General features: G+C 38.9%; 48 protein-coding genes and 1 pseudogene (1 of these 49 running past the window's edge). 25 read left to right on the plus strand and 24 right to left on the minus strand.

Annotated features, from left to right (window positions below; translation table 11 throughout):
• Positions 1-373 precede the first annotated feature (373 nt).
• Together Q1K78_RS03665 and Q1K78_RS03670 are read right to left on the minus strand one after the other, a co-directional pair.
• A complete protein-coding gene (locus tag Q1K78_RS03665) occupies positions 374-4,168 on the minus strand; it encodes a translocation/assembly module TamB domain-containing protein (RefSeq protein ID WP_300174565.1) in 3,795 nt (1,264 codons plus the stop codon).
• Positions 4,165-5,886 carry an autotransporter assembly complex family protein gene (locus Q1K78_RS03670; RefSeq protein ID WP_300174567.1) on the minus strand — a complete coding sequence of 574 codons (1,722 nt, stop codon included), beginning with the start codon at positions 5,884-5,886 and terminating at the stop codon, positions 4,165-4,167. Before Q1K78_RS03670 ends, Q1K78_RS03665 begins: the two co-directional genes overlap by 4 nt.
• A gap of 137 nt (positions 5,887-6,023) precedes the next feature.
• Between Q1K78_RS03670 and msrA the strand changes: the two genes are divergently transcribed.
• On the plus strand, positions 6,024-6,584 hold the full coding sequence (msrA, locus tag Q1K78_RS03675; RefSeq protein ID WP_300174743.1) for a peptide-methionine (S)-S-oxide reductase MsrA: 561 nt from the start codon (positions 6,024-6,026) through the stop codon (positions 6,582-6,584).
• A 49-nt stretch (positions 6,585-6,633) separates the two neighbouring features.
• Here the strand turns inward: msrA and Q1K78_RS03680 are convergent, their stop codons facing one another.
• Positions 6,634-6,843, minus strand: coding sequence for a DUF1107 domain-containing protein (locus Q1K78_RS03680; protein ID WP_300174569.1), 210 nt, complete (start codon positions 6,841-6,843; stop codon positions 6,634-6,636).
• Positions 6,844-7,096: 253 nt separating this feature from the next.
• On the opposite strand from Q1K78_RS03680, the gene Q1K78_RS03685 reads away from it, so the two are divergent.
• The 7 genes from Q1K78_RS03685 to Q1K78_RS03715 all read left to right on the plus strand — a co-directional run bounded on the left by Q1K78_RS03685 (position 7,097) and on the right by Q1K78_RS03715 (position 12,345).
• Positions 7,097-7,648, plus strand: coding sequence for a YtfJ family protein (locus Q1K78_RS03685; protein WP_300174571.1), 552 nt, complete (start codon positions 7,097-7,099; stop codon positions 7,646-7,648).
• 67 nt (positions 7,649-7,715) lie between these two features.
• Positions 7,716-8,006 carry a DUF2607 family protein gene (locus Q1K78_RS03690; RefSeq protein WP_300174573.1) on the plus strand — a complete coding sequence of 97 codons (291 nt, stop codon included), beginning with the start codon at positions 7,716-7,718 and terminating at the stop codon, positions 8,004-8,006.
• Positions 8,007-8,055: 49 nt separating this feature from the next.
• Positions 8,056-8,673 carry a DUF2796 domain-containing protein gene (locus tag Q1K78_RS03695; RefSeq protein ID WP_300174575.1) on the plus strand — a complete coding sequence of 206 codons (618 nt, stop codon included), beginning with the start codon at positions 8,056-8,058 and terminating at the stop codon, positions 8,671-8,673.
• Positions 8,674-8,709: 36 nt separating this feature from the next.
• Positions 8,710-9,396 carry an ABC transporter ATP-binding protein gene (locus Q1K78_RS03700; protein WP_300174577.1) on the plus strand — a complete coding sequence of 229 codons (687 nt, stop codon included), beginning with the start codon at positions 8,710-8,712 and terminating at the stop codon, positions 9,394-9,396.
• The gene (locus tag Q1K78_RS03705) at positions 9,393-10,652 is read left to right on the plus strand and encodes an ABC transporter permease (protein WP_300174579.1); all 1,260 of its coding nucleotides are present in this window, start codon (positions 9,393-9,395) and stop codon (positions 10,650-10,652) included. The genes Q1K78_RS03700 and Q1K78_RS03705 overlap by 4 nt, the downstream gene beginning before the upstream one ends.
• Positions 10,653-10,660: 8 nt before the next feature.
• Positions 10,661-11,146 (plus strand): DUF3299 domain-containing protein, encoded by a 486-nt coding sequence (locus Q1K78_RS03710; protein ID WP_300174580.1) that lies wholly within the window; start codon positions 10,661-10,663, stop codon positions 11,144-11,146.
• Positions 11,147-11,451: 305 nt separating this feature from the next.
• Entirely contained in the window at positions 11,452-12,345 is an 894-nt protein-coding gene (locus tag Q1K78_RS03715; RefSeq protein WP_300174582.1) for a TIGR03899 family protein, read from the plus strand.
• Between the two features lie 94 nt (positions 12,346-12,439).
• Here the strand turns inward: Q1K78_RS03715 and cysC are convergent, their stop codons facing one another.
• Genes cysC through cysD form a run of 4 tightly spaced genes read right to left on the minus strand, consistent with a single transcriptional unit; the run spans position 12,440 to position 17,194 of the window.
• Positions 12,440-13,057, minus strand: coding sequence for an adenylyl-sulfate kinase (cysC, locus tag Q1K78_RS03720; protein WP_300174584.1), 618 nt, complete (start codon positions 13,055-13,057; stop codon positions 12,440-12,442).
• Positions 13,058-13,071: 14 nt separating this feature from the next.
• On the minus strand, positions 13,072-14,799 hold the full coding sequence (locus Q1K78_RS03725) for an SLC13 family permease (RefSeq protein WP_300174586.1): 1,728 nt from the start codon (positions 14,797-14,799) through the stop codon (positions 13,072-13,074).
• A gap of 21 nt (positions 14,800-14,820) precedes the next feature.
• Entirely contained in the window at positions 14,821-16,257 is a 1,437-nt protein-coding gene (gene cysN / locus Q1K78_RS03730; protein ID WP_300174588.1) for a sulfate adenylyltransferase subunit CysN, read from the minus strand.
• A 28-nt stretch (positions 16,258-16,285) separates the two neighbouring features.
• Complete coding sequence (cysD, locus tag Q1K78_RS03735) at positions 16,286-17,194, minus strand: sulfate adenylyltransferase subunit CysD (protein WP_060993878.1); 909 nt, start codon at positions 17,192-17,194, stop codon at positions 16,286-16,288.
• 443 nt (positions 17,195-17,637) lie between these two features.
• On the opposite strand from cysD, the gene Q1K78_RS03740 reads away from it, so the two are divergent.
• Positions 17,638-19,620 carry a bifunctional 2',3'-cyclic-nucleotide 2'-phosphodiesterase/3'-nucleotidase gene (locus Q1K78_RS03740; protein WP_300174593.1) on the plus strand — a complete coding sequence of 661 codons (1,983 nt, stop codon included), beginning with the start codon at positions 17,638-17,640 and terminating at the stop codon, positions 19,618-19,620.
• Positions 19,621-19,813: 193 nt separating this feature from the next.
• Positions 19,814-20,266 (plus strand): GNAT family N-acetyltransferase, encoded by a 453-nt coding sequence (locus Q1K78_RS03745; protein ID WP_300174744.1) that lies wholly within the window; start codon positions 19,814-19,816, stop codon positions 20,264-20,266.
• Between the two features lie 132 nt (positions 20,267-20,398).
• On the opposite strand, the gene Q1K78_RS03750 is transcribed toward Q1K78_RS03745, so the two are convergent.
• On the minus strand, positions 20,399-21,061 hold the full coding sequence (locus Q1K78_RS03750; RefSeq protein WP_300174595.1) for a LysM-like peptidoglycan-binding domain-containing protein: 663 nt from the start codon (positions 21,059-21,061) through the stop codon (positions 20,399-20,401).
• 139 nt (positions 21,062-21,200) lie between these two features.
• Between Q1K78_RS03750 and Q1K78_RS03755 the strand changes: the two genes are divergently transcribed.
• A complete protein-coding gene (locus Q1K78_RS03755) occupies positions 21,201-21,821 on the plus strand; it encodes an FKBP-type peptidyl-prolyl cis-trans isomerase (RefSeq protein ID WP_300174597.1) in 621 nt (206 codons plus the stop codon).
• 124 nt (positions 21,822-21,945) lie between these two features.
• Entirely contained in the window at positions 21,946-22,413 is a 468-nt protein-coding gene (locus tag Q1K78_RS03760; protein WP_300174599.1) for a DUF2780 domain-containing protein, read from the plus strand.
• Positions 22,414-22,489: 76 nt separating this feature from the next.
• Here Q1K78_RS03760 and Q1K78_RS03765 read toward each other — a convergent pair whose 3' ends face one another.
• The 6 genes from Q1K78_RS03765 to dusA form a co-directional block, all read right to left on the minus strand.
• Positions 22,490-23,251 (minus strand): phosphoadenylyl-sulfate reductase, encoded by a 762-nt coding sequence (locus tag Q1K78_RS03765; protein ID WP_300174601.1) that lies wholly within the window; start codon positions 23,249-23,251, stop codon positions 22,490-22,492.
• The gene (gene cysI / locus Q1K78_RS03770) at positions 23,244-24,974 is read right to left on the minus strand and encodes an assimilatory sulfite reductase (NADPH) hemoprotein subunit (protein WP_300174603.1); all 1,731 of its coding nucleotides are present in this window, start codon (positions 24,972-24,974) and stop codon (positions 23,244-23,246) included. Before cysI ends, Q1K78_RS03765 begins: the two co-directional genes overlap by 8 nt.
• Positions 24,974-26,797, minus strand: a complete 1,824-nt coding sequence (locus Q1K78_RS03775; RefSeq protein WP_300174605.1) for an assimilatory sulfite reductase (NADPH) flavoprotein subunit — start codon at positions 26,795-26,797, stop codon at positions 24,974-24,976. The genes cysI and Q1K78_RS03775 overlap by 1 nt, the downstream gene beginning before the upstream one ends.
• 133 nt (positions 26,798-26,930) lie before the next feature.
• Complete coding sequence (locus tag Q1K78_RS03780; protein ID WP_300174607.1) at positions 26,931-27,161, minus strand: hypothetical protein; 231 nt, start codon at positions 27,159-27,161, stop codon at positions 26,931-26,933.
• Positions 27,162-27,302: 141 nt separating this feature from the next.
• Positions 27,303-28,004, minus strand: coding sequence for a TIGR04219 family outer membrane beta-barrel protein (locus Q1K78_RS03785; protein WP_300174609.1), 702 nt, complete (start codon positions 28,002-28,004; stop codon positions 27,303-27,305).
• Positions 28,005-28,122: 118 nt separating this feature from the next.
• The gene (gene dusA / locus Q1K78_RS03790; protein WP_300174611.1) at positions 28,123-29,109 is read right to left on the minus strand and encodes a tRNA dihydrouridine(20/20a) synthase DusA; all 987 of its coding nucleotides are present in this window, start codon (positions 29,107-29,109) and stop codon (positions 28,123-28,125) included.
• 141 nt (positions 29,110-29,250) lie between these two features.
• On the opposite strand from dusA, the pseudogene Q1K78_RS03795 reads away from it, so the two are divergent.
• A pseudogene (locus Q1K78_RS03795) lies at positions 29,251-29,484 on the plus strand (site-specific integrase); the annotation flags it as partial.
• 522 nt (positions 29,485-30,006) lie between these two features.
• On the opposite strand, the gene Q1K78_RS03800 reads toward Q1K78_RS03795, so the two are convergent.
• From Q1K78_RS03800 to Q1K78_RS03810, 3 genes are all read right to left on the minus strand, one after another.
• Positions 30,007-31,167: a hypothetical protein gene (locus tag Q1K78_RS03800; RefSeq protein ID WP_300174613.1), complete on the minus strand. Its 1,161-nt coding sequence runs from the start codon at positions 31,165-31,167 to the stop codon at positions 30,007-30,009.
• Positions 31,157-32,122, minus strand: a complete 966-nt coding sequence (locus Q1K78_RS03805; protein WP_300174615.1) for a hypothetical protein — start codon at positions 32,120-32,122, stop codon at positions 31,157-31,159. Before Q1K78_RS03805 ends, Q1K78_RS03800 begins: the two co-directional genes overlap by 11 nt.
• A 98-nt stretch (positions 32,123-32,220) precedes the next feature.
• Positions 32,221-32,445 carry an ogr/Delta-like zinc finger family protein gene (locus Q1K78_RS03810; protein ID WP_300174617.1) on the minus strand — a complete coding sequence of 75 codons (225 nt, stop codon included), beginning with the start codon at positions 32,443-32,445 and terminating at the stop codon, positions 32,221-32,223.
• A 518-nt stretch (positions 32,446-32,963) separates the two neighbouring features.
• Between Q1K78_RS03810 and zur the strand changes: the two genes are divergently transcribed.
• Positions 32,964-33,413 carry a zinc uptake transcriptional repressor Zur gene (zur, locus tag Q1K78_RS03815; protein WP_300174619.1) on the plus strand — a complete coding sequence of 150 codons (450 nt, stop codon included), beginning with the start codon at positions 32,964-32,966 and terminating at the stop codon, positions 33,411-33,413.
• Positions 33,414-33,433: 20 nt separating this feature from the next.
• A complete protein-coding gene (locus Q1K78_RS03820) occupies positions 33,434-33,895 on the plus strand; it encodes a chemotaxis protein CheX (RefSeq protein ID WP_300174621.1) in 462 nt (153 codons plus the stop codon).
• Positions 33,896-34,113: 218 nt separating this feature from the next.
• Here the strand turns inward: Q1K78_RS03820 and pgi are convergent, their stop codons facing one another.
• The 4 genes from pgi to Q1K78_RS03840 form a co-directional block, all read right to left on the minus strand.
• Complete coding sequence (pgi, locus tag Q1K78_RS03825; RefSeq protein ID WP_300174623.1) at positions 34,114-35,766, minus strand: glucose-6-phosphate isomerase; 1,653 nt, start codon at positions 35,764-35,766, stop codon at positions 34,114-34,116.
• A gap of 234 nt (positions 35,767-36,000) precedes the next feature.
• Positions 36,001-37,236 (minus strand): BamA/TamA family outer membrane protein, encoded by a 1,236-nt coding sequence (locus Q1K78_RS03830; protein ID WP_300174625.1) that lies wholly within the window; start codon positions 37,234-37,236, stop codon positions 36,001-36,003.
• The gene (gene alr, locus Q1K78_RS03835; RefSeq protein WP_300174627.1) at positions 37,236-38,318 is read right to left on the minus strand and encodes an alanine racemase; all 1,083 of its coding nucleotides are present in this window, start codon (positions 38,316-38,318) and stop codon (positions 37,236-37,238) included. Before alr ends, Q1K78_RS03830 begins: the two co-directional genes overlap by 1 nt.
• Before the next feature lie 12 nt (positions 38,319-38,330).
• Entirely contained in the window at positions 38,331-39,728 is a 1,398-nt protein-coding gene (locus Q1K78_RS03840; RefSeq protein ID WP_300174629.1) for a replicative DNA helicase, read from the minus strand.
• Positions 39,729-39,909: 181 nt separating this feature from the next.
• On the opposite strand from Q1K78_RS03840, the gene Q1K78_RS03845 reads away from it, so the two are divergent.
• The gene (locus Q1K78_RS03845; RefSeq protein WP_300174631.1) at positions 39,910-40,668 is read left to right on the plus strand and encodes a YdiY family protein; all 759 of its coding nucleotides are present in this window, start codon (positions 39,910-39,912) and stop codon (positions 40,666-40,668) included.
• A 17-nt stretch (positions 40,669-40,685) separates the two neighbouring features.
• On the opposite strand, the gene Q1K78_RS03850 is transcribed toward Q1K78_RS03845, so the two are convergent.
• Together Q1K78_RS03850 and Q1K78_RS03855 are read right to left on the minus strand one after the other, a co-directional pair.
• A complete protein-coding gene (locus tag Q1K78_RS03850) occupies positions 40,686-43,790 on the minus strand; it encodes an efflux RND transporter permease subunit (RefSeq protein WP_300174633.1) in 3,105 nt (1,034 codons plus the stop codon).
• Positions 43,787-45,106: an HlyD family secretion protein gene (locus tag Q1K78_RS03855; RefSeq protein ID WP_300174635.1), complete on the minus strand. Its 1,320-nt coding sequence runs from the start codon at positions 45,104-45,106 to the stop codon at positions 43,787-43,789. Before Q1K78_RS03855 ends, Q1K78_RS03850 begins: the two co-directional genes overlap by 4 nt.
• A gap of 419 nt (positions 45,107-45,525) precedes the next feature.
• Between Q1K78_RS03855 and leuA the strand changes: the two genes are divergently transcribed.
• The 5 genes from leuA to Q1K78_RS03880 all read left to right on the plus strand — a co-directional run bounded on the left by leuA (position 45,526) and on the right by Q1K78_RS03880 (position 51,180).
• Positions 45,526-47,073, plus strand: a complete 1,548-nt coding sequence (gene leuA / locus Q1K78_RS03860) for a 2-isopropylmalate synthase (protein WP_300174636.1) — start codon at positions 45,526-45,528, stop codon at positions 47,071-47,073.
• Between the two features lie 81 nt (positions 47,074-47,154).
• On the plus strand, positions 47,155-48,246 hold the full coding sequence (gene leuB / locus Q1K78_RS03865; RefSeq protein WP_017021518.1) for a 3-isopropylmalate dehydrogenase: 1,092 nt from the start codon (positions 47,155-47,157) through the stop codon (positions 48,244-48,246).
• 15 nt (positions 48,247-48,261) lie between these two features.
• Positions 48,262-49,677, plus strand: coding sequence for a 3-isopropylmalate dehydratase large subunit (gene leuC / locus Q1K78_RS03870; RefSeq protein ID WP_300174640.1), 1,416 nt, complete (start codon positions 48,262-48,264; stop codon positions 49,675-49,677).
• A 12-nt stretch (positions 49,678-49,689) separates the two neighbouring features.
• The gene (leuD, locus tag Q1K78_RS03875) at positions 49,690-50,292 is read left to right on the plus strand and encodes a 3-isopropylmalate dehydratase small subunit (protein ID WP_300174642.1); all 603 of its coding nucleotides are present in this window, start codon (positions 49,690-49,692) and stop codon (positions 50,290-50,292) included.
• Positions 50,293-50,400: 108 nt separating this feature from the next.
• The gene (locus tag Q1K78_RS03880) at positions 50,401-51,180 is read left to right on the plus strand and encodes a DUF547 domain-containing protein (protein WP_300174644.1); all 780 of its coding nucleotides are present in this window, start codon (positions 50,401-50,403) and stop codon (positions 51,178-51,180) included.
• A 23-nt stretch (positions 51,181-51,203) separates the two neighbouring features.
• Here the strand turns inward: Q1K78_RS03880 and djlA are convergent, their stop codons facing one another.
• Positions 51,204-52,031 (minus strand): co-chaperone DjlA, encoded by an 828-nt coding sequence (gene djlA / locus Q1K78_RS03885; protein WP_300174646.1) that lies wholly within the window; start codon positions 52,029-52,031, stop codon positions 51,204-51,206.
• Positions 52,032-52,238: 207 nt separating this feature from the next.
• On the opposite strand from djlA, the gene lptD reads away from it, so the two are divergent.
• The 4 genes from lptD to rsmA all read left to right on the plus strand — a co-directional run.
• Positions 52,239-54,617 carry an LPS assembly protein LptD gene (gene lptD / locus Q1K78_RS03890; protein ID WP_300174648.1) on the plus strand — a complete coding sequence of 793 codons (2,379 nt, stop codon included), beginning with the start codon at positions 52,239-52,241 and terminating at the stop codon, positions 54,615-54,617.
• Between the two features lie 68 nt (positions 54,618-54,685).
• Entirely contained in the window at positions 54,686-55,999 is a 1,314-nt protein-coding gene (gene surA, locus Q1K78_RS03895; protein WP_300174650.1) for a peptidylprolyl isomerase SurA, read from the plus strand.
• Entirely contained in the window at positions 55,992-56,981 is a 990-nt protein-coding gene (gene pdxA / locus Q1K78_RS03900) for a 4-hydroxythreonine-4-phosphate dehydrogenase PdxA (protein ID WP_300174652.1), read from the plus strand. The genes surA and pdxA overlap by 8 nt, the downstream gene beginning before the upstream one ends.
• Positions 56,978-57,671: the 5' portion of a 16S rRNA (adenine(1518)-N(6)/adenine(1519)-N(6))-dimethyltransferase RsmA gene (gene rsmA / locus Q1K78_RS03905; protein ID WP_300174654.1), read on the plus strand. Its footprint extends 143 nt past the window's final position; the window shows 694 of its 837 coding nt (coding positions 1-694); its start codon is at positions 56,978-56,980; the stop codon falls past the right edge of the window. The genes pdxA and rsmA overlap by 4 nt, the downstream gene beginning before the upstream one ends.

The following is a 57,671-nucleotide window of genomic DNA, read 5'->3' on the forward strand; positions in this document are numbered from 1 at the left end:
GATTATCAACTCACAAGTGCCCACACAGATTAATAGGTTCAAATTGTTAAAGAGCTTTTCTTCTACTTTCGAAGCTTTTTTGCTTCTCTGTGAAGAGGACGGTCATTTTATCAATTTAAGTCTCAGTGTCAAGCACTTATTTGAAACTTAATTTCTAACCGCTTACCTCACCAACCCTTACCTGCTCTATGTTGAGAGCTCCGTGTCAGTGAGGTCGCATTATAGGGAGTTCGATCACATTAGCAAGCTTTAAATGTGTTTTTTTATATGTTTTCTCTCCATTTGAGTGCTATTTAAGCGATAGAAAACTTATACTTTATTACCCTTACCTGCGACACAGCTTGTGCACAAAGTTATCCACAATTGCTTGGTTTTAATCAAATGTAAACTGATAAATTAAATCCACAGCACCATCTACTCCAGAAACGGCTTCTATATATAGATCGCTAATAATTCGATATCTTAATGTAAACTCACCAAGGGAATTAAATATACCAACACCATACTTAACTTGTAAATCTGGTGCTATATAACCACTAATCGTCACTTGAGACTCTTCTCCTGAGCCCGCGGTATCTAATTGTAGATCTTGAACACCAAAAGCTTGGCCTATTTCCCCAACGACTTTGCCACTTTTTGCTAAGCTCAACCCTATTAAAGTCGTCGTCATTGCATTCCCACCAGTATCACTACCAATATCCTGCCCTCTTAATAGATAAGAGAGTGCATTCGCTTGCGGCATACTAGGGGAAGAGAAAATTTCTATTTTAGGTGTATCCGCAGGACCATTAACTCGGACTCCAGCGGTAACATCATCTCTGGTGTTATTAGGATTACGAATGGCTTCAATATCAACATACGGCTGATCTGCCGGTCCATTGAATAATATCTTGCCTTTAGTAATCTCAAGATCTTGCCCAAACGAACGATATGTCCCGTCTTTAATATTTACTTCACCAGTAATGAACGGACCTTTATTTTTCTGAGTAATATTCAATTTACCAATCAAACCACCTTCTAACCCAAACGCAGACAAAAGAACATCATCCCCAATACTTATATTGATATCAGTTTCAACCTTCATTGGTAATGGCGTGCTTTTCTCTACAGGCTGTAAATCATCATTTAGAATAACCTCATCTTTTGATACTCCAACCGCACTCTCTGGCAATTCTTTAACTACAACTCTTCCCCATGGAATGCCAATAGATCCTGTGATTTTAGCCAATGTAGGTATTACCCTAATTTTCATATCAGGCTTAACTTTTAATTTGACCATCGGAGGGACATTTACTTGAAGCTCTTTACCAAAAACATCCAAGCCTACTTTCCAATTCACAAGATCAGACCAATCACCAGAACCCGTAATATTAAGATCACCATCTGATGTTGTTATGACTGAAGTTAATTCTCCACTATGCCCAGTAAGGTTTATATTTATGCTTCCGTTATTAATATCAACAGGTGACACCTCACCTTTTACTTCAATGCTCTCAACATTAAGGTCCCCTAATAATTTAGGATGCTCAGCTTGACCTGAAATTCTAATATCAGAATTAATCATTGCGTTTAATTGACTGTATTCACCTAAAAGAGGTTTAAGCATTTTTAATGAAATCTGATCAATCTTTGAGTTACCACTTAATTCTTTGGTTCCAGTAGGGTGATCTATCTTAAGATCCCCTTCCAACTTTCCATTATCTGTTAACGCAATTAGCCAGTCTGTTGATAGCTCATCATTTTGCATTTCTGCATTAATAAGTATTTTATCCCAGCCTACTTTGAGTGTTTCTTCCATTTCTTGTTGCACACTACCTTCAGGTAAATAAAGAGAAGCTTTGATATAAGGTTTCTTACCTCTTGACCACTTTGCCAGAGCATCTAGATTCACCTCCCCGTTAATAACGGTTTCTTCTGGCAAGAACTTCTTAATTTTACTGAACTCAAAGTGCTTGATGCTTACGTCTGCACTTCCTGATTTTCCAGCCCTTAAATCTTTATTAAGACATAAGGATGTATTTCCCTGACTCCAGCAATTCGCCTGGATAAATAGCTCTTCTTTTTTAATATCATAAGCAAGAGAGGCTTTCTTATCTAACTTCCATGGACCAATATCAGTATTAACATCAGCTTCACTCAATTCACCTTCCCATCCTGTTTTTCGATTTAATGCGCCTTTAAATAATAGATGGGAGTCAATAACATTCGAATCTAAGTCAATTTGTAATTTATGATTGTTTTCTTTACCACTAAAGCGAATAACTAAATCTTTAAGCGTTTGATTTTGGTATTGACCACCTAATAACTTGATACTCACATCTGCATCAATCATAGGCGTAGGTACGATATAACCTCGGATAGAAGCTTTGTTAAGAGTCGCTTCTTTAGATAATTTCAACCCTAAAGCATCTATATCAAGATTAATTCGAGGCTCTGTTAGCTTTCCAGTTAATTCAACATTGCCAAAAAGTTTACCGTGAACATCCGGAACACTGTCTGATAGCTCAGGAAAATCAATACTGACATTAAGATCCCATTCCTTATCTAATGAACCAGAAATCGAAAGTCCATTATCACCATGATTTAATGTTAACTGTGAAATATCTAAATGCGGTTCACCCGTTCCCTTTATATCATCAGCCTTTAATGATCCATTAATCGTTAATGGATACTTTCTAAATATGCCATTAATGTCGATTAGAGGTGTATTGACTTCCCAGCCCCCCTCTTTAGTTAAGCTGCCCGCAGTTACAAACTCTCCGCTAATATTTCCTTCAGCTTCTGGCCATTGCAATCCTGGTTGAATATTTTGTAGATAGACTGTACTTTTCCAGTTAGCTAAAGAAGCCCAATTAGCTTCAGCATTACCAGAAACCGTGCCACCTAATGTATCAATTATAAAATCAGATAAATTAACTTCTTGTAAGTTTCCTTTCCCTTCAAGTCGAACATCTGTTTGAGGAATAGTTTTCCCCTCTATATATAGAGCAGCAGAAAATTGGTATTTATCGAGGTCTCCCTTTGCTTTTATATTAGGAACCGATAATTTCAATTCTTTTTCTCCAGATAACGGCCAATACAAATCCGTTTTAGATACATGAAGATCAAAAGGCAATGTTTTCTCTAATGGATGAATGTCTATATCTATCGTTGTTTTTAAACCACCAAAAACGGTTAAATCAGCATCTAAATCCGCAATGCTCCCTGTCGCAATAAGTTTAACTTTATGCCCTTTTAATTCAGTTTCTTTTAATTCAGCAGTTGCTTCTAGGTTTAATGGATAATCACCTTTTAAAGTGATGTCATTTTTTAAAGAGACATTTACCTGTGGCATGTCTAAATGAAATTCTGAAATGCTTACATTAGACTCACTAGCAACGCCCTTAAAATCTAATCGATTAATCTCAACGGGGGTCTCTTGCTCTAAAATGAAGTCACGTAGCTCAAACTGCTCAACATTAATGTTAAGAGGGATGTAAACATCAGGTAAGACAATGGTCGTATCCGTCGTCGGTGCAACTGTTTTTTCTGCCTTTGCTTCGCTGGTTTCACTCTTAGCTAACTCCACACGGATCTTTTTCCACGTCAAAGGCGTTATAGTTAAATCATTCTTATATAATTTAATACCCGTGGAAAATGTATCCCATTGAAGGTTATTACCCAAAATATTTGCATTAACCTTATTAATAGTAATATTGGATATATTTATAGGTAACGGAATAGAAAGCAGTTTATTCGGTGTCGTCTCTTTACTAACGGGTTGTTCACTTGATTGCGGCAGTTTAGGGAAGTCTAACGTCAATCCATTAATGGTAATGTCGTCTACACAAAGAGATGGCTCCATTAAGCATTTGGTTGTAATCGCTAAATGAAAATCAGATATATCAGCATCAAGTAGTTCTTTATTTTTATAAGATATACCAGATAAATAAAATTTAGGAAGTAGGCTTCCTTTGGTACTTTTAATTGATAATTGAGGTAACGCTTTTTCTGCCCCCCAAACAATCAAGTTTAAGCCAGTGTTAGTAAAAACCAATCCGCCAACTAATAGTAAAACAACCAGTAGTAAGCTTGGTAGAAATAACGCCAGACAAATACAATGGCGACTAAAGCGACGCTTCTCTTTTAACGTTTGGTTCTTTTCTTCTTTTATATCTAAAGAACTCATATCTCAGGCCCTAACGTAAAATGAATTTTAAATTCATCACCCGGTTTAGCATCTAAACCCCACGCAAAATCCAATCGAACGGGCCCGACAGGAGACGCCCATCGCACCCCCATACCTACACCCGTTTTCCAATCAGGAGTTTCAATCCAAGCATCACCATAATCAACAAATGTTGCTAGCCACCAATTACCAATAACTCGATATTGATACTCTAGGCTTGTTGTAGCCATAAATTGACCACCCGTTAAATAGCCACTACTGTCTTTAGGTGAAATTTCTTCATAACCATAACCACGAACACTATTGTCACCACCAGCAAAGAATCGGATAGAGGGCGGTAACTTATAAAAATTATCCGTATAAATTGCACCTACTTCCGCCCTAGCAACACCGCGATGATTTTCTCCGATACTACGAATAATCGCTCCTTGTGCCTGAAGACGAAGTAGTTTGGCATCTGACGTTAAAGCTTGATCTGTTACTTCAATCGTAAAGGCTTTTTTATCTCCCCACATTGGCATGGTGCCACCACGAGTTCGAGTCTGAGAAAATGAAATACCCGGAAGCACTAACCACGCAGAACCATCTTGAATGCCTTGAGTAAACTCTTCATAAAGAAAACGTGTATAAATAGTGCGGTGCCAACCAGAATCAAACACCCAATGTCTCTCAAATGCCAAATTTGATTCTAAACTGTCTGTATCTCGGTTATCGACATTCTTCAAACCATACTTAGCAATGTAGTAATCTTTAAGTACTTGCTCTAGAGGGATTTTATATGACACCGTAGCTTCTTGTTCTGGCTTTGAAACAGAGATCGCGCTATCTAAGCTATGCCCGTATTGATTTAACCATGGTTTTTTCCAACGAACTTTCCCCCTTACACCGACATCCGTGGAATAACCAATACTGGTTTCTATTTGATTACGTACTTGCGGTAATAAATGCACTTTCATTGGCAGTTGTCGGCTTTTCCCTACCGAGTCAAGATCCGGCTCAACATAAACAGAAGAGAACCACTCTGTATTAGAAAGAGATTGGTTTAGATCGCCAATTTTACTTGCAAGGTATGGGTCACCTTCTTTGAAAGGAATAATTGACCGGACACGTTTCTCTTCAATCTGACTTCCTTCAATCGTTGTCGCACCAAAGCTATAACGCTGACCGCTATCATAATGTAAACGCACCATCGCCTGATGTCGTCCGGGGGCAACGTCCAATTGATTTAATGAAAAGTCACCGTCAAAGTAGCCTTTTCTTAGTGCTAAATTTTGTAATGTGCTTTTCAAGCTTTCATAATTGCCATGATTGAGTACTTGCCCTAAATTCAAGTCAGAATTATCTACAGCCCGAATAAAATCGACATCATCTTTAGCCTCACCCGTAATCAATATATCACTGACATATATATAAACAGGTTCCCCAGAGGAAACAGTAACTAAAAGAGTATGATCTCCTTTTTCACCCTCAACAGTAAACGTGATTGTTGGTTGGTAATAACCTAATGCTTTGAGTGCGTCATTGATACTTTCTTCAAGGCGAGATTGAAAGCGAAGAGAGACTGAATAATCTTCTTCTGGAATACCTGAGATGTAGGCTTCTACATTACTCAATAAAGGTCCATCTAAACCCTCAATGTCTAATTCTGTTTCTGCCGATACTTTAAAAGTCGTAATAAACAAACAGGAAATAAAAAAGAGGGGTAACTTTTTTGTCATACTTATAATGATTCTATTGATTCAATAATACATTCTATGTAATGGTAATTTACTCGCTTTGTAGTGTAGCACAAGGTAAAAGTCTTCCAAATGACTCAGTTGAAGGATGCGACATGACTATAAATAAAAATAACACGATGGATCTATCCCCTCACTTTATCTTTAACGTTAATTTAGAGGAACAACCCAAAGAGCATGATGTTATCTATTTTGGGATGGGTTGTTTTTGGGGAGCAGAACGTCTTTTTTGGCAATTACCTGGCGTTTACTCTACTGCCGTTGGATACAGCGGAGGAATTACATTAAACCCTACTTATAAAGATGTTTGTTCAGGAAACACTGTACACGCAGAAGTAGTTAAAGTGGTTTTTGACCCTTCTGTCATCTCTCTCGAAACCTTACTTCATTCTTTTTGGCAAAAACACGACCCTACTCAGGGAATGCGTCAAGGCAATGATCTCGGTACACAGTACAGATCGACCATTTATACTCATTCTGATAATCAACAATTAATTGCTGAAAAAACAAAGCAACAATATCAAGCAGCGTTACAAGCGCAAAACATTACTCATCTTATTACTACTGAAATAAAGCCAGCATCAACTTTCTACTTTGCGGAAGAAGAGCATCAGCAATACTTAGCAAAAAATCCAACGGGTTACTGCGGCCTAGGTGGAACTGGTGTTTGTTTCATATAAATAAAAAAAGTGCTCTTTTTAGGAGCACCTTTCTTCTTTTCTATTGAATTTAAGCGGGCATTACTGACAATTGACGAATATGTTGATTGACTTCACTCATTACCGATAGCATTTTTCTATTCTCTTTATTTGGCATCAGTAATTTTCCGCCGTCAAACTCAAAAGACCCTACGCCCTCAATATGAAGCTGTCCTTTAAATAACGTTTTTACGAAACGAGCCACTTGAAGTGGTCGGTAAGCCTTAAAATTTCTAAACATAGCCATTACCTCAATAATCCATATAAGGTGTTTATTAATAGTCCATCAAAACATACTGTTTTTATTATTATGTTTTATCTAAAAACAAGTCGAACAAAACATTTAATTAACATTATAGAATGCAAAACAGTGTACTACAAGTTGGATTTAACTTTTTACCAACAATTACCACCTAGCACATTAGTACTGGTCGAATCGCTTTTTATTAAGCCCTGCATTACACTACAAACACTCATTTCCAAGGATAATAAAAATGAACATAGTAAAACTACTCGGTCTTACCGCTTGCCTATTACCTTCTCTTTCTTTTGCTCACAACATTTCACTAAACCAAAGCGTACCGTCAGTCTCTGTTGAGCAATATGGTGAAATCACTTATGTCAACGATGCTGCGGCATATCAAACGTGGAACAGTGAGCAACTAAAAGGAAAAGTTAGAGTTTTACAGGCCATTGCAGGTCGAAGCGGTGCTAAAGCAATGAACGCTGATCTTATGAGTGCCATTACCTTAGAAAAGTTCCCTAAATCAAAATATCAAACGACAACTATCATTAATCAAGACGATTCCATTTGGGGTACTGGCGGATTTGTAAAATCGTCTGCTGAAGAAAGCAAAAAAGAATTTTCATGGTCATCTATGGTTCTTGATGAAAATGGCAAGGTAGCTAAAGCATGGGATCTTCAACCGGAAAGCTCAGCTATCATTCTTCAAGATAAAAAAGGAAATGTCGTTTTTGTTAAAGAAGGCAAACTATCTTCTGATGAAGTTAAGCAAGTGATCGCCCTAATTCACGCCCAGCTATAAATAAATGGCTTGCTTATAAATTGTTATATTATTACATTTACCGCTCAAACTATTTCAGGGCGGTACAATGCAAGCTCATTTTTTTACTAAACAGCGTTGGTTAAATTGGAGTTTAGCGATTACTCTAACGCTGTTTAGTATCTTGGCTGCCTATCACCAAATTGATTCCAATGTACAGCATCATGAAAACCACCATTGCCAGCTATTTCATTCAATTAGCTCTGGGCTTGCTGTTCATTTTAATTATCCCCCTATTATCCCTCAAGCTATTATTCATTTTACATTCTCAACTATAGAGAATAGCTCTCCATTTTCGATTACTGTTCATTCACGAGCCCCTCCTTTTTCTATCGTCTAATATTAATAAATACATCACATTTATAATTCGTCGATAATAGGAAGCTCTTATGCTTATCTGTAATAAAAAAAATGCTCTACGCCTAATAATCTCTAGTACATTATTTTCTATGCCATTGTTCACCTATGCAGCAGATCACCACCATGATGAACATGAAAACTCAGAGCATCGCCAGCACGGAGCACACGTTCATGGTGTAGTCGAAACCAATATTGCCCAAGATGGTGAACACTTACTTTTTGAAATCACAGCTCCTGGCTCTGATGTCATTGGTTTTGAACACGCCCCTCAAAATAAAGAACAAGACCTATTACTAGAACAAGCCATCATTAAACTGAAAGAACCAAGCTCAATTTTTTCCTTACCAGCAGCAGCTAACTGCGTAGTCTCCGATGTACATATTTCTCATAACATGAAGCCTGATGACCATGACCATGACCATGACCATGACCAGCATGATGGTGAACACCATAAAGAACATAGCAAGCATGGTGAATTTACCGCTCAATATGAATATCATTGTGAAGAAATGCCAAAACTAAACCAAATAGAAACACAGTGGTTTACCGTATTTACTCACACACAAAAAATGACCGTTCAATATTTAGGTGATTCAGGACAGAAAGCCGCGACGTTAACCGCTAAAAATACAGTTTTGGCTCTATAATTTAGGTATGGTGGTGGCAACACCACCATAATTATTATGAATATTATTGAATTATCAAATCTGACCTTTTACTGGCCAAATCAGACAGAACGAACGTTAGATATTCCACTTTATCAACAAACGCAAGGATCGAAAGTATTTATCAAAGGCCCAAGTGGCAGTGGCAAATCAACCTTGCTCAGCCTGCTTACCGGTATATTATCGCCAACCGAAGGGACGGTTATCATTAATGGTATAGACATAAATCAACTTACATCGAACCAGAGGGATCGATTCAGAGCTGATAATATTGGCTATATTTTCCAACAATTTAATCTTCTTCCTTATTTATCCGTCATTGATAACGTCATATTACCGTATCAATTCTCTTCAAAAAAATCGTTATCAAAACAAGAACTCATCAATGAAGCTGAACGTCTTTTAACTATGCTTCAATTGCCTCGTTCTCATTTTGATAAGCCAATAACCGACCTCAGTATTGGTCAGCAACAACGAGTCGCAGCGGCAAGAGCCTTTATTGGTAAACCAAGATTAATTATTGCAGATGAACCCACATCAGCATTAGATCACGAAACTCGTTTCGCCTTTATTCAACTACTAATGAAAGAATGTGAAGAGAGCGGTGCAAGTTTATTATTTGTCAGTCATGATCCTAGCTTAGAGTCTTTATTTGACCGCAGCATCGATTTAAGAGAGTTAAATAAAGTAGGAGATATCACATGATAGGCATCGCACAACTGGCTTGGAAAAGTTTAAAGAATCGCAAAACAACCGTTATTTTAACCGTTGTGACTATTGCGATTTCTGTCATGTTATTGATGGGGGTTGAGCGAATTAGAACACAAGCAAAAACAAGCTTCGCCAATACTATTTCTAATACAGATTTAATCGTAGGTGCACGCTCTGGGCAAGTAAACCTTCTCCTCTATTCCGTATTTAGAATTGGTAATGCAACCAACAATATTGATTGGAAAAGTTATCAAGAAATTAGTAACCAACGATCTGTAAAATGGTCAATCCCTATTTCTCTTGGCGACTCTCATAAAGGGTTTCGGGTAATGGGTACCAATCAAGATTATTTTCGTTTTTACCAATACGGAAAAAAGCAGCCATTAGCGTTTAAAGAAGGAAAACCTTTCACTCAATTATTTGATGTTGTATTAGGCTCTGATGTTGCCACCAAGCTCAACTATCAGCTTGGTGAACAATTGGTTATTGCTCATGGCATTAGTGATAAATCATTCACCCGTCATGATAATTTACCTTTCACTGTTACTGGAATTTTAAATCCAACAGGCACTCCAGTAGATAAGACATTACACGTGTCACTAGGTGCAATCGAAGCCATCCACGTTGGTTGGGAAAGCGGAGCTCATCTAGGAAATACACCCGATGCAAAAATATTAGAGCAACACCAATTTAAGCCCAAAGAAATCACCGCATTTATGCTTGGTCTTAACTCAAAGATCCAAACCTTTGGTCTACAGCGCTATATAAACAATTACAATAAAGAACCATTAAGTGCCATTCTTCCAGGTATTGCCTTGCATGAACTCTGGGGAATGATGTCAATGGCAGAACAGGCTCTATTAGCAGTCTCTGTTTTTGTTGTTATTGCAGGGTTAATGGGAATGCTAACCAGCCTATTGACTAGTCTTCAAGAAAGACGACGAGAAATGGCCATTTTGCGATCGATGGGCGCACAACCTAGACACATATTTACCTTACTCGTTAGCGAGGCCGTTGTAATTACAAGCTTTGGGATCATAGTTGGCCTAATAGGTTTATATCTCTCACTTGCCATCTTACAACCCATTATTCAGCAATATTATGGCATTGCCATTGAGCTCACTTTACCCACCCTTTATGAACTGAAATTACTCGGGCTCGTCTTGTGTTCTGGTTTTATCATTGGTGTAATTCCTGCAATACAAGCATACCGTCACTCATTAAGTGATGGCATGACAATAAGACTTTAAGGAAAATCATGAAAAATAAACTATTACTTTGCTTGTTGCTACTTCTGCCTTTTAGCGCAGTTAGTAATGAGGTATTAACTTTAGATTGGATTGATTTAATTCCCGAACAGGAGCGTAATCAATTTGATTCTCTAGGTATGCCAAAGGTAGACCATAATGGTGCCACAATGGAACAATCTCTTGTTGGTGGGGTTAGACAAGAATTAAACGGTAGTATGGTAAAAATACCGGGGTTTGTTATTCCTTTAGAAGGGGATGACAAAATGATCACTGAATTTCTATTAGTCCCTTATTTTGGGGCTTGTATCCATGTTCCACCACCGCCTCCAAACCAAATAATTTATGTGAAATTTGAAAAAGGCGCGCCAATACAGCAACTGTGGGATGTCATTTACATTGTAGGGAAGCTAAAGACAGAAACCATCAATAGTGAGCTAGCTGAAACGGGGTATCTTATTGAAGGTGTTCGTTTAGAAGAGTACGATGACGAATAGTTAACATTCTAGACACCACTGGTTTATTTTGAAAAATCAAATGTAATTAGATAGATAAACCAGTGTACTTACATAAACCCCTATTAGCATAATACTAATAAGCGCATTTTTAATACTTAACCCTTTCATTACCCCTTCCTTACAAGAATCAATTTGCCTCTTTATTTTAACAAAAAATTATCATTTATCCACATTTTGTATTTCTTACTCATAATTAATTTCAAATCTTGCTTTGAGATTAAAGTTTTTATCCTTGAATACCGATATTATAAATATAGAACCGTTACTCAGAGCTAGGCTAACTAATGACGTCACAACAAAGTATCATCACCAAAGATGAAAAAATAAAAGAACAACCAACACATAAAAAAGATCATTATGTAGTAAGCAGTGATCGACGTTTAACTGACATTGCCATAAAACAAGGGCTGGCTGCCAAACTACAGACTCAAAAACCAGAAGACACCCTTTTAAAACGCGCCTTATATCGAGACAAATTATTACGAGAACAACAGCAGCAAAACTTAGAACAAATTATAAAGTTTGCTCATGATTACTGTAATGATGAAACCGCCGGCGATCCAGATCCAGATTGGCTCCACCGTTTTTTTGAAATGGCTAAAGATATCCACGATCCATCAATGCAACGCTTATGGAGCCAAATCTTCAAACAAGAAATTATTACTCCGGGCTCTACATCAATGAAGGCGCTTAAAGTATTAAAAGACATGACGCAACGTGAGGCCCAAACGTTTCAACGAGCGGCATCATTAGCCTGTAGTTTTGGACAAGATAATAGTAAAAAATTACTGCTTGGCTATAAGTGCGCAGGCACCCTCTTTAACCTATATAAGACGGAAGGCCCACAACTGGTTCATTTAGGTAACTACAAACTGCCTTATTCAAGTTTGTTACTTCTTATCGAACTTGGTTTATTACTTGGAACAGAGTTAGAATCTGGTGAAATTGAATTTGAACCTGCTCTACCATTACAATATCAAGGCAAAAACATTGCCATAAAACCAATGCAAAAAAGCTCTCGTCTCGTCTATTATCGATTTAGTCCAACAGGTGCCGAGCTGTGTAAGTTATTAGGTAACAAGCCAAATGATAATTACTTCGATAGCCTTATTGCATTATTAAACCACAAGTTTATTGTTGAAATGGACGTAAAGAAAACCATTTCAACCACCGCATAGTGTCTTTCTGATATATATAATAAAGCCCCTAAGTAAACCGTATTTAGAGGCTTTCATTTTTAGATCTCATTTCGCAAAGTTTGAACAGATGACCTTATTTAATAATGCCTCGTGTTTTCAGCTCAGCTAAACACTGCTCAACAAGCATATCAATTGACTCACTACCTGCTGGTAAATCAATTTCAGGATTTACGGGTGATTGGTAATCAGAATCTATTCCTGTGAAATTTTTAATCTCACCGGCTCTGGCTTTTTTATACAATCCTTTTGGGTCTCGTTTCTCACACTCACTAAGTGAGGTATTTACAAACACTTCTAAAAACTCATTTTCTGGTAATAGGTTTCTTACCATTTCTCTTTCTGCTCGATGCGGCGAGATAAATGCACTTAATACAATTAAACCCGCATCAGCCATTAATTTTGCCAGCTCACCAATACGTCGAATATTTTCTTGCCTATCATGATCCGAAAAGCCTAAGTCCTGACATAAACCATGACGCACATTATCACCATCTAATAAATAGGTATGATAACCAAGTTCGGCAAGCTTAATTTCTAATGCGCCAGCAATGGTTGATTTCCCTGCACCTGACAATCCAGTGAACCATAGCACCGCGGGTTTTTGTTTCTTTAACACCGAACGAGTTTCTTTCGTTACTAAATGTTGATGCCAAACGATATTTTCATTTTTCACAGCGTCTTTGACTGACATGTTTCATCCTTGAACTAAAATGGGAAAAAATAAGGGATTAACGTCAATACCAGTATCGAATAAACAATCGACATTGGTAATCCCACTTTTACATAATCCAGTAAAGTGTAGTTACCCACACTAAATACTAATAAATTGGTTTGGTAGCCATAAGGAGAGATAAAACTCGCGCTTGCTCCGAAAAGAACGGCCATAATAAATGGCATTGGATCAACCCCATAACCTAGCGCCATACTATAACCAATAGGAAAAGCGAGAGCGGCAGCCGCGTTATTGGTAATTAACTCAGTCAATACGAGAGTAATCAAATAGACAGCAATTAATGCGCCCATCACACCCCAACCATTAAATAACTCCATAAATAGATTGCCAAGTTGGACTGATAAGCCTGAAGACAACATTAATTGAGCGATTGATAATGCAGCGCCAACAATAACAACGATATCAATTGGGAATCGGCGACGTAACTCACCAATATTAATAACCCCTAGCGCTAAGAGAGCCAAAAGATAAACAGATAACCCTTTAATTATAGGAAAAAATCCCAATAACTCTGCCGCTATCACACCAGCAAAACCGAGTAAAACCAGAGTGCTTTTATCTCCATCCAATTTTGCAGCTGAATCTAAATCACTAATAATGACAAACTCACGTTTAAGCTGCTGTTTACTTTGTTCAAAATTTTTACCTGGCACTAAAACTAACGTATCACCTGCTTGCAGTTCAATTTTTCCCAAACCACCTTCAAGGCGTTCATGCCCACGTCGAATAGCAACGACAACCGCATCAAAACGGTCTCTAAATTGTGAAGATTTAATGCTCTTTCCGCGAATAGAGGCCGATTGGCTAACCACCACTTCAATTAAATTTTGTCCATTTAAGTGATGTTGACCAAAGAGTGTTAATCCATTTATTTCTTGCAACGTCGTCACGCTTTCAATATCACCGCAAAAAAGTAATCGGTCTCCGGCAAGCAGTACCATTTCCGGGTCAACAGAGGCAATGGTTTTTCCCTCTCTTATTACTTCTGCTAAAAAGAGTTTTCGTAATGCTCGTAAATTATTTTCAGCAATTGATTTTCCAACTAATGGCGAACCACCTTCGACTCTTGCCTCTAAAAAATAAGGTAATTCATCATGATTACTTTCATCATAGGCGGGCAATAAATAGCTCAATGGGATCAAAATTAATAATCCACCAAACAAGACAGCTAATCCAATAGCGGTTGGTGCAAAAAAACTTAAACTTGGTAATCCTGCATCTTCAACAAAACTATTAATGATAAGGTTGGTTGATGTGCCAATTAAAGTGAGTGTGCCACCTAAAATAGCCGCATAAGAAAGAGGAATAAGAAGACGAGATGGTGCGTGGCGTTGGTTACGTTTGATTGCGCCAATTAAAGAAACCACCACTGCGGTATTATTTGTAAAAGAAGAAAGGATTGCAGTAGATAGACCCAATTTGCCTACCACACTCCCTAACCTTCCTTGTGAAATATAACGCCCTACCCAGCTGATAAGGCGTGTTTTTTCTAAAGCACAAGAACTCAGGATCAATAGCACTAACGTCAATAATGAAGAGTTAGTAAAGTTTTTTGCCAAGCTAGGTAAGTCAATCATACCCAACATAAACGCAATAAATGCCGAACCAGCAAAAATTACACTAGGCTTCAATTTACTCGCTAACAAACTAACAATAATAAATGCCAATAACGCTAGAACGAATCCCTGTTCCCATGCCATAGAATATCCCTTTTTAAGCCATTAACTTAAAAGCTTTGAAATATCTTGAGCTTTCCAATGAGGGAAATGTTTACGAACTAACGCATTTAACTCCACCTCAAAGGCACTGACATTATCATTAATAGGTTTTACATCACTCAGTTCAGAAAGGTTTTGGATCATACCAGCCCCTACAGTTACATTCGTTAAGCGATCAATAAAAATGAAACCACCTGTGTTAGCACAATCTTGATAGCGATCTAAACTCACCGTCTCTGTTAATGACACATCACATAAGCCAATACCATTTAACGGTAATTCTGTAGTATCAAACGTATCCAAACTATTAATATTCACTTGATGGTGAATCGCATCAATTTGACCTACCGTTTTCTTGCCTGCAATTTTGATATCGTATTGACGACCTGGTTGTAAGCCTTTTTCTGTCATCCACACAATCTCAGCTTTAAATTGATCCGTTGCCTGTAAGCTTGAATTTGATTTCACCAGTAAATCACCACGGCTAATATCAATTTCATCTTCCAATGTTAATGTCACTGCCTGACCTGCTTGTGCCGAAGGTAAATCGCCATCAAACGTTACGATACGTGCAACTTTTGATTTCTTACCTGAGGGTAAAGCGATAATCTCATCACCAACAGCAATGCCACCAGCCGAAACGGTTCCAGCAAAACCACGAAAATCTAAATTAGGACGATTCACATATTGAACAGGGAAGCGGAACTCACCATTACCCCGGTCAGCATCAATATCGATATTTTCAAGCACTTCTAATAACGGAGCGCCTTTATACCAAGCTAAAGCTTCGCTAGGATTAACTACGTTATCCCCTTCTAATGCAGATAACGGTAAAATAGAAAGCTCTAGATTAGGGTTGTTTAACTTCTTCGAAAACGTTAAATATTCTTCTTTAATCTCTTCAAAACGAGATTCAGAGTAATCAACTAAATCCATTTTATTTACCGCCACAACAAAATGACGGATACCTAAAAGGTTAGCGATATAAGAATGACGACGAGTTTGATCAAGTACGCCTTTACGTGCATCAATCAAAATAACAGCAACATTACAGGTTGAGGCTCCTGTTGCCATATTACGAGTGTACTGCTCATGGCCTGGGGTATCAGCAATAATAAACTTACGTTTTTGAGTCGAGAAATAACGATAAGCAACATCAATCGTGATCCCTTGCTCACGCTCTGCTTGTAAGCCATCAACTAACAAAGCCAAATCAGGACGATCGCCTGTTGTCCCTACGCGCTGACTGTCAGCATGAACCGCATCTAATTGATCTGCATAGATTTGTTTTGAGTCATGAAGTAATCGGCCTATGAGGGTACTTTTACCATCATCCACCGAACCACACGTTAAAAATCGAAGTAATGATTTGTATTGATGTTCTTTTAAATAAGCTTCAATACCAAGCTCTGCCAGTTGTTGTTGTACTGCACTATTCATTGTTGACTCCTTCCTTAGATGCCTGATATTAAAAGTAACCTTGACGTTTTTTCAGTTCCATCGACCCCGATGAATCATGGTCTATCGCTCTGCCTTGACGTTCACTCGACGTAGCAACCAACATCTCTTCAATAATTTCAGGCAAGGTATTCGCGGTAGATTCCACAGCACCCGTCAATGGATAACAACCTAAGGTTCTAAAGCGAATGTCTTTATGTTGGATCTCTTCGCCTTCTTCTAGCTCTAAACGTTCATCATCGACCATGATCAACATGCCATCACGTTCAACAACAGGGCGTTTTTCAGATAAATAAAGTGGAACGATTTCAATATTTTCTAAATAGATATATTGCCAGATATCGAGTTCAGTCCAGTTTGATAATGGGAATACACGAATGCTCTCCCCTTTATTTACTTGACCGTTATAAGTATTCCACAACTCTGGACGCTGATTTTTAGGATCCCACGTGTGATTTTTATCTCGGAACGAATACACACGCTCTTTTGCACGAGACTTCTCTTCATCACGACGAGCCCCACCAAACGCCGCATCAAAACCGTATTTATTGAGCGCTTGTTTTAATCCTTGAGTTTTCATGATGTCGGTATGCTTTGATGACCCATGAACAAATGGGTTAATTCCCATCTCCATGCCTTCAGGGTTTTTATGTACTAATAGGTCAAAACCATATTTTGCGGCTGTTTTCTCGCGAAACTCAATCATCTCTTTAAATTTCCAATCCGTATCAACATGAAGAAGCGGGAATGGAATTTTTCCTGGATAGAAAGCTTTACGAGCAAGATGCAACATTACTGAAGAATCTTTACCAATCGAATACATCATAACTGGATTATCAAACTCAGCAGCCACTTCACGGATGATGTGAATACTTTCGGCTTCTAGCTGTTGTAGGTGGGTTAATCTTTGTGCGTCCATGTGTTTTGTCCTTTAGGCTAAATTTGGTAATGGCACCTATTATCGAAATTGATTGCGTTGTCGTTGCATCAACTCTCTTTTCCATTAGGTGGGTATTTTCATTCCAATAAAGTCACTATAGACGGGTTGCTTTATTACCTGAAATTCTAAAACTTCATTTTTTATTCGATTTAATGCTAAGGGTTATAGATAAAAAGGTTTCATTTATAAAAACAGTGAAAAAGAATAAATATCGTTCGACTTGTGGAATGGCATTCCTGTTAATAAAAATCAGCCAGCCAGACAATATGTATCAATAATTCCTATTGAAGCTGTGATCTAGTTACCGTAAAGCACACGGGAACGAGATCAACTCCACATATTGAAATTCAAATTACATTGAGTTCACACTCAATCTGTTATGTTATTGGCGCTTTTTATGATTATCACCTTTGGAGAACACTATGAAACTCTCTGCTAAACCTGTTTCACTTGCTGTATTAGCTGGCTTAGGCTTACTAACAATTTCTGGCTGCACACCATCGTCAGTAGATACAAACGAAGTGATTAAATTGCGTGTTGTAGAAACAACAGATATCCATACCAACCTAATGGATTACGATTACTACAAAGATAAGCCATCTCAAAAAATTGGTTTAGCACGTACAGCGACACTAGTAAAAGAAGCTCGTGGTGAAGTAGTAAACAGTGTTCTTGTTGATAATGGTGATTTACTGCAAGGCAGCCCTATGGGCGACTACATGGCAGATAAAGGCATTGAAGCCGGTGAAGTTCACCCCGCATATAAAGCAATGAATCAGTTAGATTATGATGCCGCTAACCTAGGTAATCACGAGTTTAATTACGGTTTAGATTTCTTAGCTGAATCTATCAATGATGCTGATTTTCCATACATTAGTGCAAACGTGTATGACGCAAAAACAAAAGAACATTACTTTACGCCGTACATCATTAAAACGCATAAGTTTAAAGATACCGCTGGTGTAGAGCACGAAATCAAAGTGGGTTACATTGGTTTTGTTCCACCTCAAATCATGACGTGGGATAAGAAAAACCTTGAAGGCAAAGTCATTGCTCGTGACATTATTGAAACGGCAAATGAACTTGTTCCTCAAATGAAAGCAGAAGGCGCAGACGTTATTATTGCGATCCCGCACTCTGGTGTTTCAACTGACCCATACAAACAAGGCGAAGAAAACTCAACATTTTACTTATCTGAAGTAAACGGTATTGATGCTATTGCATTTGGTCACTCTCACGCCGTCTTCCCTGGTAAAGGTTTCGATGATATGCAAGGTATCGATAACCAAAACGGCACCATGAATGGTGTTGCCGCAGTAATGCCTGGCCGCTGGGGTAGCCATGTTGGTGTGATGGATTTAACGCTTGAGCAAAAAGATGGCAAGTGGGTAGTAGTAAAAGGTCAATCTGAAGCTCGCCCTATCTTTGATAATAAAGAGAAGAAATCATTAGCAGCAGCTGATGAAGGCATTGTTAAAGCACTAGAAGCAGACCATAAAGGCACGCGTGAATTTGTTAGCCAACCTATTGGTAACGCTGATGACGTGATGTACAGCTTCCTTTCTCTAGTTCAAGACGACCCAACCGTTCAAATTGTTAACCTTGCACAAAAAGATTATGTTGAACGTTTCATTCAAGGTGATCCAGATTTAGATGGGATTCCAGTGTTATCTGCTGCTGCGCCATTTAAAGCAGGTGGTCGTGGAAATGATCCAACAAACTTCACTGAAGTTGAATCAGGCCAATTAACGTTCCGTAATGCGGCTGATTTATACCTATACCCTAATACGCTAGTTGCAATGAAGGTAACAGGTAAAGAAGTCAAAGACTGGCTTGAGTGTTCTGCTGGTCAATTTAAACAAATCGATATCAATAGTACAGCACCTCAACAGTTAATTGATTGGGATGGCTTCCGTACTTATAACTTTGATGTAATTGATGGCGTTAACTACCAAATTGATGTTACTCAACCTGCTAAATACGACGGTGACTGTAAAGTTATTAATGAAGGTTCTGAACGTATTGTTGGCTTAACTTACCAAGGTAAAGCGATTGATATGAAGCAAGACTTCCTTATCGCAACCAATAATTACCGAGCTTACAGCAATAAGTTCCCAGGTACTGGTACTGACTTTATCGCTTTTGATTCACCTGATGAAAACCGTACCGTTCTTTCTGGTTACATTTCACGTGTAAGTAAAGAAAAAGGACAAGTTAGCCCATCAGCAGACAACAACTGGTCATTTGCTCCGATCCAGAGCAAAACAAAGCTAGATATTCGCTTTGAAACATCTCCAAGTGACAAAGCGGCACAATTCATCAAAGACAAAGGTCAATATCCGATGAAACGTGTTGCTACTGATGATGTGGGGTTTGCTGTATACAACATCGATTTAAGTAAATAATGAGATCATAATTATTACTTAAACAATAAATTATTTATTAATAGCATGGTTATTTAACCATGCTATTTTTTTACATAGTCCATAACATATTCACAGCTAAACTCCCCGTAAACATATTAATTAAAATAAGTTAATGCTCAATAAAGTTGAAATTGTTATCTTAGTATTTCAATTACGCACAGAGAATATCATCATGATCCAATGGCAAAGCATTCCTTTTCATCAATTAACAACCGTTCAGTTATATGAGTTACTCCGCCTGAGAGTCGATGTCTTTGTCGTTGAACAAACTTGCCCTTACCCAGAATTAGATGGCAAAGACTGTGCTGAAGGTGTGTATCACTTAATCGGTTACATCGACAATAATATCGTAGCTTGTGCGCGATTACTCCCTGCCGGTATTTCTTATAACAATGTGAGTATTGGCCGTGTTGCGACCAAAGAGAGTGCAAGAGGCAATGGGCTTGGCCATAAATTACTTTCTGAAGCATTACGTCAATGTGAGCAATTGTGGCCTAATGCGAATATTGAAATTGGAGCTCAAGAACACCTAACCCATTTTTATCAAAATCATGGGTTTGTAGTAACGTCTGATATGTATTTAGAAGACGATATTCCGCATGTCGATATGCTGTTAGAAAGGTAACCTTGTATAATCTTTGATGAAGTGCCAGATGCTTTAACCTAATGGGAATAGGATTAATTATTTTTCCTCTCATGCCACAAGAATGACTTTACGTATAAGAGGAAAAAGAGAATAGTCGTTGATTCGTATTATTTACTTGCTTCGCCCAAAGTTTCCATCAGACATTCTAAAGAACATAATGGCCTCGCCCTGACGTTCAATCTGAAGAATGTCTAACTCATTTTTTGTATTTAATTTAAAGCGGAACAATTGGCCTTTTTTGACGTTGCTTAATGGTTTATCTGCACCTTCAATTTTGACCACTTTATTTAATTCTGTCAGTGATAAATTATTTTTTCTAAAGATTTGGTACAGCGTATCACCTTTTTGAATTTTGTAATCATGCCATTTTTCAACGCTTTGTTCTGGTGGTGATATTGATGTATCTACTGTCTTTTCTACCGACTTCACTTCCCTTTTTTCTTGTTCAACCTCATAAAAAGAAAGCGCATCTCTAAGCTCAGTTTCTTGCTCACTTAATCCGTCTAGGTTCAAACTAACGCTTTGTCTTTGCATTTCAGGCGCAGGGATCATCGTAGGCTGAATGCTCTCAACCTCTTCTTCTACACCGCTTGGCAATAGAATTAAAACAAAAGTAACTGGAACTAAAATGCGTAATGCTTTTTGATGAAATTGAGGTAAGCGCTGCCAATAAGGTGAGACTTTTTCTGTAAGAGGCCCGCACTTTTCCTTTAAGTTAGCCAGTTGCTCAGAAAAATCTGGGCGCTTTATATTCATTTTTTTCTTTTTATTCATGCCATCGCCTCATGCGAAACTGGTGAGCTCACATTTTATTCTAATATCAGAGTGCAAAGAAGTACAAAAGTTTACCTTAAGCTTAGATCTCTGTATCCTTTATGCCTTCGTTTATACCATATAAAGAAAGAGAGACAGCATGTCTGAAGTTAAATTAGAAACAGTAGAGCAAAAAGCAAGCTACGGTATTGGTCTTCAAATGGGCCAACAACTTGCACAATCTGGTCTTGAAGGCCTAAACGTTGCAGCTATAGCTAAAGGCATCGCAACTTCACTAACTGGCGACATGCCAGAAATCGAAGTTGACGCTATCAACGAAGCGCTTCAAGCACTTCACATGCGTGCTGAAGAAGCTCGTGCTGAAGCATCTAAAGCAGCGGCAGCTGACGGCGAAACGTTCCTAGCTGATAACGCGCTTCGTTCAGAAGTAACTGTACTTGAATCTGGTCTTCAATATGAAGTACTAACTGTAGGTACTGGTGAGATTCCAACTTCTGATAAAACAGTACGTGTTCATTACCACGGTATGCTAACTGACGGTACAGTATTTGACAGCTCTGTAGATCGCGGTCAACCTGCTGAATTCCCAGTAACTGGCGTTATCGCTGGTTGGGTTGAAGCTCTTCAACTAATGCCTGTAGGTTCTAAGTGGAAGCTTTCTATCCCACAAGACCTAGCATACGGTGAGCGTGGCGCTGGCGCTGCAATTCCTCCATATGCTGCACTAGTATTTGAAGTAGAACTACTAGACATTATTTAATCTTTCTCAAAAAAGAGTAAATAATAAAATTAGAAAGCGATGCCTATAGGTATCGCTTTTTTTTATGTCATACTCTAGTTGTCGTGTTAAAAAAACAATATCATTATGTTAAAAGGAAATAACAATGAAAAAGACTCTTATTTTATCGACTTTAGCGATTGCTCTTACTGCTGCTGCACCGGCTAATGCCTTCTTATCTAGCTTATTTGGGGGTGGCGATGATGAAGCAAAAACAGAGCAAGCAACGTCTTCAAACCCTCTTGTTGGTATGTTGACAGATAACTTAGGTATTTCTGCCGATCAAGCAGCTGGTGGTGCTGGAGCATTACTCGCTATGGCTGGTAATGGTTTATCAAGCTCTGAAAGCTCTGAACTAAATAGTATGGTTCCTGGCCTTGAGTCTCTAACTGGTGCTATCCCTGGTGGGCTAGGCGGTATGATTTCAAACATGGACAGTGTTAAAACTGCATTTTCTGCTCTAGGTCTAGATCCTGCTCTTATTTCAAAATTCACCCCATTAATTACTCAATACCTAACATCACAAGACGCAAGCTCAGGCCTGCTTGATTCTCTGACTTCATTATGGAAATAATTTCTTTTTAAGAGAAATAAAAAAAGACAGTGAATAATCGCTGTCTTTTTATTTTTATCAACGATAGAAAGAAAAATTAAATTCCAGAGCCTTCCGCTTCTGCATCATCTTCATGTAAGCCACATTCACGTTTTAATCCAAAAAATCGAGTGTCTTCTTCTTTCATTCCCGGTTCCCATTTCTGAGTTGTATGTGTATCACCAACAGACAAATATCCTTCCTCTCTCAATGGATGGTAAGGCAGCCCTTTTTCTTCTAGGTAATAATGCACATCTTTATTACTCCAGTCGATCACAGGTAAAAATTTAAATACCCCATTTTGAATACTTAAAATCGGCAAATGTGAACGAGAAGAAGATTGATCGCGTCGTAAACCAGAGAACCAAATACTCACTTCTAGTTGGTCCAACGCTCTTCTCATCGGCTGAACTTTATTTAAACGGTTATAATGTTTAAGTCCATCGACACCCTGCTCCCATAACTTTCCATAGCGTGCTTCTTGCCACATGGGAGTTTTATCTGCTGTAAATACTTGTAAATTCAAATTAAGCCGTTTTGTTAGCTCATCAATAAATTGGTACGTCTCAGGAAAAAGATACCCAGTGTCCGTTAAAATCACAGGAGTATCAGACTTAACGTCCGTGACTAATTGCAACATTACCGCGGCCTGAATTCCAAAGCTTGAAGAAACTGCTGGTTTACCTTCTAGATTATCTAAAGCCCAAGAAACTCGCTCTTGAGCCGTTAGTTTTTCAAGCTCGGTATTAATTTCAGCTAAGCGTAAAATTTGCTCGACTTTATTTAATGACAGCAGCTCTGACAGTTGCAATTTAGGCATAAAAGTCCCTTTTTGATACTTTCACTTCATCCACAATTCCGGCTCGAATGGTAAAATCACCAAAGCCTTCATTCTCTTGACGCTCAGTTGCCCAACGACCAACCAATTCATCAATCTCTGATAAGATTTGGCGATCCGTTATATTTTCTTTGTACATTTTAGGAACACGAGTACCACTGCGATTACCGCCTAAATGGAAATTATAACGACCCGGTGCTTTACCGATTAAACCAATCTCAGCAAGCATTGCTCGACCGCACCCATTAGGGCATCCCGTCACTCGGAAAATAATATTCTCGTCTTCTGGCAAATTATGTTTTTTCAGCACACCTTCAATCTCTGTGACAAATTCAGGAAGGAAACGTTCTGCTTCTGCCATCGCTAATGGACAAGTAGGAAAAGCCACACACGCCATTGAGTTTTTACGTTGCTCTGAATGCCCATCATCAATTAAGCCATGCTCTCGAGCAATTTGCTCTATCTGATCTTTTTGCTCAGCAGGCACGCCAGCAACAATTAAGTTTTGATTGGCTGTCATTCTAAAATCACCTTGGTGGATCTTAGCAATCTCAGCAACACCGGTTTTTAATGGCTTACCCGGGTAATCTAATAAACGACCATTTTCGATAAATAATGCAAGGTGGTGCTTACCATCAATACCATCTACCCAACCAATTCGATCACCACGTTCTGTTAACTCATAAGGACGGCTTTCTTCAAATTGAATACCTGCACGTTTTTCGACTTCAGCTTTAAAGACATCAACACCAACACGATCTAATGTGTATTTTGTTTTTGCATTTTTACGATTTGAACGGTTACCCCAATCACGCTGAGTGGTTACCACTGCCGCCGCCACTTCTAATGTTTTTTCTAATGGCACAAAACCAAAGTCATCCGCTTTACGAGGATAAGTGGCGGTATCACCGTGCGTCATCGCAAGGCCTCCACCAACAAGTACATTAAAACCAACTAATTTGCCGTTATCTGCAATGGCAATGAAATTCAAATCATTAGCATGAACATCTACATCATTTTGTGGTGGAATAACTACGGTAGTTTTAAATTTACGAGGAAGATAATTACTGCCTAAAATAGGCTCTTCATCTGTGGTTTCTAATTTTTCACCATCCAACCAGATCTCAGCATACGCACGAGTTTTTGGTAATAAATGTTCACTGATTTTTTTTGCCCATTCATACGCTTCTTGATGTAATTCAGATTCCACCGGATTGGTCGTACACAATACATTTCGGTTTACATCACCCGCAGTTGCAATCGAATCAATGCCAATGCTATTCAATGTTTGATGCATTAATTTAATGTTTGGCTTTAATACACCGTGAAACTGAAAGGTTTGACGTGTAGTTAAACGTAAGCTGCCATACGATGTATTTTCTTCGGCAAATTTATCAATCGCCAACCACTGTTTTGGCGTAATTATTCCACCCGGCATACGTGCGCGAAGCATTACGTTATGCAAAGGTTCTAATTTCTGTTTTGCACGCTCAGCTCGAATATCTCGGTCATCTTGCTGATACATGCCGTGAAAGCGGATCAATTGAAAATTATCGTTGGTAAAACCGCCCGTAATGCGATCCTGAAGATCCTCTACGATCGTGCCTCGAAGATTTTTACTTTCACGCTTTAGACGCTCGTTATCCGCTAATGGGCCAAGTTCTGTGCCTGATAAGATTGTTTTTACTGCAATTTGTTCGCTCATTAGTACACATCCCTTTGGTAACGTTTCGCCTTACGCAGATCATTTACAAATTGCTCTGCTTCTTCTCTGTTCTTTTTACCTTGCTGCTCAACAATCGTAATTAACGCTTCATGCACATCTTTCGCCATGCGAGTGGCATCACCACAGACATAAATATAAGCGCCATCTTGCAGCCACTGCCACACTTGAATTGAATGCTCTAATATACGATGTTGCACATAGACTTTTTCTTGTTGATCACGACTGAACGCCACATCTAATTGATTTATAACGCCTGATTTCAGGTATTTCTGCCATTCAACTTGATATAAGAAATCTTGCGTAAAGGTTCTATCACCAAAGAATAACCAGTTCTTACCTTTTGCATTACGGTTGTCACGCTCTTGTACAAATGAGCGGAATGGAGCGATACCCGTACCAGGACCAATCATGATCACAGGGGCATTATCATCTTGAGGAAGTTTGAAATTATTATTGTGTTCAATAAATATTTTTACTTCATGACCCTCTTCTAAACGATGAGATAGGAAACTAGAAGCACCACCAAATCGAGTATCATCACCTTGTTGGTATTCAACAACAGCAACTGTTAAATGCACTTCTTCATCCACTTCTGTTTGGCTTGAAGCAATAGAATATAAACGAGGAGTTAGACGGCGAAGTAAACCTACTAGTTGCTCTGCCGTTAATTTAGTTTTCTTTTCTGATAACAGATCAATGACTTGAGTATTGCCAGCGTATTGACGTAATTTATCTTTGTCTTGAACTAACTTCTCTAACTTTTTACTGCCTGATAGCTCTGAAAACTTGCTGACTTGCTGTGGATTTGCTGATGTGATTTCGTATTTTTCAATTAAGGCTTTTTGAAGAGATATTGACTCTCCATCAACATCAACTTGCTCTTCACCTTTTAATCCAACTTGCTTTAAAACTGCAGTGACTAATTTCAGGCTATTTTCAAACCACACACCTAATGCATCACCCGGCTGATAAGTTAATCCTGAATCTTCAAGATCAATTTCAATATGGCGAACATCTTTACCTGAATCTCGACCTGTAATTTTTTGGCTTGTTAATAAGGTAGCCGTATATGGATTTTGTTTTGAATATTGCGAAGTAGCGTGCGCCGCTTGACCAACAGGTAATTGCACTACCTGTCCATTTTTAGACTCATTATATGTTGATAAGGTTTCTTTTATTTTCTCTAATGCTTGTTTACGCCACTTTGCGGCTGGCGCTTCATAATCAACATCAAGATCGATACGCTCAATAAATGGCGTCGCGCCTTTCTTAGATAAATACGCATCAAAATCTTTACCTGTTTGGCAGAAAAATTCGTAGCTTGAATCACCTAAACCAATGACTGCGTAGTTTAAATTATCTAATTTTGGGGCTTTTTTAGATTGAAGAAATTCATGTAATTCAATGGCATTATCCGGCGCTTCGCCTTCACCATTGGTCGATGCGACAATAATAACGTGAGTTTCTTTGGCAAGGTTTTTACCTTTATAATCACTCGCATCAAACAGCTCAACACTAATTCCAGAAGCCGATGCTTCTTCTTTTAATGCTTCAGCAACGCCTTTAGCATTACCTGTTTGTGAGGCATAAATAATTGATAACTTACCTACAGGCTCACTTGATACCGCCTCTGCGGCTTGGCTAATTGGTTGTGTTGTACCAGACGTTTGGCTGACACCCCAAAAATAACCACTTACCCAAGCAAGTTGTTGTGAAGATAATTCTGAAGCCGCTAGCTGTAATTGACCTATTTGTTGATCATTAAGTGGGCTAGCGAGTGCGGAGAGTTCCTTTAATAACATGACGACATCCCTATTCATTGCGTCATATTAGATTAGCGACTCTTTTCTATAACAAGAAAGAATAGATAGGTATGTTTTATAACTTTTTGGAAGAAAGAAATGTTTGCGTTACGTAATTTATACCGAAAACAAGTTAATCATTAATCCTGACTTGATTGAATCCAACCGCTAACGCACTCTTTGAAGCCAATTCTAAATCCCTATATTTCATCTCACCTCCCTTCATATCGGTAAGTAAAACAAGGCCTCCACGCACATGGCGAAATTCGACAATCCAAGAGCCCTCAACCATTGCTGACTCAATAACAGCTTCAACAAGCTGATCTTCTTGGTACATCAATTTTAATTCACTTAATGTCGTCATAACTGCATCCTTACCAAATATGAATATCATAGTAATATCCATTATATAAGAATGGTCAATGATCGACGATTGAGCAAATTTTAAATAAAAAAATAGCGACTCAGTCATCTGCGTCGCTATCTTAACGATATTAATTATTGACTAGAAATCAAATGACAAACCGCCGAACCAACCGTCAACCATGACATTTGCTTCGTTACTATCAAAGCCTTCGAAATAGCCAAACTCATGATCCATTACGCGATAACCGAGTTTAAACTCAACATCTACGGCATCAACAGGAAGGATATATTTAACCCCCGCTTGGCCATCCATAGTTCGAGTATCACTGCTGCTACCAAAATCATATTGACCAAAAATGTGGAAGTTTGTGTTTGGAATGTGCATAGATGCATCGGCATACATGTTCATTGCGGTTTCGCTAAAGCTTTGATTTGCAGGTTGAGCTGGATCTGTAGAAACAGAACCACCTTTATTAAACTCGCCATTAGCAAATTGCGTTAACGTTAAACCAACATCAAACTGCAAACCATTAGTGTCTAATAATTTGTAGTAACCCGTATAATCGATTTGATCGTATTCAAAGCGATCAGCCTTTACTGGGGTATAACGTACTTTTACATTTGGTATATACGCAAATGGATGTTCAAAAGCTATCGAGAACGCTTGTGATGCATCTACATCATTGTTACGTATTGCGCCCTCTTTAGATCCCACTTTTGCATCAGGGAACCACGCATCAATCTCAACTTTAGTAGTAAATTCCTTCTCTGTTGAATGTGCAGGTAGTGCCAATACTAAGGCAGCCGAAGCAACAACAGCGGTAAGGGATAGTTTGTTCATGCGTAGTCTCCATTTGCGACGCTATGTGGTTCATCTGCGGTCATAATAAACGATCTGGTTTATTTATGTACTCTTCTTTTTCTTTCTATATAAAACTTATTAGCTCAATATCAAAAGCTTACACATCAAGTTCGGCTGGTATTTTAGCAAGAGCGGCTTGAACCACTTCAATACCTGAGCCTGGTTTGTGTGCATTTTCACTAATGTAACGACGCCATTGACGAGCACCCGGTAGGCTCTGAAATAAACCAAGCATGTGACGGGTAATGTGTCCTAAATTTGCACCATTTTCTAATTGTCGTTCAATATATGGGTACATTGATTCAACAATTTCACGACGCTTTTTAATTGGTTTATCGCTACCAAATAACTGTTGGTCTACTTCTGCTAATAAATAAGGACTTTGGTACGCTTCACGACCAATCATTACACCATCTAGATGCGCTAAATGTTCTTTTGCTTCTTCAAGCGTTTTAATACCACCATTCACAGCAACAACCAGTTGAGGGAAATCTTTTTTAATTTGATATGCTCTTGGGTAATCAAGCGGTGGAATTTCACGGTTTTCTTTAGGGCTTAAACCACTCAACCACGCTTTACGGGCATGAATGGTAAATTGATCACAACCGCCCTTCTCGTGAACCGTTGATACAAACTTAGTTAAAAACTCATAGCTGTCTTGATCATCAATACCAATACGTGTTTTAACGGTCACTGGAATATTAACAACCGCTTTCATCTCAGCGATACATTCAGCCACTAAATCTGGATCGGCCATCAAACAAGCACCGAAACGACCGTTTTGAACACGATCTGATGGACAACCTACATTTAAGTTTATTTCATCATAACCACGATCTGCCGCTAACTTCGCACAATGTGCTAAATCTTTAACGTTTGACCCACCTAACTGCAATGCAACTGGATGCTCTTCTTCGTTATACGCAAGAAAATCGCCTTTACCATGAATAATGGCACCTGTTGTTACCATTTCAGTATATAACAGGGCATGTTCAGATAATTGACGATGAAAATAGCGACAATGACGGTCAGTCCAATCAAGCATGGGAGCAACAGAAAAGCGTTGTAGTGGGTAAGAGCTCATAAATAAATTCGTTCAGTGATCAATGCCGCAATTCTAACATAATCAGAACATAAACAGCCAACCTATTACCTCGATTAAATATCTGACAAAAAGAATGACGTTCTTGAAAAGAGTGTAAAAAAGAACCTAAAAACAAGCACGTTAGCAGCACTTTTAGACCTTTTTATCAATGATAGGGATTTATGGAGCAACACAGGAAGAACTAAGCAATTTGTAATAAAAATGCTTAGAGATTGCGATATAGCTAAAATTAACAATCACGAACTCCAAATAAGTGACTTAATCGAGCATTGCCGAAACAGAAAAGGGACAGGCACAAAGCCCGCGACTATTTACCATGATATCGCCTATCTTCGCTCTGTAATGAAGAAGAGCAGTTTAAATTGCAGCATTGGCACGTTAATACGCTTTTGATTGGTGTCTCTTCTTTTTGCTCAACAGTGCGAGTCTTACAATGACAAACGGGACAAGTAACATACATATTCTTTCTCCTATACCGCTAAATAACTGGAATAGAATTAAAGTAACAGTGATTCTTTTTGATGAGTATAGAACCCTTTTCTATATCAAGGTTCTAGAAAATAGCAGAGGTCAAAATTAGATAATCGAGGAAGGCACACAAGCCTTGTTCGGACTCACCCTCCCCTCCCCACCGAAATTCCGCACCGAAATAAACGAAAAATGCGCTGTATAATGAAATAACTGTAAACCTTGCTAGATAAAGGCTTGAGACTAGAGAGCAAAAAAAGACAGGATCGCAAACGTGCGTTTTTCCAATAAATCATTTTATTGGTATGCGGTCACTATAGAAGATACTTAATATAGTAAAATTATTACAACATTTAACATTGGCGAAGAACTTTTCCACCAATGTTAAAATTAAAGTTATATTTTTATTTAACTTTCACTAACAGTTTCTAATGAACTCGAAGGTGTATATTTAAATGAATGTTCTTTCAAAAGATCCAATTTTTTCGCTTCAAATGCTTTAAGTACTGTCATTTTTAACTTACTTCGTTCTTTATTTGAAATCTTACTTTTAGTCGAAAATCTAACAATTGAGATTGTTAGTTCACTTTGACTCATACTCTCTAAATCAGGGAACTCAAAATCTATTTCACACGCCCCCTCAACTTCGGAGGTTGTTATAGTATAAGTACATGAAATATTAAATAGTTTTATTCTAGCCTTTAGCGTAGATAATCGTAAAAAAACACTACTATCAAGGTTCTCACCTTTAAGTGTTAATTCTTTGATTTTCTGCTCTAGCATTTTTATCTCTTCAGGAGCATCCCCTGGTATATCATTATCTGGCTTAATATGTATTCTTTTCGTGTTTTTAATGTAAGCAGCATAATCTATCGATTTTATTAATTGAGTTAAATAATCTATTCGTGATTCGTTAGTAAAATCTGTAAACAGAATTCGTTTTATCTCTTCTGATTTTATAGCCGACGATTCTTTCAGCTTTCTACTAGCTCTTCTTACTATTTCATTAGCAATATTCTGTGATTCTTTTGATGTATGTTTTGTCGTTACATTAAGGTCAAGTTGATTATTTTCATCCACTCTCATTTCAATTGAGCAATCAAAATAATTTTCATCTTCTCCAAAATTTTTAGTTCTATCTCGACGTTTTATTCTAACCTCAGCAATGACGTGATTTGGATTTTTGCCATCTCCAGCGACTATAAACTGAGGTTCATTTTCGATAGTCAAATTATGAAAAGTATCATCTACCAAGTTTTCAAAATCAAAACCAAAACCAAGTTCAGAAGCCAAAGTTGTTCCCAAGTCTTGATTCCAAGTTAATTGTTTAGTTTGTACCTTAGGATTATCCTCCTTTTCTTTTACTAGATCTTTTAAGTGTGCAAACTCATAAGGAGCAATTCCAGTTTTAACAAGTAAAGGTACAAGATTCTTCTTATCTTGAGATGAACAAAATGCACCTCTAGCTTGTAGTATGCCTTTAAGTTCATTTGCACTAATCATTTGATTCGCTAAGAACTGTCTAAGAATATCGCCAGAGGGAATAAAAGTATTATCTTTATTCATCATTTAAATTCCTAAAATTTGGCTTAAAGTTAAAAACTTTAACATTTTCTGATGAGAGGCTGTGTTTTCGAAGTGATAAGTTTACGTCCTTTTCATGATCATCTTTAAAATAATCATAAAATCCAATACCGTAAGAACTCGCAATTTTAGCGGTTCGTTCTTTTGCACTAAAGATATAATTACTTAATGATTCTTCCGAGAAGTCTTCTTGAGTAATTGTAATAAAAGTAAATACTTCTTGCCCGCTACTTCCTTGTTTTAATAAAAAATTAACAAATGGAGATCCAAGACACTCGACTGGCATTATTTTACTATAAGGAGGCCGATCATAGTCCATAATATTTAAACTCGTACTCCCTTGATGGAAATAAACTTCATGATGAGGGTACATAGTATTTAAGTGTTTAATAGCATCGATAATAAAAGAGATCTTTTTATTATCGACAATATAAAATTCCTCAATATCGAATTCCTGATGTATATAACGAGTATTCGCAATTTTACTAATATAATCAGCTCGAGCATCATCTTCACTGGACAAGAAAAAAAGGACAGGTACATTCCTAACCTTCGTGTATCGCTCACCATAAAATTGTGTAGATAATTCTTGCCTATGTTGTGATAATTGAAAACACTTTTCCGCATCCAAAATATCTTTAATATAATTCTTAACTAACGATGTTAAAGACTGTGGATAACAAGTATTTTTAGTGTGCTTGACTGAAGCAAGTATATTTATAAGTGTTTCTGACTCTAATCCTGAAATGTATGCGTATTGTACATCGATACCATGTTGCTGCCGCTTCTCTTTTTTTGTACCTTCCCTTTTATGTTGTTCACCTTTAAAACAGCTAAAGCTGATGTTGGGGTTCGCATTGTTCCAACCAGTAAGGTTAAAAAACTTATCAATTATATTTTCACCTGTTTCACCAGATGACTTTGATTTTTCTCCAGACATATATTGAACTCATAAATAAAATTATTAATATTATATTCTGATATTTAATCTATGTATTGAAATTGATCACGAATCAGATAACTACATTATCTGATGCTTCAACATATTAATTTGATTGCTGGTTTACACAGCTCAGGTTGCAGCTCAGGATTTGGTTTTTGACCTGCAGGATCAATAATACGGCACACGGATGTGTACGTGACGAAGATAACTCCACAATTAAAATTCAAACACTGACAATAAGCCTCACGTGTTTCTTTGGTTATAGCTTTTGAGGTCGCTATGCGCGCTTTACTTTCGCATTTAGGGCAAGTAATTAGCATTAACCTTCCTCATTATCCTTTCGGCCTATAATAGGCAATTAAGACACTATCAATCGATTATTTTTAAGGTTTATGGTCATGAATTTATCAATGGGTACTTTCGCCCCTTTCTGTAATGGCTTAATCAAACATTGAACGCCTTTAACACTCCAACCAGTCATATCCACGAGGGCTTTTTCTAATGTTTAAATGAGGTTTTCTTGAGGCGCGGAACATCTTTCGTTTTCACGATGCTATAAACTGCGCTTTTGGTTTCCACTTTGATGCATCAGCCATGTGGCGTTATATCATCACCTACCTTTCACCGAATAGCCGTCCCATTTTTCGAGTTGCGATGATACTTCGACGGCAAAGTCCAATTAATAAAAACAGCGTCATAATCAGAGCATAAACAGCCAACCTATTACCTCGATCAAATATCAGATCAAAAGAATGGCGTTCTGGAAAATAGTGTAAAAAATAACATAAAACTTATGATAAACTCACAGGTCTATATCAGAAAATAAGATACATAACCCTTGAATCGTACCCAAAGACAAAAAGTTGAGCAATTATGCCAACAACGCGGCGTTAGACTTACCCCGCAGCGATTAACTGTTTTAGAGCTTATTGTGATCCATCAAGGGGCAATCAGTGCTTATGATCTTTTAGAGCAATTAAAAAAAATAGAACCCCAAGCAAAACCACCGACTATTTATCGTGCTTTAGATTTTTTAGTCACTCAAGGCTTTGTGCATAAGGTCGAGTCTATTAATAGCTACATTTCATGTTGCATGATTGGTGAACACGCCCATTTTTCACAACTGTTTATATGCCGTACTTGCGATGATGTTGTTGAGTGCCATGATATAAAAATTACCGAGCAGCTAACCAAGCATGCTGAACAAATTGGTTTTTCTGTTGAAAACCATATTGTTGAAACTCATGGTACCTGCAAAGCTTGTTTACATAGCGATAATACGAATTAATTTAAAGGATCCTACCCAAGATGCGCGCTGAATTTGTAAACCCTTTCTTAGCCTCACTGATGAATGTACTTAAAACGATGGCTTCAATGGAACTTAAACCTCAGAAACCTCGTATTAAAAAAGATGAAATTGCTCGTGGTGATGTTTCAGGCCTAATTGGTATGGTGGCATCCCAAAGTAGGGGCTCAATGTCTATTACTTTTGATGAGCAGCTTGCCTTGCAAATCATGCAAAATATGCTGGGTGAGCGCCCAAGTAGCATTAATGAAGAAGTCACGGATATGGTGGGTGAAATTACTAATATGGTAACGGGTGGTGCCAAACGTATTCTTTCTGAAAGTGGTTTTGAATTTAATATGGCAACACCAATGGTAGTATCAGGTAAAGGCCATACGATTACTCATAAATGTGACGGCGCGATCATCATCATGCCTTTTTCCTCTGAGTGGGGTAATGCATTTATTGAGATCTGTTTTGAGTAACAGAGACTAGAACGCTGCGCTTCTATAAGAGCAAAAGCAAGATCTAGGATTCAGGATTCAGGATTCAGGATTCAGGATTCAGGATTCAGGAAAATTAAAGGTTTAGGTAGAAATATCTCAACCTTTTTTATTGTCTGTAATAACTCAAAATAAGTTACAGATACAAAAAGAGCCGACCGAAGTCAGCTCTTTTTTATTAATAAACGATAACTTAATGATTAAGCTTTGTATGCTTTAAATGCGTTGATTAAGCCATTCGTTGAACTGTCGTGAGAAGTCACGGCTTTATCGTCAGCTAGCTCAGGAAGGATTTGGTTAGCCAATTGCTTACCAAGTTCTACGCCCCACTGATCAAAACTGAAGATATTCCAAATCACACCTTGTACGAATATTTTGTGTTCGTACATTGCAATCAAGTTACCTAGTGTTTTAGGCGTTACTTGTTTAACAAGAATTGAGTTCGTTGGGCGGTTACCTTCAAAGACTTTAAACGCAACTAGCTCTGCCATTTCTGCTTCTGTTTTACCAGCAGCTGCAAACTCTGCACGAACTGTCTCTTCTGTTTTACCAAAGGCTAATGCTTCTGTTTGTGCGAAGAAGTTAGACATTAGTTTCTGGTGGTGATCACCCACTTGGTTATGACTGATTGCAGGTGCAATAAAGTCACAAGGAATTAATTTAGTCCCTTGGTGAATTAATTGGTAGAACGCGTGCTGGCCATTCGTACCTGGTTCACCCCAAATAATTGGACCCGTTTGGTAATCAACTGGGTTACCGTTACGGTCTACACATTTACCATTTGATTCCATATTACCTTGTTGGAAATACGCAGCAAAGCGGTGTAGATATTGATCATATGGAAGAATTGATTCTGATTCAGATCCATGGAAGTTGTTATACCATAGGCCAATCAATGCCAATATTACTGGAACGTTATTTTCAAGTTCAGTATTAGCAAAGTGATTATCCACTTCATGAGCGCCTTCAAGTAGCTCAATAAAGTGATCAAAGCCAACCGCTAATGCAATTGAAAGACCAATCGCTGACCATAAAGAATAACGACCGCCAACCCAATCCCAGAATTCAAACATGTTATCGGTATCGATACCAAACTCAGACACTGATTCTGCGTTAGTTGAAAGTGCCGCGAAGTGTTTCGCTACGTGTGCTTGATCGCCAGCTTCAGCTAGGAACCAATCACGAGCACTGTGTGCATTCGTCATTGTTTCTTGAGTTGTGAACGTTTTCGATGCGATTAAGAACAATGTTGTTTCTGGATTTAATGGCTTCAGTGTTTCAACGATGTGTGTACCATCAACGTTTGAAACAAAATGCATATTTAGGCGTGTTTTGTATGGAGCTAATGCTTCAGACACCATGTATGGACCAAGATCTGAACCGCCGATACCGATATTTACGATATCTGTAATTTCTTTACCCGTGTAACCTTTCCACTCACCAGAAATTAAACGCTCAGTAAAACCTTTCATTTTATCTAGCACGGCATTCACAGCAGGCATTACATCTTCGCCATCAACCATTACTGGTGTATTGCTACGGTTACGAAGCGCAGTATGAAGCACTGAACGATCTTCTGTTTTATTGATTTTTTCACCACTGAACATCGCTTTAATTGCTGAAGATAATTCAGTTTGCTCAGCTAAAGAAAACAACTTTTTCATTGTCTCTTCAGTCACTAAGTTCTTAGAGAAATCAACTAAGATATCTTGACCAAACGTTGTTGAGAATTTTTCAAAACGCTGAGCATCGGCAGCAAACAAATCTGATAATTTCATGTTTTGTGCTGTTTCAAAGTGTGCAGTTAAGTCTGCCCAAGCTTGAGTTTCTGTTGGGTTGATGTTTTTTAACATGGTAAAAATATCCCGTGTAGTAGGTTTGTTGGCTCAAAAAATAAATTTCGAACGCCCCGTTTATACGAATCTAAAAATTGGTGCTCTAATTCAGTGAGCTTTATATTGAGTTATTATGACCAAAACTACGCTCACTCTTTTTGAGTTAGGTCACATTTAAACTTCTAACAGTGAACATTATCACTTTCAAAATTACAGAACTCTAGTACTGAGATCATATTTCTTTCTAAAACATTAAAATGGCTGATTGATCATCACTCTGAATACGTTTTCTTCACTGCCTTTCGACATTTCAGTTCGCACCACAATACCTTCAACTTGAAAACGAATTGCACCACCGGCACTCCACTTCATGTCATCGTGTAACGTTGATAATGAAAACTCATCAGCAACTCGACCAGTATCAATAAAAGCAACCCATTGCCACCAAGGCACGTCATAAAGATTAAAGATAGGCCACTCTTCTAAGGGTTGCCAATCAGGCATCACTCGATATTCTGCCGAATAATGAATTGCCGAACGACCATGAAATCGTCCACTATTATAGCTTCTCAATCGGTACAACCCACCCAATTTTATACCAGCATATTCAGGGGGTTGATGTGATCCATTTTGCCAACTTGGCGTATCAGCAATATAAACATCTAATGCTAATACTTGTTTATTGATGATGTCACCTAGGCTACCTAAATCAAAAAAGGCACTTTGTTGAAACTCCCATGTCCACCACTCTTCTTGCGAGCTAGTTTCCGGTGAATAAGTAAAGTCCAATTCAGTTCGAGAGCCATTAGTGGTGTTTCTTACACTATTTCGATTATCCCAATCAAGGTTAACTTTCATTCCCCAATTGGATTCAGGTTCATTCCAACTAGCGACATCTGAAAGTTTTCGAGAATAATAAAAGGGACTAAGCTCAATACTCGATACTCCACTTTTTAATGGATTAAAGCCATTTACTTTTCTTTCCGGTAGATAAGCAGCTCTAGCGCCAATACTCTTAGCATTACCAATAGGTAAAACGTAATTAGCACTTAAATGATATTGTGTTTCAACACTGTCTGTGAAAATTTCTTCATTCACATTAGAGCTATTACTACCTGCCACTCCAAGGTGATAATCCATGTCTTTAAAGCTAGCATTATAAGCATTTGCTCCCACTAACCATGAGTGACCGATTTGAAAATTATTCGCAGACAAATACCCCATGTAAGAACCTTTGCTTGAATAAAGGCCTGCTGCAAATAGTGTCGCTTGAGGTTGACCGACTCCCTTCATTACTGCTGCTGCGCCTATCGTAGTCCCTAAGCTCTCAGACGAAAACATAAAAGGAACTGCTGAGGTTTCAGGCAGAGACGTTGGCCAAATATCTTCTTCAGCAAAAGCCTTATTCAAAAAAGAAAAAGATAGAATAAGAAAAAGCGCTAAACAAGTAGCGCTTTTTAGTGGAAATGGATTCAAAATAGATCTCATTAAATATATTGCATCTGTACTCGTGATGTTAGTTTAGTCACTAACTCATAAGCAATAGTTCCTATGTGCTCCGCTACTTCTTCTGCAGGAAGATCTCGTCCCCATAAAACAGCTTCATCACCAACGTTATCTTCTGCATCAGGTCCTAAATCAACCGTTAGCATATCCATCGAAACACGACCAGCTACCGGAACTTTACGTCCATTAACTAATACTGGCGTTCCATTCGGTGCTGCAATTGGGTAACCATCACCATAACCAATCGCAATAACCCCAATTTTAGTATCACGCTCACTGGTCCACATCGCACCATAACCAACACTTTCTCCGACTTTTACTTCTCTCACTGCAATCAAATGCGAAGTTAGAGTCATCGCTGGTAAATACCCTAACTCTTCCGCCGATTGTTCGGCAAAAGGAGAAACGCCATACATGATAATACCAGGACGAACCCATTCTAATTGACTGTTTGGCCAAGCTAATAACCCAGCAGAAGCCGCAAGTGAGCGCTCACCTTGGCAACCTTTAGTTAAAGACATAAACGTCTCTATTTGCTTATTAGTTGTCGGATTTTCTAGCTCATCCGCGCAGCCAAAATGACTCATATAACGTAATGGTTTCGCTACGTTTTTACACGCATGCAAACGACTCACATATTCTTGATATTCTTCAGGGCGGATACCTAAACGGTGCATACCAGAATCCACTTTTAACCAAACAACTACCGGACCTTCAAGATCAGCGCTTTCTAAGGCTTCAAGTTGCTCTTTACAATGTACCGCGGTTTGAATGTTATTGGTCACCAAAATAGGCAAATCACCTGCCGAGTAGAATCCTTCAAGTAACAATACTTGTTTAACAATCCCACCAGCACGTAATTGCAGCGCTTCTTCGATACGAGCAACACCAAAAGCATCAGCCCCGTGTGCGCCTTTAGCTACCTTAAGCAATCCATGTCCATACCCATTCGCTTTTACTACTGCAAGCACTTTACTATTCGGTGCTTGCTGTTTAACTTTTTGCAAATTATGGGCTAACGCAGACATATTAATCTGCGCAGAGGCCGCTTTCATATAACTCATGATCCAGCCTTATTATTCATCATCAAACGCAGGGCCTGCGTAATTATCAAAGCGTGAGAATTGCCCTTGGAACGTCAAGCTTACCGAACCAATAGGACCATTACGCTGTTTACCCAAAATAATTTCTGCAATACCTTTACGATTACTCTCAGGGTTATAAACCTCATCACGGTAAATAAACATGATCAAATCGGCATCTTGCTCGATAGCACCAGATTCACGAAGATCCGAGTTAATTGGGCGCTTATCGGCACGTTGCTCTAGGGAACGGTTCAACTGAGACAAGGCAACAACAGGAACATTCAATTCTTTCGCAAGTGCTTTTAAAGAACGAGAAATTTCTGATATTTCTTGAGTACGATTATCTTGCATACCTGGAACGCGCATTAATTGAAGGTAATCTATCATGATCATACTTAGCCCACCCGACTCACGTGCAACACGACGTGCACGAGAACGCAGCTCAGTTGGAGTAAGGCCAGAACTGTCATCAATATACATATTCTTTTTCTGAGTCAAAATACCCATGGTAGACGAAATCCGCGCCCAATCTTCGTCATCTAATTGACCAGTACGAATTTTGGTTTGATCAACACGCGACATTGAAGCCAACATACGCATCATTAGTTGTTCGGCTGGCATCTCTAGCGAGAATATTAAAACGGGTTTGTCTTGGTCCATTGCGGCATTTTCACATAAGTTCATCGCAAAGGTAGTTTTACCCATTGATGGACGAGCCGCAACGATAATTAAATCCGACCCTTGCAAGCCCGCTGTTTTCTTATTTAAATCCGTAAATCCAGTCGATACACCCGTTACGCCATCTTGTGGACTTTGGTATAAAAGCTCAATACGTTCTAATGTTCGCTCAAGAATGGTATCTACCGTTTGTGGTCCTTCATTCTCAGTCGTACGAGCTTCTGCAATAGCAAAAACTTTACTTTCTGCCATATCCAATAAATCTTCAGCGGTTCGACCTTGAGGATCATAACCAGCATCAGCAATTTCATTCGCAATACCAATCAAATTACGTACCATTGCACGCTCACGTACAATATCCGCATAGGCATTTATGTTCGCGGCACTTGGGGTGTTTTTCGCTAAATCCGCAAGATAAGCGAAGCCACCCACAGTATCTAGTTTTTCATGACGTTCAAGGTGTTCTGATAACGTGATTAAATCCAGAGGCAAACTACTTTCTAGGATGGATTTAACCGATTCAAAAATCAGTCTATGTGGTCGGCTATAGAAATCCCCCGCCACTACTTTTTCTGCAACAGAATCCCAACGTTCATTATCAAGTAGTAAACCACCAAGTACAGATTGCTCTGCTTCTAATGAATGCGGCGGTACTTTTAATGCATCAACTTGTGCATCGTGCTTACGGTTTTGATTTCGATTATCGGCCATTACTACTTTTCACCATCCTAAATTTAGCTCTATATTATAACTGAAAGAAACATGGATTAAATAACAATCCTTCTATAGCAACCTCACCATTCGAAAAATAAAGATTTTGACTCAAATTTAACTCTTTAATCGAATAAAACACTATACTATCCACCCTATTTATTTTTTCTGAGATTTATACGTGTTAAAAAAAGTTTTACTTACAGGGCTTATCGCAATCAATGCATCTGTTCATGCAAGTGAGATTGAAGACGCGGATACATCACCTCCCTCTCCATGGGAAAGCCAAGTGGAATTTGGTTACCGATCAAATAGCGGCAACAGCGACTCCCAAGCACTCAATAGCCGATTTGAGGGTAGTTACACATCAGGACAACACCGCCACACGGGTGAAATAAAATATTACTTATCACAAAAAGATGGTGAAGCCGATAAAGACCAACTTAGTCTTAACTTGCAAAGTGATTATAAGATCAGTCCTGATTACTATTTATACGCCAACTTCAAAGGGCTAAATACCAAATACAGCGCTTATTTTAATGATTATACTTTCTCTGGTGGTTTGGGTTACCAAGTCAGTAATACAGAAAAATTACTATTAGAAGTCGAAGTCGGCCCCGGTTTTCGTTACCAAGACCCTAACTTAGATGAAATCGATGATGATGATTTGATTTTTCCAGAGACAGTTCAAGAACCCATCCTTAGAACGAATGTAAATATTTCGTGGAAGGCGCTTGATTCATTAACCTTAGCAGGTGAAGTCACCATTACTGCTGGTCATAGTAATACTCGTGTCGATTCTGAAGTCAGTGTGACAAATAACATTACCGAAGAAATCGCCCTGAAGATCGCGCAATCACAAGAATATCTTGATCGGGTCCCTCCTGGGCTAAGCAATAGCGACTCAGTATTTAGTATAAATTTACTTTTTTCTTTTTAGCGATTAATACCACTAATTCAATGTAACTCTTCATGCTTCTTCACTAATCCAAAATCAGCCAATATCGCGTAGGCCGCAGGGATCATGAATAGAACCAATAGCGTTGATGTAAAAATACCAAACACAATAGAAACCACGAGAGGCTGAATAACTTGCGCCTGCAAACTGGTTTCTAATAATAGAGGTAATAATCCCACAGCCGTTGTTACTGACGTTAAAAATACCGCTCTAAATCTTTCTTGACTGGCTTTTACCACCGCTTCATACACCGAATCACCATCATCCACATGGTGTCGAATGTATTGCACTAACAAAATAGAATCATTCACAACTATCCCCGCCAATGATACAAACCCCATAATGCTCGGCATGCTTAATGGGTGACCTAACAGCACGTGCCCCCACAACACTCCAATCAACGCGAGTGGAATTGCCAGCATGACGACAAAAGGTTCAAGATAACTTCTAAATTGAAAACTTAAAATAACAAACACACCAAATAAACCTAGCATAAAACCAGTGCCCATTGATTGTCCGGTTTCAGCGGTGTCTTTCGCTTCACCTTCAAAATCAAAACGTAAACTTGGGTATTTCTTTTGTAACTCAGGCGCAAGCTCTGATCTAAATTGAGCTAATATTTCAGAAGAGCTAACTTGTGATGCATGAACATCGCCAAATACGCTTAAGGTTCTTAATCCATTAACGCGTTGAATTCGAACATAGTTACGTTGAAAATCCAATGTAGCGATAGAAGCCAAGGGGATTTGACTGCCATCAGGCATGATAATAGGGAAGTTTTCTAACGTGTGTAAGTTTCCCGCTTGCTCTTTATTCAAACGCACTTCAATTTCAATATTTTCAACACCGAGTTGGATCTCATCTGCCGTTTGTCCAAAATACGCCGCTCGTAATTGATTTGCGATCAACTGACCAGTAACACCATAGGTTTCAGCGCCCGGTCTTAATTTCACCAGAACCTCTTCCTTGCCCATACGCATGTCATCAAGCACACCATACACGCCAGAAAACTCATTCAAATAGGCCTGAACTTCTAATGATGCTGATTTCAATGTATGTAAATCATCATCCATCATCCGAATTTCAATCGCCCGACCTCCCGGCCCCATCGTCGGTTGTTTATATACCATGGTTATTGGTTCAGCCAGATCGCCCACTTCTTCACGCCATGCATCAATAAAATCATCAATTAAGGTATTACGCTCTTCTGCGCCTAATAAATCTAATCGAATAGTCGCAAGGTGCGGGCCTGATTCACTCGCATCGGCATTGGTATTAAATTGCTGAGTAATGTGCTCAACCAATGGACGACCATCTTCATTTTTCTCGCTCCACTCTTCATTTAATTTTTCAGCCGCTGACACTATTTTATCGACGACTAATTCAGTTTGAGAAAGTGACGTGCCCGGGGGGAGGATAATTCGCGCTTCAGCAATATCACCATCCAACTCTGGGAAACCTACAAACTTCAGAGCACCGCCAGAAATGAGTGAAAAAGAAATCAGCAAACTCGCAATAACGGCACCTAAAAAGGCATAACGCCATTCAACCACTTTCGTGACGGCTTTCACTAGAGTGACATTTCTAAAATGCTCAAAACGATCTAATACGATTTTTTTGATGCCTGAAATTGGCTTGTCTTTTTTTGCCTTATGTAATGAGTGACTAAGGTGATTAGGAAGAATTAAAAACGCCTCAATTAGACTAAGAGACAGAACTAATATCAGTACTTGTGGGATAACTTTTAGAACCGCCCCCATCTCTCCTTGTAGAAACATCAAGCTACCAAAAATACATACTGTCGTTAAGAAAGAAGACAGTACGCCGGGAAAAACCTTCTTCACCCCGTTATATACGGCATCGTCTATCTCTTGCCCTCGGTCTAAATGGGAAGCGATGGATTCTGCAATTACAATGGCGTCATCCATCATGATCCCTATCGCCATCAACAGGGCGACGAGCGACATAATATTAATTGAGAGCCCTAAACTCGCCATTAAAAATAAACCGCCAAAAAAAGCCACCGGAAGACCAGCTGCAACCCAAAAGGAATATCGGAACGTAAAAAAGAGCCACATGGTGAGGAAAACAAGAATGATCCCTTGCCAGCCATTTTTTACCATCATGGTTAGTCGATCCCACAACAAGGAGGAAAGATCGTTGGTCATTTCTAATGCCACGCCATCAGGAGCAACAGATTGTTGATATTTAACAAACTCCGTCACTCGATCTTTAATACGTAAGGCGTCTTCTTCTTTATTTTTACTGATCTTAAGTAACGCTGACGGCTTACCATCAAACAATACTTTTTGTTCATCCAATTCAAAGCGATCGGTTATCGTGGCAATATCGCCTAAACGGATCAACGCCCCATTATCTGATGCACCCATGACTGTTTTTGCCAATTCTTGCGGGGTTGTTTTTCTTTCATCAAAGCGAATTAAAAAGTTTTTCTCTGGCGTTTCAATGCTGCCACTTGGTAGTTTTACATTCTGTTCAGCCAACTTATTTGCTATATCACTGACATTTAAACCAAGCTGACGAATCGCACCTTCATCTAACTCAACACGATATTGGTGATCCGAAAAACCACTCACTTCAACTAAGGAAACATCATAATCAAGCTTTAGACTTTGTTTGAGCTTTTCTGCATACGCTTTTAATTCTGGCCATGTTGTATCTGCTGTAATCGCCACATCCACCACAGGTTCATTCCAATCCAATTCTTGAACTATCGGTGACTCTATCTCTTTAGGAAAATCGTTAATTGAATCAATTTGAGTCTGAACATCAACCAACATTCGTCCAATGTCGGCTTTCGTATTCAATTTAATGACCAAACGAGCAGAACCTTCAATTGCCTCACATTTGGTTTCTTCAATATTGCCTAATCCATCAACAGCGTCTTCCAGTCGAACACAAATGCTTTCTTCCACTTCTTGTGGCGACGCACCAGGGTAAACGACACCAGCGAGAATATAAGGGGGGCTAAATTCAGGAAAGGTTTCTCGTTTTAATTGAGATAGTGACACCACACCAAGCAGCAAAATAGATAGCATTAATAAATTGGCTGCGGTTGGATGTCTTGCAAAAAACTTAATCATTCAGCCGACTCCCCTTCCTTTCTTTGCTCAACAGAACGCAATTGCATGCCGTTAATAGCAGGAAGGAGATCATTTAAGATCAACAAGTCACCCGACGTTATATCCCCGACAATAGCGACTTGATTGTCTCTTCTAAACACAATATTTACGGGTAAAATAGTTAACTGGCTGTCATTATTAAGTAGGTAGATTTTATCACCATGAAGGGCACTTTCAGGGATCACCCATTGTGGTGAAACCTCGCCTTCAATTTCTGCTTTTACAAACATACCATTCACTAATGGAGGTAATGTGCTGGGTGTTAATGAACGGTAGTCTTGTTGTATCTCTAAAATAATGCCAACGGTTGCTTGATTGGGATCGACTGTTTCACTGATCCGAGCAACCTGAGCTTGCCACTCTGCATTAAAACGCCCACTGCTTAATTGTACGTTTGCTTTTAGCGGCAATGAATCAAGGTTTGGCATACCGCCTTCACTCAATTGAAAAAAACGAAAACTGTGCACTAGCGTTTGCATATCATGAATCGATATCTGTGCTTCCATTTCCATTGTTTTAATGCCATGGGCGATGAACATGGTTTGCTGTAGATTAACCACTTGATCCGCTTCAATATCCACCTCAGAAATACGCACATCCGTTGGTAATATAATCGACGTTTTTTCTAAAGAGCGCTTCGCTTCTTCCAATTTAGCTTGGTTTACTTTCACCATCGCCGCAGCTACTTTTCTTTCATCTGGCAATAATAAGATTTGGTTTTGAATATCTTGCACGACTTTTTGTTGTGCTAAATAGGATTGGTTCTGTTGATCTAAATCCGATTGAGAAGTTAACCCTTTTTTCTGAAGATTAATTTTACGACTTAACTCTTTCTTACTAAGAGATGACCTATTTTTTTCTATTTTTAAGGTATTTCGAATATTTTTTTCTTCTAGATCTACTTTTGCTAACTGGGTTTGGCTAGAACTAAGATCTGCCTCTGCTTGAGCTAATTTCAACTCATAATCTAGTGGGTCTATTCTTAATACTTCAGTTCCTGCTAATAACACATTTCCTTTGTTTAGCTCAGGGTGACGATAGACCACTTTACCCGATACTTCTGCAATCGCCTTCCATTCAAATTTAGGTCTTATTTTGCCAAACCCTATCACTTGAGGTGCGATATTCTGTTGCTCTAAAGAGAGCGTTTTCACAATTTTCGAACGTTCTTCTAAGGGTTTAACTTCAGCTGATGGACGCAATTTAGTCACAACAATAAGCGTTATTACCCCTAGAGCAACAACAGGAAAAAAAAGGTATTTCTTATTTATTTTCATTAGTGTTATCTCTTTTATTTGCTAAACGCCATGCCAGATAAAGCTAGATATTTTTTAATTGTACTATTAAGAATTAAAAATACGCCTACTTTGTATAAAAACACACCCACGCAATCGTTTTATCTCTCTTTTTTAACATTTAACCAAAAAAACATTCATATAAGGTAAAAACGCTATTTAAAGGTTGACGATATGAGCCAAGTACGATATTAATTTGTTAATTATTTTTATGGATTGTATTTCAAATGAAAACAACATCTTCTTTATCTCTTCGCCTCCTCCTGATCGTGAACATCTCACGCGGGTAGGTTGTGGAACAAAAGAAGCCATAAACCAAATTTTAAAACCCGCTGAACATGGCGGGTTTTTTTATGGAAAACCGTCGTTAAAGCGCACGACATACACAAGGAAGCAAGCCCATGAGCGATCAAGTCATTATCTTCGACACCACCTTACGAGATGGCGAACAAGCACTATCAGCGAGTTTAACCGTAAAAGAAAAATTACAGATTGCGTATGCGCTTGAGCGTCTGGGTGTTGATGTTATTGAAGCCGGTTTCCCTGTTTCGTCTCCTGGTGATTTTGAGTCAGTTCAAACCATCGCAAAACACATTAAAAATAGCCGAATTTGTGGTCTAGCTCGTGCCGTTCCTAAAGATATTGATGCCGCAGCAGAAGCACTGAAAGTCGCAGAAGCCTTCCGAATTCATACTTTTATCTCTACTTCTACCGTTCACGTTCAAGACAAATTACGCCGTAGCTACGATGATGTGGTTGAGATGGGCGTAAAAGCGGTTAAACACGCACGTAATTATACCGATGACGTCGAGTTTTCTTGTGAAGATGCAGGTCGTACACCGATTGATAACTTATGTCGTATGGTAGAGGCCGCAATCAACGCTGGCGCAAACACCATTAATATCCCTGACACGGTTGGCTACACTATTCCAGGCGAGTTCGGTGGCATTATTCAGCAATTATTCAACCGTGTTCCAAACATTGATAAAGCAATTATCTCTGTGCATTGTCATGATGATTTGGGTATGTCAGTTGCCAATTCAATCGCAGCGGTTCAAGCAGGTGCTCGACAAGTTGAAGGCACGATTAATGGTATTGGTGAGCGTGCAGGTAACTGTTCTCTAGAAGAAATTGCAATGATTTTGCAAACTCGTTCAGAGTATCTAGGTGTTCATACTGGTCTTAAAAATGATGAAATCCATCGCACCAGTAAGCTAGTTAGTCAGCTTTGTAATATGCCAATTCAAAGTAATAAGGCTATCGTAGGCGCAAACGCCTTTAGCCACTCTTCAGGCATCCATCAAGACGGTATGCTTAAGAATAAAAACACTTATGAAATCATGACGCCAGAGTCAATTGGCTTAAAAAACAAAGCATTAAACCTAACCAGTCGTTCAGGCCGAGCCGCAGTTAAGAGCCACATGGATGCAATGGGTTATAAAGCCGAAGAATATAATCTAGATACCTTGTATGCCGATTTCGTGAAATTAGCAGATCGTAAAGGCCAAGTATTTGATTACGATTTAGAAGCTCTAATGCACTTTGCTAATTTACGTGATGAAGATGACTTTTATAAGTTGAACTACCTAAGTGTGCAGTCAGGTAGCGTAATGGCAACAACCAGCATCAAATTACTTTGCGGTGACGAAGAGAAATGCGAAGCCGCTGTCGGTAACGGTCCAGTAGATGCGCTTTATCAGTGTATTTATAAGCTAACCGGTTACGAAATCGTACTGGATAAGTTTGACTTGACCGCAAAAGGCGAAGGTGAAGATGGCTTAGGTCAAGCAGATATCATCGCTAATTACAAAGGCCGTAAATATCACGGTACTGGTTTAGCGACCGACATTATCGAAGCTTCTGGTCAAGCACTGCTTCACGTCATTAATAGTATTCACCGTGCAGATCAAATCGCGGAAATTAAGCAAAAGAAGATTGTAACGGTTTAGGGCAGCTTAAAAGAATTTTAAATCGGGGAAACCTAACCTTCTCTGATTAAGCAAATTAAATAAAAAGATTAAAGGATTAACATGACGAATAAAACATACAAGATTGCAATTTTACCGGGCGATGGAATTGGCCCTGAAGTAATGGACCAAGCACATAAGGTGCTGGATGCAATTGAGAAAAAACACGCAATTTCATTCTCTCGCGAACAACATGATGTCGGCGGTATTGCGATTGATAATCACGGTTGTCCACTGCCAGAAAGCACAGTAAAAGGCTGTGAAGAATCAGATGCCGTTCTATTCGGTTCGGTTGGTGGACCTAAATGGGAAAACCTTCCACCGAATGATCAGCCAGAGCGTGGCGCACTACTTCCTCTACGTAAACATTTCGAACTGTTTTGTAACCTACGTCCTGCTCAAATCCATAAAGGACTAGAAGGTTTCTCTCCACTGCGTGCTGATATTTCAGGTAACGGGTTTGATATCGTCGTGGTTCGTGAACTAACAGGCGGCATTTACTTTGGTCAACCGAAAGGTCGTGAAGGCGAAGGTCCTCAAGAGAAAGCGTACGATACTGAAATTTATCATCGTTATGAAATTGAACGTATTGCAAAGATTGCTTTTGAATCTGCGCTTCTACGTAACAAAAACGTGTACTCAATTGATAAAGCCAACGTTCTACAAAGCTCTATTTTATGGCGTGAAGTGGTTGAAGAAGTAGCGAAAGGCTACCCAGAAGTCAAACTGAGCCACATGTACATTGATAACGCGACCATGCAGTTAATCAAAGATCCCTCTCAGTTTGATGTCATGCTGTGTTCAAATATCTTTGGGGACATCATTTCTGATGAATGTGCCATGATCACAGGCTCTATGGGCATGCTTCCTTCAGCAAGCCTAAATAAAGATAACTTTGGTTTGTATGAACCAGCAGGTGGTTCAGCGCCAGATATCGCGGGCAAAAACATTGCAAACCCAGTGGCTCAGATTTTATCGGCTGCACTGATGTTACGCTATAGCCTTGGTGAAGAAGAAGCAGCTCAAAGTATTGAAGCTGCCGTATCTAAAGCGCTATCAGCAGGTGAACTAACCGCAGATCTTGCCGGAGATAAACCCGCATTAACGACCTCAGCAATGGGCGATAAAATCGCTGAATATATTTTGAATTCGTAATTCAAGGAAGAAACAATGTCTAACGCAAAAACATTATACGAAAAAGTTTATGACGCCCATGTTGCAGTTGCAGCAAAAGGTGAAACCCCGATTCTATACATCGATCGTCACTTGGTGCACGAAGTGACTTCGCCACAAGCGTTTGATGGGTTACGTGAAAAAGGTCGTAAAGTTCGCCAAGTAGGTAAAACTTTCGCAACAATGGATCATAACGTATCGACACAAACTAAAGACATTAATGCCTCTGGTGAAATGGCTCGTATCCAAATGGAAACACTGTCTAAAAACTGTGAAGAATTTGGCGTAACTCTTTATGACCTAAACCATAAATACCAAGGTATTGTGCATGTCATGGGACCAGAGCTAGGTATTACACTTCCAGGTATGACGATTGTGTGTGGAGATTCACACACCGCAACACACGGCGCATTTGGTTCTCTTGCATTTGGTATTGGTACCTCTGAAGTTGAGCATGTGTTAGCGACACAAACGCTAAAACAAGCGCGTGCTAAAACCATGAAAATCGAAGTCAAAGGCAAAGTGGCTGAAGGCATTACTGCAAAAGATATCGTTCTGGCTATTATTGGTAAAACAACAGCCGCTGGCGGCACTGGTTATGTGGTTGAATTCTGTGGTGAGGCAATTACAGACCTTACAATGGAAGGTCGAATGACGGTATGTAACATGGCGATAGAGCTAGGTGCCAAAGCCGGCCTAATCGCACCAGATGCCACCACGTTTGACTACATTACTGGTCGTAAATTTTCACCTAAAGGTGACGATTTAACGGCAGCTATCGAGTATTGGTCGTCACTAAAAACGGATGATGATGCAAAGTTTGATGCCGTTGTTAGCCTTGATGCCTCTGAAATTAAACCACAAGTGACGTGGGGAACAAACCCTGGCCAAGTTATTGCCATTGATCAACCCATTCCTGCACCAGAGAGTTTTTCTGACCCAGTAGAAAAAGTATCCGCAGAAAAAGCCTTGGCTTATATGGGTCTTGAAGCCGGTAAATCATTAACAGATTACAACGTAGATAAAGTCTTTGTTGGTTCTTGTACTAATTCACGTATTGAAGACATGCGCGCAGCTGCTGCTATTGCTAAAGGCAACAAAGTCGCCGCTCACGTTCAAGCGTTAATTGTTCCAGGCTCTGAGCAAGTAAAAGCACAAGCTGAAAAAGAAGGTCTAGATACAATCTTTAAAGAAGCAGGTTTTGAATGGCGCTTACCGGGTTGTTCTATGTGTCTTGCAATGAACAACGACCGTTTAGGTCCACAAGAGCGTTGTGCATCAACATCTAACCGTAACTTTGAAGGTCGCCAAGGCCGTGATGGTCGTACTCACCTAGTAAGCCCAGCAATGGCGGCGGCTGCCGCAATCGCAGGTCACTTTGTTGATATCCGAACTATCACTGAAAAAGCATAAAAGGAATTTACTATGTCAGGTTTTAAGCAACATACAGGTCTAGTCGTTCCTTTAGATACGGCGAACATTGATACCGATGCGATCATTCCAAAACAGTTTTTACAGAAAGTAAATCGCACCGGTTTTGGTAAGCACCTTTTCCATGACTGGCGATTTCTTGATGATGCTGGTCAACAACCAAACCCAGAATTTATAATGAACGCTCCACGCTACCAAGGCGCGAGTATTCTGCTGGCTCGTGAAAACTTTGGTTGTGGTTCATCTCGTGAACACGCCCCTTGGGCTTTAGCCGATTACGGCATCCAAGTGATGATAGCACCAAGCTTTGCTGATATTTTTTACGGCAATTCAATCAATAACCAAATGATCCCTGTTCGTTTAACTGATATTGAAGTGGATGAAATATTCCAATTCGTTGAAGCGAATGAAGGCGCTGAAGTTGCGGTTGATTTGGAAGCTATGTTAGTTAGCGCTAACGGTAAGCAGTATTCTTTTGAGATTGATGAATTTCGTCGCCACTGTTTATTGAATGGTTTAGACAATATAGGCTTGACGCTACAGCACGCTGATAAAATTTCAGAATATGAAGCGAAGATTCCGAATTTCTTGAAATAGGATTCAGGAAATAATAGAGGTTGATATGAACGTATCAACCTCTTTTTTGTCTATAGAATACAGACAATCTATACTAAATAATCATTAGTAAAAAATCAGAGGCCCTTTATGAAATACATTTTTTCCTCGTTACTTTTGCTTTTCTCATTCCATTCTTTTGCCGCACCAAAATCTGAACTGTGGCATGATTGGGATATAAGTAATGAAAAAAACACCACCACAATTTCACACCAATATTGGCAGCAAACATTAGATAAATACCTCACCACACAAGGAGAATATACTCTTTTTGATTACGCGAGTATTACTGAAGCCGATGAACTAATCTTAAATAGTTATCTACGCCAAATGAGACGAATTGATCCTAGAGAGTACAAAAAATCTGAACAATACGCTTATTGGGTAAATCTTTATAATGCAATTACCGTAAAAATTATTTTAGATAACTATCCAATCAAATCGATCACAAAATTAGGAGGGTTGTTTACCTTTGGTCCTTGGGATGAAGAAGTGATTGTAGTTGCAGGTAAAGCATTGACACTCAACGATATTGAACACAGAATTCTTCGTCCAATATGGAATGACCCAAGAACTCACTACGCTGTAAACTGTGCGAGTCTCAGTTGCCCTAATCTACAACCAAAAGCATTCACCGCTAGAAACAGTGAGCAGTTATTAGATAAAGCCGCAAAAGAATTTATTAATAGTAAAAAAGGAGTATTAGTGACGAATAACAATACTCAACTTTCTTCTATCTATGATTGGTTTGCCATCGATTTTGGTAATCAACAGCAGCTTTTTGAACACCTAAAAAAATATCGCCCAGAATTAACATCATTCACAGGCGATATCAGTTATGACTACGATTGGGATCTGAATAAACAATAATATTGTTCATTCAAATAAAGGGATTATTTCATCCCTTTTGCTTTCTTAATTAAATCGTACGCACCTTGGATTTCTTGTGCTTTTTCTTTTGCCATGTTCATCATTTCAGGTGGTAAGCCTTTCGCTACTAACTTATCAGGGTGATGTTCATTCATTAGCTTACGATGCGCGCGCTTAATGGCTTTAGCATCGGCATCCTCACTAACACCTAATAAATTATATGCATCTTTCAATTGATCTGCTGAACTGGCTTTTTGCCACTGTCCATGACTTTGATGTGAACCACCTTGTTGAAAACGGAATGCTGCTTCTTGCATTTTTAAGCGTTTTTCAAGCTGATCAGCACTAAAGCCAAGCTCTTCAGCAACAATATGTAAAATGTCTCGCTCACTTGGGTGAATGTCACCATCCGCAATCGCCGATGCTATTTGTAATTCTAAAAAGAATTGCAATAAATCATAACGACCACCGGTAATCGAGCGGATCTTTTGCAGTGTTTCACGTAATGGAAAATTGTTTTCTTTCCCCTCTCTAAATGCTTCTTGAGCTTCTCTTTTTTGCTCAGCACTTAGATTCATACGATCCATCATCATCGCTGCAAGTTGAATTTCTTGAGCGGTAACTTGTCCCTTTGCTTTAGCTATATGACCCATAACGGCAAACGCCGCGTGGAAAAACTCAGCTTGTTTTTCAGTTTGAGAAGCCCCACCCGTTTGAAAGGTAAAACCTCGACTCGCCATGCGTTTCGCTTTATCAAATTGGTGACCAATAAAGATCCCTAATGCCGCGCCAAAAAAGCCGCCAAATAGGAAACCAAAAAAACCACCTAATATTTTGCCAAATATTTGCATTTTATATTCCGATTAATGAATTATTCTATTTTTACTCTGTCACACAATGAGCAAACGCACCCTGTTACTTTACAGCCATTAATCGATGATAGCGACATCTTATGGGTGGTTTGGGCATGGCTTTTGCTTTATTATGAACAAGTGACTCTGTCTAGTCTCTTTGAGTATATCAGCGGATTAATATAACGAACAGGAACGTCTAACTCGATGCCTTTTACCTCTCGCAGCCTACTTGTTTCATTTGCTGGATGCCTTCTTTACGGTACTCCCGTCATCGCTGATGATGGAAGTAAATCTGTATCTCCAGAAAATAGTATTATCTTCCCCCTAAAAACTGACGCGGTTAACTCCTGCCAAGTGCCGACAGAAATGTCAAAAGAGGAAGACGAACAACAACCTGTTTTAATTCAAGCTGACAGTGTTGAAGCCAGTAATAACTCAAAAGCAACCTATAAAGGTAATGTACATATTATTAAAGGCCGCCAAGAAATCAAAGCGGATAGTATTACTATACATCAGCAAGAAAATATTGCGATCGCTGAAGGTAACGTTGATTACTCAAGCATGGATATGAGGTCAACATCAGATAAAGTCACAACAGACTTAAGCACAGAAAACACAATCATGATTAATACGGCATACAAGATGTCTTGCCAACCTATTCGTGGGCAAGCTAGCCGTGTTCTCAAAACAGGCCAAGAAATTTACCAATTAGAAGATGCCTCATTCACAACTTGCCCAGCGGATGATAATAGCTGGCGCTTTAAAGCCAGTGATATCGAGCTTGATCAATCAGATGAATGGGCAACATTCTATAATGCACGCTTTGAAGTCCTTGATGTGCCAATTTTTTACTTACCTTACATTACCGTTCCTGTTGGCGATAAACGTAAAACAGGGGTGCTTATCCCGAGCGCGAGCTTAGACAGTAAAAATGGTTTTGAGCTATCAGTTCCTATTTATTGGAATATTGCACCAAATTATGATGCAACTACCACCATTAACTATATGGAAAAGCGAGGCACCCAGTTCGAAGGTGAATTCCGCTACCTAACAGAGCTAGGTACTGGTACTTTTGATCTCGAATATTTAGGTGATGATGCTAAATTTAAAGATAAAGGGGCTCGTTGGGGAGCAAGTTGGAATCATTCAGGAATATTCAGAAAACACTGGAAATTTGAGGTTGAGTACTCTCAAGTAAGTGATATCACCTACTTCCAAGATCTAAATTCAAGCATTGGTAGTCGAGATGAAGGTCAATTAAGTCAATCGGGCGAAGTATCCTATCGAGATCAAGATTGGGACTTAACTATGCGCGTACGAGATTTCCAAGTTCTAGTTGAAAATCAAACACCATATCGACTAATTCCACAAATTGAGTTTAATTATTACGCACCTCAGTTTTATAAAGAATTTGACTTTAACTTTCACAGTCACATTAGTAAATTTGCAACCGATGATCTGAAAAAGCCATCTGCTACTCGTGTTCATCTTGAGCCAAAAGTAAGCTTACCATTAAGTTCAACTTGGTGGTCATTAACTCCAGAAGCTAGCTTACTTTATACTTATTACTCACAAGATTTTGATAATCAACCAAAAGGTATTGATTCGAAGGGAAGAGAATATACTTTAGATTTAGAACACGAAACAAGTAGAACCATTCCTGAAGTGAGAATAAATGGTGCCATTTATTTAGACAGTACGCATAAATTCTTAGGTGAGTACTTACAAACATTAGAGCCAAAAATTCAATATTTATATGTTCCTGAAGTTGACCAAAGTGCTATTTATGGTGGTACTGGTGATGGTGGTTATGATAGTAGTAAATTGCAACTAGACTACTACGGACTATTTAGAGATCGTCAATACAGTGGTGTGGATTATATCGCAGCAGCAAACCAATTTAGTATTGGTGCCACATCACGCTTTTATGATGATTCTTATAAGGAACGAATGAATCTTTCTTTTGGTCAGATCCTATATATGAATGGCTCTGGTACATCAAACGAGAATGATGACAAAAACTCATCTGCTTGGGCTGTAGAAAGTGACTTCAACTACGATGATTATCTTTTCTATCATGGTGGCATTCAATTTGATTCTAATGCAAGTGAATTACAGGTTGCCAACAGTACGTTAGAATATCGCCATAGTCAGGGCTATATCCAAGTGAATTATCGCTATGTAAGTAAAAACTATATTGATGATAATGTTGCATATTCTGATTCAAATAATACAACAACACGCTATGGTATTTATCAAGCAGGTATATTAACGCAATATAATGTAGGAAATAGTTGGCGTTTAAATGCTCAATATTTCTATGATACTAAAGAAGAGTTCATGCTTGAAACACTTGCAGGCGTGACTTATCTTAGCGACTGTTGGTCTTTTGGTTTAACTTACAGTAACCAATTAATTGCTTGGGATTCAAATAGTGGCACACTATCGACTTACAAACCAGAATACGAAAGTAATGTAATGCTTTCTATCGCTATTCGTGGTCTAGGAACCAACACTGGTATCACCTCAGGCTCTGCAACCAATGCATTAGGCTATGGTCGCCCATTCTATTTAAATAACTAATTTATACGGACATACATGAAGCACCTATTTTACAAGGTGCTTCAATCTCCTCACTCTTGGATGACACTATGAATAATTGGAAACTCCCACTTGTTAGCACCTTATTATTAATGCTAACCATCAATGTACAAGCAGCACCGGTTGAGCTTGACCGTGTAGTGGCGATTGTTGACGAAGGCGTCGTCCTTCAAAGTGACATTGATACTTCATTGAAAACAGTAAGAATTAATGCTCAAGAAAAAAATCAACCTCTACCTGAAGAATCAGTGCTTCGTGAGCAAGTTCTAGAAAAATTGATTGTTGATACGATTCAAAGCCAGCAAGCAGAAAAAATGGGTATCCGTATTGATGACACCCGTTTAGAAGAAGCGTTAAAAGATATCGCAAAAGAAAACAACATGACTCTTGCTCAACTACAGCAGAAAACAGCGGCGCAAGGGTTATCTTACGCTAGTTTCCGTGAGCAAATTCGTAAAGAAATCGCGGCAAGTGAAGCAAGAAATGCGCAAGTACGTCGTCGTATTAATATCCTTCCTCAAGAAGTAGAAAGTCTAGCATTACTACTTTCAGAAGAGACACAAGCAACCGTACAATACAAAATCAGTCACATCCAATTGCGAGCAGAAGATGGTGCAACCCAAGCTGATAAAGAAGCATTAGAACAACAAGCCAAAGACTTAACCGAGCGCTTAAAGCAAGGTGCTGATTTTGCTACGATGGCGTATACCTATTCAAAAGGCCCTAAAGCGCTACAAGGTGGCGACTGGGGTTGGATGCGTAAAGAAGAAATGCCAACTATCTTTGCCGATCAGATCACAGGCGAAGGTAAAAATAGTATTATCGGCCCATTCCGCTCAGGCGTTGGTTTCCACATCCTTAAAATCGATGATGTGAAAGGCCTAGAAACAATTGCGGTAACCGAAGTAAACGCTCGACACATTCTGATTAAAACATCGGTAATCATGAGTGATGAAGGAGCTAAACGTCAGCTAAATAATATTATTACGGACATTAAAGCCGGTAATGATACCTTTGCTGAAATGGCAAAACGCTATAGCCAAGATTCAGGTTCAGCAGCAAACGATGGTGAGCTAGGTTTCCAAACCCCAGATTTATACGTACCAGAATTTAAACATCAAGTAGAAACCCTACCAACAGGGAAAATTAGTGCGCCATTCAAAACGGTTCATGGTTGGCATATTGTTGAAGTATTAGAGCGTCGACAAGTAGACAGAACTGATGCAGCAATGAAAAACAAAGCTTATCGTATTCTAATGAATCGAAAATTTAACGAAGAAGCTGGCGCTTGGTTACAAGAAATTCGCGCAAGTGCTTATGTTGAAATTCTACAAGACAATGATGGTGAAGAAAATAATGAATAAGATTAAACGCATAGCAATCACTCCAGGTGAACCTGCTGGTATTGGTCCCGATCTTGTTCTCACCATTGCACAACAAGATTGGCCTCATCAGTTAGTCATTTGTGCGAATAAAGAAGTATTAGAACAAAGAGCCAAGCTACTAGGTCTTGGTATTTCAATTAAAAGCTATGATGCTCAATTACCAGCGACTGCACATAAAGCAGGAACATTAATCGTTGACGATATTGCACTAAATACAGAGGTAATAGCTGGAGAACTTAATGAAGCTAATGGCCATTATGTTCTAGAAACATTACGTCGTGCTGCACAAGGTAATATGGATGGTGAGTTTGATGCGGTTGTTACAGGACCTGTACACAAAGGCGTAATCAACCGAGCTGGTGTTGCTTTTAGTGGTCACACTGAGTTCTTTGCTGAGCAATCAAATACCCAACAAGTCGTTATGATGTTAGCAACAGAAGGCTTACGTGTAGCGTTAGTAACCACTCATATACCTCTTGCTTATGTTGCTAAGGCGATTACCGCCGATCGTCTTAAGCAAGTGACACGAATTCTACACCAAGATTTAATCACAAAATTTGGTATTGAAAAACCGTCTATTTTTGTGTGTGGATTAAACCCACATGCAGGTGAAGATGGCTGTCTTGGTCGCGAAGAAATTGATATCATAGCGCCAGCATTAAATGAATTACGTGAAGAAGAAGGCATGAACTTAATCGGCCCATTGCCTGCTGACACGTTATTTCAAGATAAATACTTACAAGAAGCGGACGCGGTACTCGCTATGTATCACGATCAAGGACTTCCTGTGCTAAAATTCAAAGGCTTTGGAAAATCGGTAAACATCACTTTAGGTTTACCTTTTATCCGAACCTCCGTAGACCATGGTACTGCATTGGAATTAGCAGGTACTGGAAAAGCAGATGCAGGAAGCTTTATTACCGCACTTACCCATGCAATTGAACTGGTAGAAAATAAATGAGTACAAGAAATGATGTCCATTTAGGCCATAAAGCGAAAAAACGCTTTGGTCAGAACTTCTTAAATGACCCTTATGTGATCGATGGAATCGTATCTGCAATTAACCCTCTACCAGGCCAAAACCTTGTAGAAATTGGTCCTGGTCTTGGTGCTATCACTGAGCCTGTAGGCCGTGAAATTGATAAGTTTACTGTTATTGAACTTGACCGTGACTTAGCAGCACGTTTACGTACACACCCAGAACTAGGCAGTAAATTAACGATTCATGAAGGCGATGCAATGCGCTTCGACTTCACGCAACTTATCCAAGAAGGTAATAAATTACGTATCTTTGGTAACTTGCCATACAACATCTCAACACCATTGATGTTCCACCTTTTTGAGTTTCATAAAGACATTCAAGATATGCACTTTATGCTACAAAAAGAAGTGGTTAACCGTTTAGCTGCGGGTCCAGGAACTAAAGCTTATGGTCGTCTAACGGTTATGGCTCAATACTACTGTAAGGTTATGCCTGTACTTGAAGTGCCGCCAACAGCATTTGTTCCGCCACCTAAGGTTGACTCAGCGGTTGTTCGTCTTGTTCCTTATGAAGTACTGCCATTCCCAGCGAATAACTTAAAATGGCTAGATCGCGTATGTCGTGAAGGTTTTAACCAACGCCGTAAAACCGTTCGTAACTGTTTCAAAG

Origin of the sequence: uncultured Aliivibrio sp. (assembly GCF_946479765.1) — a bacterium.
Lineage (GTDB): Bacteria > Pseudomonadota > Gammaproteobacteria > Enterobacterales > Vibrionaceae > Aliivibrio.

Excerpts from the sequence above, each read along its gene's own strand:
- Q1K78_RS03665 (WP_300174565.1), bottom strand. The coding sequence starts at position 4,168 with ATGAGTTCTTTAGATATAAAAGAAGAAAAGAACCAAACGTTAAAAGAG.
- Q1K78_RS03670 (WP_300174567.1), bottom strand. The coding sequence starts at position 5,886 with ATGACAAAAAAGTTACCCCTCTTTTTTATTTCCTGTTTGTTTATTACG.
- msrA (WP_300174743.1), top strand. The coding sequence starts at position 6,024 with ATGGATCTATCCCCTCACTTTATCTTTAACGTTAATTTAGAGGAACAA.
- Q1K78_RS03680 (WP_300174569.1), bottom strand. The coding sequence starts at position 6,843 with ATGTTTAGAAATTTTAAGGCTTACCGACCACTTCAAGTGGCTCGTTTC.
- Q1K78_RS03685 (WP_300174571.1), top strand. The coding sequence starts at position 7,097 with ATGAACATAGTAAAACTACTCGGTCTTACCGCTTGCCTATTACCTTCT.
- Q1K78_RS03690 (WP_300174573.1), top strand. The coding sequence starts at position 7,716 with ATGCAAGCTCATTTTTTTACTAAACAGCGTTGGTTAAATTGGAGTTTA.
- Q1K78_RS03695 (WP_300174575.1), top strand. The coding sequence starts at position 8,056 with ATGCTTATCTGTAATAAAAAAAATGCTCTACGCCTAATAATCTCTAGT.
- Q1K78_RS03700 (WP_300174577.1), top strand. The coding sequence starts at position 8,710 with ATGAATATTATTGAATTATCAAATCTGACCTTTTACTGGCCAAATCAG.
- Q1K78_RS03705 (WP_300174579.1), top strand. The coding sequence starts at position 9,393 with ATGATAGGCATCGCACAACTGGCTTGGAAAAGTTTAAAGAATCGCAAA.
- Q1K78_RS03710 (WP_300174580.1), top strand. The coding sequence starts at position 10,661 with ATGAAAAATAAACTATTACTTTGCTTGTTGCTACTTCTGCCTTTTAGC.
- Q1K78_RS03715 (WP_300174582.1), top strand. The coding sequence starts at position 11,452 with ATGACGTCACAACAAAGTATCATCACCAAAGATGAAAAAATAAAAGAA.
- cysC (WP_300174584.1), bottom strand. The coding sequence starts at position 13,057 with ATGTCAGTCAAAGACGCTGTGAAAAATGAAAATATCGTTTGGCATCAA.
- Q1K78_RS03725 (WP_300174586.1), bottom strand. The coding sequence starts at position 14,799 with ATGGCATGGGAACAGGGATTCGTTCTAGCGTTATTGGCATTTATTATT.
- cysN (WP_300174588.1), bottom strand. The coding sequence starts at position 16,257 with ATGAATAGTGCAGTACAACAACAACTGGCAGAGCTTGGTATTGAAGCT.
- cysD (WP_060993878.1), bottom strand. The coding sequence starts at position 17,194 with ATGGACGCACAAAGATTAACCCACCTACAACAGCTAGAAGCCGAAAGT.
- Q1K78_RS03740 (WP_300174593.1), top strand. The coding sequence starts at position 17,638 with ATGAAACTCTCTGCTAAACCTGTTTCACTTGCTGTATTAGCTGGCTTA.
- Q1K78_RS03745 (WP_300174744.1), top strand. The coding sequence starts at position 19,814 with ATGATCCAATGGCAAAGCATTCCTTTTCATCAATTAACAACCGTTCAG.
- Q1K78_RS03750 (WP_300174595.1), bottom strand. The coding sequence starts at position 21,061 with ATGAATAAAAAGAAAAAAATGAATATAAAGCGCCCAGATTTTTCTGAG.
- Q1K78_RS03755 (WP_300174597.1), top strand. The coding sequence starts at position 21,201 with ATGTCTGAAGTTAAATTAGAAACAGTAGAGCAAAAAGCAAGCTACGGT.
- Q1K78_RS03760 (WP_300174599.1), top strand. The coding sequence starts at position 21,946 with ATGAAAAAGACTCTTATTTTATCGACTTTAGCGATTGCTCTTACTGCT.
- Q1K78_RS03765 (WP_300174601.1), bottom strand. The coding sequence starts at position 23,251 with ATGCCTAAATTGCAACTGTCAGAGCTGCTGTCATTAAATAAAGTCGAG.
- cysI (WP_300174603.1), bottom strand. The coding sequence starts at position 24,974 with ATGAGCGAACAAATTGCAGTAAAAACAATCTTATCAGGCACAGAACTT.
- Q1K78_RS03775 (WP_300174605.1), bottom strand. The coding sequence starts at position 26,797 with ATGTTATTAAAGGAACTCTCCGCACTCGCTAGCCCACTTAATGATCAA.
- Q1K78_RS03780 (WP_300174607.1), bottom strand. The coding sequence starts at position 27,161 with ATGACGACATTAAGTGAATTAAAATTGATGTACCAAGAAGATCAGCTT.
- Q1K78_RS03785 (WP_300174609.1), bottom strand. The coding sequence starts at position 28,004 with ATGAACAAACTATCCCTTACCGCTGTTGTTGCTTCGGCTGCCTTAGTA.
- dusA (WP_300174611.1), bottom strand. The coding sequence starts at position 29,109 with ATGAGCTCTTACCCACTACAACGCTTTTCTGTTGCTCCCATGCTTGAT.
- Q1K78_RS03800 (WP_300174613.1), bottom strand. The coding sequence starts at position 31,167 with ATGATGAATAAAGATAATACTTTTATTCCCTCTGGCGATATTCTTAGA.
- Q1K78_RS03805 (WP_300174615.1), bottom strand. The coding sequence starts at position 32,122 with ATGTCTGGAGAAAAATCAAAGTCATCTGGTGAAACAGGTGAAAATATA.
- Q1K78_RS03810 (WP_300174617.1), bottom strand. The coding sequence starts at position 32,445 with ATGCTAATTACTTGCCCTAAATGCGAAAGTAAAGCGCGCATAGCGACC.
- Q1K78_RS03820 (WP_300174621.1), top strand. The coding sequence starts at position 33,434 with ATGCGCGCTGAATTTGTAAACCCTTTCTTAGCCTCACTGATGAATGTA.
- pgi (WP_300174623.1), bottom strand. The coding sequence starts at position 35,766 with ATGTTAAAAAACATCAACCCAACAGAAACTCAAGCTTGGGCAGACTTA.
- Q1K78_RS03830 (WP_300174625.1), bottom strand. The coding sequence starts at position 37,236 with ATGAGATCTATTTTGAATCCATTTCCACTAAAAAGCGCTACTTGTTTA.
- alr (WP_300174627.1), bottom strand. The coding sequence starts at position 38,318 with ATGAGTTATATGAAAGCGGCCTCTGCGCAGATTAATATGTCTGCGTTA.
- Q1K78_RS03840 (WP_300174629.1), bottom strand. The coding sequence starts at position 39,728 with ATGGCCGATAATCGAAATCAAAACCGTAAGCACGATGCACAAGTTGAT.
- Q1K78_RS03850 (WP_300174633.1), bottom strand. The coding sequence starts at position 43,790 with ATGATTAAGTTTTTTGCAAGACATCCAACCGCAGCCAATTTATTAATG.
- Q1K78_RS03855 (WP_300174635.1), bottom strand. The coding sequence starts at position 45,106 with ATGAAAATAAATAAGAAATACCTTTTTTTTCCTGTTGTTGCTCTAGGG.
- leuA (WP_300174636.1), top strand. The coding sequence starts at position 45,526 with ATGAGCGATCAAGTCATTATCTTCGACACCACCTTACGAGATGGCGAA.
- leuB (WP_017021518.1), top strand. The coding sequence starts at position 47,155 with ATGACGAATAAAACATACAAGATTGCAATTTTACCGGGCGATGGAATT.
- leuC (WP_300174640.1), top strand. The coding sequence starts at position 48,262 with ATGTCTAACGCAAAAACATTATACGAAAAAGTTTATGACGCCCATGTT.
- leuD (WP_300174642.1), top strand. The coding sequence starts at position 49,690 with ATGTCAGGTTTTAAGCAACATACAGGTCTAGTCGTTCCTTTAGATACG.
- Q1K78_RS03880 (WP_300174644.1), top strand. The coding sequence starts at position 50,401 with ATGAAATACATTTTTTCCTCGTTACTTTTGCTTTTCTCATTCCATTCT.
- djlA (WP_300174646.1), bottom strand. The coding sequence starts at position 52,031 with ATGCAAATATTTGGCAAAATATTAGGTGGTTTTTTTGGTTTCCTATTT.
- lptD (WP_300174648.1), top strand. The coding sequence starts at position 52,239 with ATGCCTTTTACCTCTCGCAGCCTACTTGTTTCATTTGCTGGATGCCTT.
- surA (WP_300174650.1), top strand. The coding sequence starts at position 54,686 with ATGAATAATTGGAAACTCCCACTTGTTAGCACCTTATTATTAATGCTA.
- pdxA (WP_300174652.1), top strand. The coding sequence starts at position 55,992 with ATGAATAAGATTAAACGCATAGCAATCACTCCAGGTGAACCTGCTGGT.